The 57054-nt window shown below is 59.9% G+C and carries 59 protein-coding genes (2 of these 59 only partly in view); 49 read left to right on the top strand and 10 right to left on the bottom strand.

Going from position 1 to position 57054, the window contains the following annotated elements; genetic code table 11:
• From fabD to NF676_RS19640, 24 genes are all read left to right on the top strand, one after another.
• A protein-coding gene (gene fabD, locus NF676_RS19755) for an ACP S-malonyltransferase (protein WP_056788244.1) crosses the window boundary here: on the top strand, positions 1–2 show a 2-nt sliver of it. The gene continues 937 nt to the left of window position 1, outside the view; just 2 of its 939 coding nucleotides fall inside the window; its start codon lies off the left edge, out of view; the stop codon is cut by the window's left edge — 2 of its three bases fall inside, at positions 1–2.
• Between the two features lie 16 nt (positions 3–18).
• Positions 19–762 carry a 3-oxoacyl-ACP reductase FabG gene (gene fabG, locus NF676_RS19750; RefSeq protein ID WP_016770989.1) on the top strand — a complete coding sequence of 248 codons (744 nt, stop codon included), beginning with the start codon at positions 19–21 and terminating at the stop codon, positions 760–762.
• A 196-nt stretch (positions 763–958) separates the two neighbouring features.
• Positions 959–1195 carry an acyl carrier protein gene (acpP, locus tag NF676_RS19745; RefSeq protein WP_003175607.1) on the top strand — a complete coding sequence of 79 codons (237 nt, stop codon included), beginning with the start codon at positions 959–961 and terminating at the stop codon, positions 1193–1195.
• Between the two features lie 108 nt (positions 1196–1303).
• Complete coding sequence (gene fabF / locus NF676_RS19740; protein WP_038860467.1) at positions 1304–2548, top strand: beta-ketoacyl-ACP synthase II; 1245 nt, start codon at positions 1304–1306, stop codon at positions 2546–2548.
• Positions 2548–3363 (top strand): aminodeoxychorismate lyase, encoded by an 816-nt coding sequence (gene pabC / locus NF676_RS19735; protein WP_056788247.1) that lies wholly within the window; start codon positions 2548–2550, stop codon positions 3361–3363. Before fabF ends, pabC begins: the two co-directional genes overlap by 1 nt.
• A 3-nt stretch (positions 3364–3366) precedes the next feature.
• Positions 3367–4536 carry an endolytic transglycosylase MltG gene (mltG, locus tag NF676_RS19730; RefSeq protein ID WP_252886641.1) on the top strand — a complete coding sequence of 390 codons (1170 nt, stop codon included), beginning with the start codon at positions 3367–3369 and terminating at the stop codon, positions 4534–4536.
• Between the two features lie 19 nt (positions 4537–4555).
• A complete protein-coding gene (gene tmk, locus NF676_RS19725; RefSeq protein ID WP_016770985.1) occupies positions 4556–5188 on the top strand; it encodes a dTMP kinase in 633 nt (210 codons plus the stop codon).
• Entirely contained in the window at positions 5181–6164 is a 984-nt protein-coding gene (locus NF676_RS19720) for a DNA polymerase III subunit delta' (protein ID WP_252886640.1), read from the top strand. Before tmk ends, NF676_RS19720 begins: the two co-directional genes overlap by 8 nt.
• A 42-nt stretch (positions 6165–6206) precedes the next feature.
• On the top strand, positions 6207–6563 hold the full coding sequence (locus NF676_RS19715; RefSeq protein WP_016770983.1) for a PilZ domain-containing protein: 357 nt from the start codon (positions 6207–6209) through the stop codon (positions 6561–6563).
• 15 nt (positions 6564–6578) lie between these two features.
• Positions 6579–7370, top strand: coding sequence for a TatD family hydrolase (locus NF676_RS19710; protein WP_252886639.1), 792 nt, complete (start codon positions 6579–6581; stop codon positions 7368–7370).
• A gap of 351 nt (positions 7371–7721) precedes the next feature.
• Entirely contained in the window at positions 7722–8360 is a 639-nt protein-coding gene (locus NF676_RS19705; RefSeq protein ID WP_016770981.1) for a TetR/AcrR family transcriptional regulator, read from the top strand.
• 138 nt (positions 8361–8498) lie between these two features.
• Positions 8499–9467 carry a GTP 3',8-cyclase MoaA gene (locus NF676_RS19700; RefSeq protein ID WP_252886638.1) on the top strand — a complete coding sequence of 323 codons (969 nt, stop codon included), beginning with the start codon at positions 8499–8501 and terminating at the stop codon, positions 9465–9467.
• A 166-nt stretch (positions 9468–9633) separates the two neighbouring features.
• Complete coding sequence (locus NF676_RS19695; RefSeq protein WP_016770979.1) at positions 9634–10239, top strand: DUF4823 domain-containing protein; 606 nt, start codon at positions 9634–9636, stop codon at positions 10237–10239.
• A gap of 14 nt (positions 10240–10253) precedes the next feature.
• Entirely contained in the window at positions 10254–10814 is a 561-nt protein-coding gene (locus NF676_RS19690) for a DUF1285 domain-containing protein (protein ID WP_252878696.1), read from the top strand.
• 193 nt (positions 10815–11007) lie between these two features.
• Positions 11008–11724, top strand: coding sequence for a FadR/GntR family transcriptional regulator (locus NF676_RS19685; protein WP_039760144.1), 717 nt, complete (start codon positions 11008–11010; stop codon positions 11722–11724).
• A 134-nt stretch (positions 11725–11858) separates the two neighbouring features.
• Positions 11859–12734: an SMP-30/gluconolactonase/LRE family protein gene (locus NF676_RS19680; RefSeq protein ID WP_252886637.1), complete on the top strand. Its 876-nt coding sequence runs from the start codon at positions 11859–11861 to the stop codon at positions 12732–12734.
• A gap of 270 nt (positions 12735–13004) precedes the next feature.
• Complete coding sequence (locus NF676_RS19675) at positions 13005–13823, top strand: SDR family oxidoreductase (protein ID WP_056788270.1); 819 nt, start codon at positions 13005–13007, stop codon at positions 13821–13823.
• A gap of 137 nt (positions 13824–13960) precedes the next feature.
• Positions 13961–14965 carry a substrate-binding domain-containing protein gene (locus NF676_RS19670; RefSeq protein ID WP_056788271.1) on the top strand — a complete coding sequence of 335 codons (1005 nt, stop codon included), beginning with the start codon at positions 13961–13963 and terminating at the stop codon, positions 14963–14965.
• Positions 14966–15018: 53 nt separating this feature from the next.
• A complete protein-coding gene (araG, locus tag NF676_RS19665) occupies positions 15019–16566 on the top strand; it encodes an L-arabinose ABC transporter ATP-binding protein AraG (protein ID WP_041479431.1) in 1548 nt (515 codons plus the stop codon).
• 12 nt (positions 16567–16578) lie between these two features.
• Entirely contained in the window at positions 16579–17547 is a 969-nt protein-coding gene (araH, locus tag NF676_RS19660; RefSeq protein WP_042610738.1) for an L-arabinose ABC transporter permease AraH, read from the top strand.
• A 272-nt stretch (positions 17548–17819) separates the two neighbouring features.
• Positions 17820–18533, top strand: coding sequence for a GntR family transcriptional regulator (locus tag NF676_RS19655; RefSeq protein ID WP_016770970.1), 714 nt, complete (start codon positions 17820–17822; stop codon positions 18531–18533).
• Complete coding sequence (locus NF676_RS19650; protein WP_252886636.1) at positions 18530–19528, top strand: ADP-ribosylglycohydrolase family protein; 999 nt, start codon at positions 18530–18532, stop codon at positions 19526–19528. The genes NF676_RS19655 and NF676_RS19650 overlap by 4 nt, the downstream gene beginning before the upstream one ends.
• A gap of 202 nt (positions 19529–19730) precedes the next feature.
• Positions 19731–21197, top strand: a complete 1467-nt coding sequence (locus NF676_RS19645) for a purine-cytosine permease family protein (protein ID WP_252886635.1) — start codon at positions 19731–19733, stop codon at positions 21195–21197.
• The gene (locus NF676_RS19640) at positions 21190–22119 is read left to right on the top strand and encodes a PfkB family carbohydrate kinase (protein ID WP_252886634.1); all 930 of its coding nucleotides are present in this window, start codon (positions 21190–21192) and stop codon (positions 22117–22119) included. The genes NF676_RS19645 and NF676_RS19640 overlap by 8 nt, the downstream gene beginning before the upstream one ends.
• A 114-nt stretch (positions 22120–22233) precedes the next feature.
• Here NF676_RS19640 and NF676_RS19635 read toward each other — a convergent pair whose 3' ends face one another.
• The 3 genes from NF676_RS19635 to NF676_RS19625 form a co-directional block, all read right to left on the bottom strand.
• The gene (locus NF676_RS19635; protein ID WP_252886633.1) at positions 22234–22614 is read right to left on the bottom strand and encodes a Rho termination factor N-terminal domain-containing protein; all 381 of its coding nucleotides are present in this window, start codon (positions 22612–22614) and stop codon (positions 22234–22236) included.
• A 104-nt stretch (positions 22615–22718) separates the two neighbouring features.
• Positions 22719–22973, bottom strand: a complete 255-nt coding sequence (locus tag NF676_RS19630; RefSeq protein WP_041479421.1) for a hypothetical protein — start codon at positions 22971–22973, stop codon at positions 22719–22721.
• Between the two features lie 44 nt (positions 22974–23017).
• Positions 23018–23362: a hypothetical protein gene (locus NF676_RS19625; RefSeq protein ID WP_073472297.1), complete on the bottom strand. Its 345-nt coding sequence runs from the start codon at positions 23360–23362 to the stop codon at positions 23018–23020.
• Between the two features lie 386 nt (positions 23363–23748).
• On the opposite strand from NF676_RS19625, the gene NF676_RS19620 reads away from it, so the two are divergent.
• The 10 genes from NF676_RS19620 (at position 23749) to NF676_RS19575 (ending at position 32272) form a co-directional block, all read left to right on the top strand.
• A complete protein-coding gene (locus NF676_RS19620; RefSeq protein ID WP_041479417.1) occupies positions 23749–24228 on the top strand; it encodes a GNAT family N-acetyltransferase in 480 nt (159 codons plus the stop codon).
• A gap of 159 nt (positions 24229–24387) precedes the next feature.
• Positions 24388–25050, top strand: coding sequence for a hypothetical protein (locus NF676_RS19615; RefSeq protein WP_150637661.1), 663 nt, complete (start codon positions 24388–24390; stop codon positions 25048–25050).
• Positions 25047–25541, top strand: a complete 495-nt coding sequence (locus NF676_RS19610; RefSeq protein WP_041479413.1) for a PAAR domain-containing protein — start codon at positions 25047–25049, stop codon at positions 25539–25541. The genes NF676_RS19615 and NF676_RS19610 overlap by 4 nt, the downstream gene beginning before the upstream one ends.
• A gap of 200 nt (positions 25542–25741) precedes the next feature.
• A complete protein-coding gene (locus NF676_RS19605) occupies positions 25742–26281 on the top strand; it encodes an alpha/beta hydrolase (RefSeq protein ID WP_353956299.1) in 540 nt (179 codons plus the stop codon).
• Positions 26282–26337: 56 nt separating this feature from the next.
• Positions 26338–26784 (top strand): hypothetical protein, encoded by a 447-nt coding sequence (locus NF676_RS19600; protein ID WP_236168413.1) that lies wholly within the window; start codon positions 26338–26340, stop codon positions 26782–26784.
• Positions 26785–27079: 295 nt separating this feature from the next.
• Positions 27080–28069, top strand: coding sequence for a 2-dehydro-3-deoxygalactonokinase (locus NF676_RS19595; protein WP_150637665.1), 990 nt, complete (start codon positions 27080–27082; stop codon positions 28067–28069).
• A 19-nt stretch (positions 28070–28088) separates the two neighbouring features.
• Positions 28089–28709 (top strand): 2-dehydro-3-deoxy-6-phosphogalactonate aldolase, encoded by a 621-nt coding sequence (locus NF676_RS19590; RefSeq protein ID WP_071173195.1) that lies wholly within the window; start codon positions 28089–28091, stop codon positions 28707–28709.
• A 61-nt stretch (positions 28710–28770) separates the two neighbouring features.
• Positions 28771–29919, top strand: a complete 1149-nt coding sequence (dgoD, locus tag NF676_RS19585) for a galactonate dehydratase (RefSeq protein ID WP_016770960.1) — start codon at positions 28771–28773, stop codon at positions 29917–29919.
• 177 nt (positions 29920–30096) lie between these two features.
• Positions 30097–31407, top strand: a complete 1311-nt coding sequence (locus tag NF676_RS19580; RefSeq protein ID WP_252886632.1) for an MFS transporter — start codon at positions 30097–30099, stop codon at positions 31405–31407.
• A 61-nt stretch (positions 31408–31468) separates the two neighbouring features.
• On the top strand, positions 31469–32272 hold the full coding sequence (locus NF676_RS19575; protein ID WP_016770958.1) for an IclR family transcriptional regulator: 804 nt from the start codon (positions 31469–31471) through the stop codon (positions 32270–32272).
• Between the two features lie 9 nt (positions 32273–32281).
• Here NF676_RS19575 and NF676_RS19570 read toward each other — a convergent pair whose 3' ends face one another.
• Positions 32282–33334, bottom strand: a complete 1053-nt coding sequence (locus NF676_RS19570) for an NAD(P)-dependent alcohol dehydrogenase (protein ID WP_071173192.1) — start codon at positions 33332–33334, stop codon at positions 32282–32284.
• Between the two features lie 190 nt (positions 33335–33524).
• On the opposite strand from NF676_RS19570, the gene NF676_RS19565 reads away from it, so the two are divergent.
• Positions 33525–34415, top strand: coding sequence for an AraC family transcriptional regulator (locus tag NF676_RS19565; RefSeq protein ID WP_016770956.1), 891 nt, complete (start codon positions 33525–33527; stop codon positions 34413–34415).
• Positions 34416–34598: 183 nt separating this feature from the next.
• Here NF676_RS19565 and NF676_RS19560 read toward each other — a convergent pair whose 3' ends face one another.
• Entirely contained in the window at positions 34599–36263 is a 1665-nt protein-coding gene (locus tag NF676_RS19560; RefSeq protein WP_016770955.1) for an electron transfer flavoprotein-ubiquinone oxidoreductase, read from the bottom strand.
• Positions 36264–36813: 550 nt separating this feature from the next.
• On the opposite strand from NF676_RS19560, the gene NF676_RS19555 reads away from it, so the two are divergent.
• The 10 genes from NF676_RS19555 to NF676_RS19510 all read left to right on the top strand — a co-directional run bounded on the left by NF676_RS19555 (position 36814) and on the right by NF676_RS19510 (position 46242).
• Positions 36814–37563, top strand: coding sequence for an electron transfer flavoprotein subunit beta/FixA family protein (locus NF676_RS19555; RefSeq protein WP_007908338.1), 750 nt, complete (start codon positions 36814–36816; stop codon positions 37561–37563).
• Positions 37564–38493 carry an electron transfer flavoprotein subunit alpha/FixB family protein gene (locus NF676_RS19550; RefSeq protein ID WP_016770954.1) on the top strand — a complete coding sequence of 310 codons (930 nt, stop codon included), beginning with the start codon at positions 37564–37566 and terminating at the stop codon, positions 38491–38493.
• A gap of 82 nt (positions 38494–38575) precedes the next feature.
• Positions 38576–39397, top strand: coding sequence for a substrate-binding periplasmic protein (locus NF676_RS19545; RefSeq protein WP_252882480.1), 822 nt, complete (start codon positions 38576–38578; stop codon positions 39395–39397).
• A 9-nt stretch (positions 39398–39406) separates the two neighbouring features.
• Positions 39407–39769 carry a DUF4398 domain-containing protein gene (locus NF676_RS19540; RefSeq protein WP_038860459.1) on the top strand — a complete coding sequence of 121 codons (363 nt, stop codon included), beginning with the start codon at positions 39407–39409 and terminating at the stop codon, positions 39767–39769.
• Complete coding sequence (locus NF676_RS19535; protein ID WP_056788304.1) at positions 39766–40578, top strand: OmpA family protein; 813 nt, start codon at positions 39766–39768, stop codon at positions 40576–40578. Before NF676_RS19540 ends, NF676_RS19535 begins: the two co-directional genes overlap by 4 nt.
• Positions 40579–40779: 201 nt before the next feature.
• Positions 40780–42219 carry an aminotransferase-like domain-containing protein gene (locus NF676_RS19530; RefSeq protein WP_041478242.1) on the top strand — a complete coding sequence of 480 codons (1440 nt, stop codon included), beginning with the start codon at positions 40780–40782 and terminating at the stop codon, positions 42217–42219.
• A gap of 78 nt (positions 42220–42297) precedes the next feature.
• Entirely contained in the window at positions 42298–42771 is a 474-nt protein-coding gene (locus tag NF676_RS19525; protein ID WP_252886631.1) for a translation initiation factor 2, read from the top strand.
• 163 nt (positions 42772–42934) lie between these two features.
• On the top strand, positions 42935–43189 hold the full coding sequence (locus NF676_RS19520; protein WP_016770949.1) for a YkgJ family cysteine cluster protein: 255 nt from the start codon (positions 42935–42937) through the stop codon (positions 43187–43189).
• A gap of 40 nt (positions 43190–43229) precedes the next feature.
• Positions 43230–43835 (top strand): START domain-containing protein, encoded by a 606-nt coding sequence (locus tag NF676_RS19515; RefSeq protein ID WP_252886630.1) that lies wholly within the window; start codon positions 43230–43232, stop codon positions 43833–43835.
• Positions 43836–44148: 313 nt separating this feature from the next.
• Entirely contained in the window at positions 44149–46242 is a 2094-nt protein-coding gene (locus NF676_RS19510; RefSeq protein ID WP_041478246.1) for an LTA synthase family protein, read from the top strand.
• A gap of 71 nt (positions 46243–46313) precedes the next feature.
• Here NF676_RS19510 and NF676_RS19505 read toward each other — a convergent pair whose 3' ends face one another.
• The gene (locus NF676_RS19505; RefSeq protein WP_003183939.1) at positions 46314–46466 is read right to left on the bottom strand and encodes a DUF3309 family protein; all 153 of its coding nucleotides are present in this window, start codon (positions 46464–46466) and stop codon (positions 46314–46316) included.
• A 330-nt stretch (positions 46467–46796) separates the two neighbouring features.
• Here NF676_RS19505 and NF676_RS19500 point away from each other — a divergent pair, with 330 nt between their 5' ends.
• The 3 genes from NF676_RS19500 to csrA all read left to right on the top strand — a co-directional run bounded on the left by NF676_RS19500 (position 46797) and on the right by csrA (position 48327).
• Positions 46797–47612, top strand: a complete 816-nt coding sequence (locus NF676_RS19500) for an SDR family oxidoreductase (protein ID WP_041478247.1) — start codon at positions 46797–46799, stop codon at positions 47610–47612.
• Between the two features lie 63 nt (positions 47613–47675).
• Positions 47676–48008: a YnfA family protein gene (locus NF676_RS19495; RefSeq protein ID WP_016770946.1), complete on the top strand. Its 333-nt coding sequence runs from the start codon at positions 47676–47678 to the stop codon at positions 48006–48008.
• Positions 48009–48141: 133 nt separating this feature from the next.
• Positions 48142–48327, top strand: coding sequence for a carbon storage regulator CsrA (gene csrA, locus NF676_RS19490; protein WP_024013891.1), 186 nt, complete (start codon positions 48142–48144; stop codon positions 48325–48327).
• A 5-nt stretch (positions 48328–48332) separates the two neighbouring features.
• On the opposite strand, the gene NF676_RS19485 is transcribed toward csrA, so the two are convergent.
• The 4 genes from NF676_RS19485 to NF676_RS19470 all read right to left on the bottom strand — a co-directional run bounded on the left by NF676_RS19485 (position 48333) and on the right by NF676_RS19470 (position 53610).
• A complete protein-coding gene (locus NF676_RS19485) occupies positions 48333–48560 on the bottom strand; it encodes a YheU family protein (protein ID WP_003172962.1) in 228 nt (75 codons plus the stop codon).
• A 169-nt stretch (positions 48561–48729) separates the two neighbouring features.
• Positions 48730–49920 carry an osmoprotectant NAGGN system M42 family peptidase gene (locus tag NF676_RS19480; protein ID WP_252886629.1) on the bottom strand — a complete coding sequence of 397 codons (1191 nt, stop codon included), beginning with the start codon at positions 49918–49920 and terminating at the stop codon, positions 48730–48732.
• A 165-nt stretch (positions 49921–50085) separates the two neighbouring features.
• A complete protein-coding gene (ngg, locus tag NF676_RS19475; RefSeq protein ID WP_252886628.1) occupies positions 50086–51834 on the bottom strand; it encodes an N-acetylglutaminylglutamine synthetase in 1749 nt (582 codons plus the stop codon).
• A gap of 3 nt (positions 51835–51837) precedes the next feature.
• Positions 51838–53610 carry an N-acetylglutaminylglutamine amidotransferase gene (locus tag NF676_RS19470; protein WP_076563778.1) on the bottom strand — a complete coding sequence of 591 codons (1773 nt, stop codon included), beginning with the start codon at positions 53608–53610 and terminating at the stop codon, positions 51838–51840.
• Positions 53611–53974: 364 nt separating this feature from the next.
• Between NF676_RS19470 and NF676_RS19465 the strand changes: the two genes are divergently transcribed.
• Positions 53975–57054: the 5' portion of an NEL-type E3 ubiquitin ligase domain-containing protein gene (locus NF676_RS19465; protein WP_252886627.1), read on the top strand. Its footprint extends 1747 nt past the window's final position; only the first 3080 of its 4827 coding nucleotides appear in the window; it begins with the start codon at positions 53975–53977; its stop codon lies off the right edge, out of view.

The following is a 57054-nucleotide window of genomic DNA, read 5'->3' as shown; positions in this document are numbered from 1 at the left end:
GAATCAGGAGAAACTTGCATGAGTCTGCAAGGTAAAGTTGCACTGGTTACCGGTGCAAGCCGCGGCATCGGCCAGGCCATCGCGCTGGAACTGGGTCGTCAGGGCGCCATCGTTGTCGGCACCGCGACCTCCGCGTCGGGCGCCGAGCGCATTGCCGCGACCCTGAAGGAAAACGGTATCCAGGGCGCCGGTTTCGAACTCAATGTCACCAGCGACGAATCGGTCAGCGCCGTGCTGGCAGGCATTCAGGAGCAGTTCGGTGCGCCGGTGGCGATTCTGGTCAATAATGCCGGTATCACCCGCGATAACCTGATGATGCGCATGAAAGACGACGAGTGGTACGACGTGATCGATACCAACTTGAACAGTCTGTATCGCCTGTCCAAGGGCGTTTTGCGTGGCATGACCAAGGCGCGCTGGGGTCGAATTATCAGTATTGGCTCGGTAGTGGGTGCCATGGGCAACGCCGGCCAAGTAAACTATGCAGCCGCCAAGGCCGGTCTGGAAGGTTTCAGCCGGGCGATGGCGCGTGAAGTCGGTTCGCGTTCGATTACGGTCAACTCGGTAACCCCAGGGTTCATCGACACCGATATGACCCGCGAGCTGCCTGAAGCACAGCGTGAAGCCTTGCAGACGCAGATTCCGCTGGGTCGTCTGGGGCAAGCTCAAGAGATCGCGTCCGTGGTCGCTTTTCTTGCATCTGACGGTGCGGCATACGTTACCGGGGCTACAATCCCGGTGAACGGTGGGATGTACATGTAAGTAAAATGTGACGGATTGCTTCAAAAAAATGTCATACGAGCTGTCTAAAATCCGTTATAAAGCTGCAATCTATTTATAGGCAGAGGGTCGCAGGGTTTGAGGAGTGAAGCTTTCAGTTGAAAAGCTGAAAAGTCTTTCTATACACTTACCCACTGGCCAGCTGCCTGAATTTGTCCATTAGGAGTGAAAACAAGGTATGAGCACCATCGAAGAGCGCGTCAAGAAAATCGTTGCCGAGCAACTGGGTGTTAAAGAAGAAGAAGTGGTCAACACCGCTTCCTTCGTAGAAGACCTGGGTGCCGACTCCCTTGACACCGTTGAGCTGGTGATGGCTCTGGAAGAGGAATTCGAGACCGAAATCCCTGACGAAGAAGCTGAAAAGATCACTACTGTACAAGCTGCAATCGACTACGTTACCAGCCACCAGGCGTAATAGTTTGTAATCGTTGCTTGCTGTCATGGAAAAACCGCACTGCCATCATGGCGTGCGGTTTTTTCTTTAGGCCTGATGCAAAGTCGTCATTTGAAAAAGGAGAGTGCTGTGTCGCGTAGACGCGTCGTAGTCACCGGTATGGGTATGTTGTCGCCACTGGGCACGGATGTGCCGAGCAGTTGGCAGGGCATTCTGGCTGGCCGCAGTGGCATTGGTCTGATCGAACACACCGACCTTTCTGCCTATTCGACCCGCTTCGGTGGTTCGGTCAAGGGCTTCAATGTCGAGGAATACCTGTCGGTCAAGGAAGCGCGCAAGCTCGACCTGTTCATTCAGTACGGCCTCGCCGCAGGCTTCCAAGCCGTGCGCAACGCCGGTCTGGAAGTCACCGATGCCAACCGTGAACGCATTGGCGTGGCCATGGGTTCGGGGATTGGCGGTCTGACCAACATCGAAGAGACCAGCCGCACCCTGCACGAGACCGGTCCGCGACGGATCTCGCCGTTCTTTGTGCCTGGCTCGATCATCAATATGATTTCCGGTTTCCTGTCCATCCACCTAGGTGCACAGGGGCCTAACTACGCCATCGCTACTGCATGTACCACCGGTACGCACTGTATCGGCATGGCCGCGCGCAACATCATGTACGACGAAGCCGACGTGATGATTGCCGGCGGTGCGGAAATGGCTGCCTGCGGTCTGGGCATGGGCGGCTTCGGCGCATCCCGTGCGCTGTCGACCCGCAACGACGAGCCAACCCGCGCCAGCCGTCCGTGGGACAAGGGCCGCGACGGCTTCGTTCTGTCCGATGGTGCTGGCGCTCTGGTTCTCGAAGAGCTGGAGCACGCCAAGGCCCGTGGCGCCACGATCTACGCCGAGCTGATCGGTTTCGGCACCAGTGGCGATGCGTTCCACATGACCTCGCCACCCGCCGATGGCGCCGGTGCCGCGCGCTGCATCACCAATGCCCTGCGCGACGCGAAGATCAATGTCGATCAAGTGCAGTACATCAACGCCCACGGCACCTCGACCCCGGCCGGCGACCTTGCCGAAGCCAATGCGATCAAGTCGGTGTTCGGCGATCACGCCTACAAGCTGGCCGTCAGCTCGACCAAGTCGATGACCGGCCACCTGTTGGGTGCGGCGGGCGCGGTCGAAGCGATTTTCAGCGTGCTGGCGATCAACAGCCAGGTGGCACCGCCGACCATCAACCTTGATGAACCGGACGAAGGCTGCGATCTCGATTTCGTTGCGCACACCGCGCGCAACATGGACATCGATGTCGTGCTGTCCAACTCCTTCGGTTTTGGCGGCACCAACGGCACTCTGGCGTTTCGCCGGTTCGCCGGCTGATGGACAGCTGGGTCGACGGTCAACCGGCTGACGTGCTGTCGCTGAAAGATCGCGGCCTGGCTTACGGCGATGGTCTGTTCGAGACCATTGCCGTGCGCAGTGCTCGGCCGATTCTGCTGGATCGGCACCTGACGCGTCTGGCTGATGGCTGCGCGCGTCTGGCCATCGCGACCGATCTCGAGCTGGTTCGCCATGAGCTGCTCAGCTATGCCGCTGCGATGGGCGAGGGCGTGCTCAAGCTTATCCTCACTCGGGGTGACGGCTTGCGTGGTTATGCGCCCGATCCTGCGGCGCAGGGCCGACGCATCCTGCAAGGCAATCCGCCGGCAGCGTATCCCGCTGCCCATGCCGAGCACGGCATCCGCCTGTTTCCCTGCAACACGCGTTTATCTACGCAGCCGTTGTTGGCCGGGCTCAAACATCTGAATCGACTGGAACAGGTGCTCGCCCGCGCCGAATGGCAGGACAGCGAGCATGCCGAAGGCTTGATGCTCGATCAGGCCGGGCGCGTCGTCGAAGGTGTGTACAGCAATATTTTCCTGGTGCGCGACGGTGGCTTGATCACGCCCGACTTGAAGCGCTGCGGCGTCGCTGGGGTGATGCGCGCGGAAATATTGTTTCAGGCCGAGTCGCTGGCCATCCCCACGCAAATCGCCGATATCAGCCTCGAACAGCTGCAATGGGCTGATGAAGTGTTTGTCTGCAACAGCGTTTATGGCGTCTGGCCGGTACGCGCCTGTGCTGCACTGAGCTGGCCGGTTGGCCCGCTCACCCGTAAACTGCAAACCATTGCCCGCGCGCTACTGGATGCTTGATTCGTGAGACGTAAACTTTTGCTGCTGCTGGAAACCGGACTGGTTCTGGCAGGGCTGCTGTTGGGCGCCAGCGCCTGGAAAATTCATTCGGCGCTGGAACAGCCCCTGAACATCCCGCAGGAACAACTGCTGGATGTGCCGAAAGGCTCTACACCGACCCGTACCTTCCTTGAACTCGAAACCGATGGCGTCATCAAGGACGCGTTCTGGCTGCGCGTCTACTGGCGCTTCAACCTCGCCGGCACACCGATTCACAGCGGCGAATACCGCATGCAGCCGGGCATGACCGTCAACGGTCTGATCGATTCGTGGAAGCGCGGCGACGTGGTTCAGTACAGCCTAACCCTGGTCGAAGGCTGGACTTTCCATCAAGTGCGCGCCGCCCTGGCCAAGGACGACAAGCTCGAGCAGACCCTCACCGGCCTGAGCGACAGCGATGTGATGGCGAAGATCGGCCACAAAGGGTTGTTCCCTGAAGGCCGGTTCTTCCCGGACACCTATCGTTTCGTGCGCGGCATGTCCGATGCCGAGCTGCTGAAAAAGGCCTTTGATCGTCTCGATGAAGTGCTCGCCAAAGAGTGGGCGCAGCGTTCTGCCGATGTGCCTTACAGCGAACCTTATCAAGCGCTGATCATGGCCTCGCTGGTCGAGAAAGAGACCGGTGTTCCGCAGGAGCGTGGGCAGATTGCCGGGGTGTTTGTGCGGCGCATGGCGTTGGGCATGCAGTTGCAGACGGATCCGACGGTGATCTATGGCCTCGGCGATCGCTACACCGGCAAGCTGACCCGCGCGCATCTGAAAGAACCGACACCCTATAACACCTACGTGATTCCCGGTTTGCCGCCGACGCCGATTGCGATGGTCGGGCGCGAGGCGATTCATGCTGCGCTCAACCCGGTGGAGGGCAGCAGCCTGTATTTCGTCGCCCGTGGCGATGGCAGCCATGTGTTCTCCGATGATCTGGATGCGCACAACAACGCAGTGCGTGAATACCAGCTCAAGCGCCGCGCCGATTACCGTTCCAGCCCGGCACCAGTAACCGCGCCGGCCACCGATGTGGCGATTCCGGCGGCCTCGCCGAACACCGCGCCCGAGGCGCTGCCGCAAGTGCCGCCGCAAGAACCTGCGCCAGCCCCGGAACCGGACGCCGCTGCACCGCAGAACGCGCAATGACTTTGATGAAGGACTGCCTGTGACTGGCTTGTTTATTACCCTGGAAGGCCCGGAAGGCGCGGGCAAGAGCACCAATCGCGAATACCTCGCCGAGCGCCTGCGCGCCGCCGGTATCGAAGTGCTGCTCACCCGTGAGCCTGGCGGTACACCGCTGGCCGAACGGATTCGTGATGTCCTGCTGACCCCGGCCGACGAAGTGATGCACCCGGACGCCGAGCTGTTGCTGGTGTTCGCCGCGCGGGCCCAGCATCTGGCAGAGGTGATTCGTCCGGCGCTGGCGCGTGGCGCCGTGGTGCTGTGCGATCGTTTCACCGACTCGACATACGCCTATCAGGGCGGCGGTCGTGGTTTGTCACTGGAGCGCATTGCTACGCTGGAAACTTTCGTGCAGGGCGACTTGCGGCCCGATCTGACCTTGATTTTCGACCTGCCCGTTGAAATCGGCCTGGCCCGCGCCAGTGCCCGTGGTCGACTGGATCGTTTCGAACTCGAAGGCCGGGCGTTTTTCGAGAACGTGCGCAATGCGTTCCTGAAACGCGCCGAAGCCGACCCGTCGCGCTACGTGCGCATCGATGCCGGTCAGCCATTGGCCAAGGTGCAGCAATCGCTGGACACCTTGCTACCGAATTTGCTGGAGCTGGCCCGTGGCTGAAGCCTATCCATGGCAGGACAGCCTTTGGCAGCAACTGGCCGGACGCACTCAGCATGCTCACGCTTATCTGCTGCACGGTCCGGCCGGTATCGGCAAGCGTGCGCTCGCCGAACGCTTAATGGCCAGCCTGTTGTGCCAGCGTCCGACGCCTGAGGCGTGCGGCGAGTGCAAATCCTGCTTGCTGCTCAAGGCCGGCAGTCATCCGGACAATTACATCCTGGAGCCGGAAGAGGCGGACAAGGCGATCAAGGTCGATCAGGTTCGTGATCTGGTCAGTTTCGTCGTGCAGACCGCGCAGCTCGGCGGGCGCAAAGTGGTGTTGATCGAGCCGGTCGAGTCGATGAACATCAACGCTGCCAACGCCTTGCTCAAAAGCCTTGAAGAGCCGTCCGGCGATACCGTGCTGCTATTGGTCAGCCATCAGCCGAGCCGTTTGTTGCCAACCATCAAGAGCCGTTGCGTGCAGCAGGCCTGCCCGCTGCCGGGCGAGGCGATGAGTCTGCAATGGCTGGCCCAGGCGCTGCCGGATTGCGCGGAGGAAGAGCGCGTCGAACTGCTGACCCTCGCCGCCGGGTCGCCGCTGATGGCGGTCAGCCTGCAATCGCAAGGTGTGCGTGAACAACGTGCACAAGTGGTCGAAGGCGTGAAGAAGCTGCTCAAGGGTCAGCAATCGCCGACGCAACTGGCGGAAGAGTGGAAAAGCATTCCGATGCTGCGTCTGTTCGACTGGTTCTGCGACTGGTCGAGCCTGATCCTGCGCTATCAACTGACTCAGGACGAAGCCGGTCTCGGCCTGGCCGATATGCGCAAGGTCGTGCAGTACCTGGCCCAGAAAAGCGCGCAGGGTAAAGTGCTGGATATTCAAGACTGGATTCTCGCCCAGCGACAGAAAGTGCTGAGCAAGGCCAACCTCAATCCGGCCCTGTTGCTGGAAGCATTGTTGGTGCAATGGGTGGGATTGCCTGGTCAAAGATAAGAATGTGTACCTAGACTCTGAAGATCAGCAGTGGAGGTGAACATGATTGAACCTGTCAGCCCGGGGCCGCGTAACGGCATCTTGTCCCTGACCATCAAGGACAAGTCGGTGCTCTACGCCGCCTACATGCCGTTCATCAAGAATGGCGGACTGTTCATCCCGACCAACAAAAGCTACCGGTTGGGCGACGAGGTGTTCATGCTGTTGCACCTGATGGATGAAGCGGAAAAAATTCCGGTCGCCGGCAAAGTCGCCTGGATCACCCCCAAAGGCGCACAAGGCAATCGCGCCGCCGGTGTCGGTGTGCAATTCAACGACGGCGACGACACCGCGCGCAGTCGCATCGAAACTCATCTGGCCGGAGCGCTGAAATCCGACCGTCCCACTCATACGATGTAAGTTGCAGTCCTTTTTATGCTCGTAGATTCCCATTGTCACCTTGACCGTCTCGACCTCGCCGCCCATGACGGCTCGCTGGATGCCGCACTCGCTGCGGCCCGTGAGCGCGGGGTCGGACACTTTTTGTGCATTGGCGTCAGCGCCGACAACGCCGCCGACGTCAAAGGCCTCGCCGAGCGTTATGTCGATGTCGATTGCTCGGTCGGCGTGCATCCACTGGATGTGCAGCCGGGCGCGGCACCGGCGCTGGACTGGCTGCTGCACGAACTCGATCACCCGAAAGTGGTGGCGATCGGCGAAACCGGTCTCGACTATCACTACGAGCCGGAAGCTGCCGAGTTGCAGCAGGAGTCGTTTCGCCTGCACCTGCAAGCGGCGCAGCAGACCGGCAAACCGGTGATCATCCACACCCGTGGCGCTCGTGCCGACACCCTGGAACTGCTGCGCGAAGCGGCGCTGCCCCAGGCGGGTGTGTTGCATTGCTTCACCGAAGACTGGGACATGGCCAAAGCGGCGCTGGACATGGGCTATTACATTTCCCTGTCGGGCATTGTTACGTTCCGCAATGCCGACGCCTTGCGTGACGTGGCGAGCAAGGTGCCGGCCGATCGCCTGCTGGTGGAAACCGATTCGCCGTATCTGGCGCCGATTCCGTATCGCGGCAAGCCGAACCTGCCGCAGTACGTGCGCGAAGTCGCGGAGTTTCTAGCAATGCTGCGTGGTGAGAACTACGAGCGCTTTGCCGAGCAGACCACGGAAAACTTCAAGCGCTTGTTCCCGCTGGCGAGTGTTAAATCTGCCGTATGACGGCAGGCCAAATCGCAGGCAAAAAAAACCCGGGTTCTGGGGGGTGAATCCGGGTTAAGACCATTAGGAGTAAAACAAAGGCACGCGGTCCGTTGGTACCTTTACCGGCACGACACTTGGGGGAGATGTCGCCCGACAGTTCAAGTATTGATCAGTCTGGCGTGCAGTCCAGTGAGCCGGTCGGGGTTTTTAAACAAATTTGGAATACGTTTGCTTCAGTTGAGTTCTCATTGCCCCCGATTCGTTCTCGAAATGAACAAGAAACACAGATTTGGTCGATGAACCGTGCTTTTTTGCGCAAGTTAGGCATAATACGCGGCTTCGAATTTTGACCCTTCAGACCTTTTTCTTATGCATAAAGAACCTCGTAAGGTCCGTGAATTTCGTCGCCGCGAGCAGGAAATTCTCGATACCGCGCTCAAGCTGTTCCTCGACCAGGGTGAAGACAGTGTCACCGTCGAGATGATTGCTGATGCCGTGGGTATCGGCAAAGGCACGATCTACAAGCACTTCAAATCTAAGGCGGAGATCTACTTGCGCCTGATGCTCGACTACGAGCGCGATCTGAACGAGCTGCTGCATTCGGCCGATGTCGACAAGGACAAGGAAGCGCTGTCGCGCGCCTACTTCGAATTCCGCATGCGCGACCCGCAGCGCTATCGCCTGTTCGACCGCCTCGAAGAGAAAGTGGTCAAGGGCAATCAGGTGCCGGAGATGGTCGAGGAACTGCACAAGATCCGTGCCTCGAACTTCGAACGCCTGACCCTGCTGATCAAGGGTCGCATCAGCGAAGGCAAGCTCGAAGACGTGCCGCCGTACTTCCACTACTGCGCATCCTGGGCGCTGGTGCACGGCGCGGTGGCGCTGTATCACTCGCCATTCTGGAGCAATGTGCTGGAAGATCAGGAAGGCTTCTTCCAGTTCCTGATGGACATCGGCGTGCGCATGGGCAACAAGCGCAAGCGCGACCCGGAAACGCCGAGCACCTAAGTCATTCAGCGGGCTGATTGCGCCGTGTTTTCACAACATGGCGCAATAGCGCAGGAATATACTCAGGCATAGGGCTTGCTAAAACCTGATTTCTCAGTCAAGTTTTGCTCGCTCGATTTTCTTTCGCCGGAGTGTTTCATGATCGTTGACCGTCAAGGCAGGCGTTTTCGCAATCTGCGCATCAGCCTGACCTCTGCCTGCAATTACGCCTGTACCTACTGCGTGCCCAACGGCAAGCGGTTGGTCGCTGCGCAGGATGAGCTGTCGGCCGAAGCCATGGCGCGCGGCGTCGAATACCTGATCGAAGCGGCCGGCATCGAGCGCCTGCGCATCACTGGCGGCGAGCCACTGGTCAGCCCCAAACTCGAATCGTTCATGACTGCCGTCGGCCAGATGGGCCTCGACGACATCAGCCTGACCACCAATGGTCAACTCCTCGCGAAAAAACTGCCGCTGCTGGTCGATGCCGGTCTGCGTCGGATCAACGTTTCCCTCGACACTCTTGATGCCGCTGCTTTTCGCAGCATCGCTCGGGGCGGCGATCTGGCCAGCGTGCTCGATGGCATGGATCAGGCTGCCGTTGCCGGGATGAAGATCAAGGTCAACATGGTGCCGTTGCGCGGGCAAAACCTCGATCAGGTCATGCCGTTGCTTGATTACTGTCTGGAGCGCGGCTTCGAACTGCGCTTCATCGAGCTGATGCGCATGGGCCACCTGGCCAAGGATTCCAATGCCTTCCTGCAGCAGTTCGTCAGCCTTGAGCAGTTGCTCGGCCTGATTGGCGAGCGCTATGAATACGCCCAGACCGACGCACCGGTGGACGCCACGGCTGTGCGCTATGCGATTCCCGGTCGCGGCACTTTCGGGGTGATCGCCAACGAAAGTGTGCCGTTCTGCCGTACGTGTTCGCGCTTGCGCCTGTCATCGACCGGTTGGCTGCATGGCTGTTTGTCGTCGAGCAACCGCCACTATGTCGGCGATCTGCTCGACAAGCCGCGCCACCAGGCGTTGCCGGCGCTGCAACGTTTGCTGGTCAAGGCGTTGGGTGACAAGCAGGAGGTGGCGTTCTCTGGCGGCGCTACTGTCATGAAGATCATTGGCGGCTGATTAACCGCCTTCGCGAGCAGGCTCGCTCCCACATTTGGAATGCATTTCAATTGTGGGAGCGAGCCTGCTCGCGAATGCCTCTATCACTGAATTTGCCGAGCTGGCGCAAAAGCTGCATTCAACGGCCATTCGCCGGTTTTCCGACACCGGCTTCTGGAGGAATAGGATGCGTAGCCTGGTTTTGCTGCTGGCCGTTTTGGCGCTTGGTGGCTGCATGAATGTCAGCGATATGGCCGAAGGCACTCGCTATCACATGAGCGATGCGGGGCTTCTGGACCATAGCGACAGCCGCCGGGTGAACAATCTCCGCATTCAGCCGGACTCGTTCATCTTTATCGCCCAGGGCGCGTTCGCGCCACCGGGTGGTTCCTATCCACGGCCGAACGTGGTCGCCGAAGAAGCCTTCAAGGGCTTTGTCGAATACTTCCCGATGGTCCGCCGCGCCCGTGCGCCGGAAGGCCTCGACCAGGCCATGGGTGAAGCCCGTGATGCCGGCGCGCATTATCTGCTCTACACACGATTCGCCAAGGCAGACGACCGCATCGGCAACTCCGATGAGTGGCTGGACCAGGAAGCCGTGGATCGCCTCGGTATCGATGGCGGCGTGATTCAGATCATGTTGATCGAGACCAGCACCCAGTATTTGATTGATACTGCACGGATCAAGAGTCGTGGCGGTTTACTGACGTTCCATGATTCCAAACCCGAAGACCTCATCGGTCCGCCGCTGGCGCAATACGCACGCAGCCTGCTGGGGATCGGCGACCAGTAATCAAGGAGTACGCCATGAGTGACCCGCAAACAGCCAATGACCTGCTGGGGCAGATCCCCAAGACCAAAGGCCTGCCACCGGTGCATTTGTGGAACCCGGATTTCTGCGGCGACATCGACATGCGCATTGCCCGTGACGGCACCTGGTACTACCTGGGTACGCCGATCGGGCGCAAGCCGATGGTCAAACTGTTCTCCACCATCATCCGCCGCGACGGCGATGATTATTTCCTGATCACCCCGGTCGAGAAGGTCGGGATCAAGGTCGATGACGCGCCGTTCGTGGCGGTTGCCGTTGACGTGGAGGGGGAGGGCGAGGCGCAGGTTTTGCGCTTTACCACCAACGTCGAGGAAACCACCGAAGCGGGGACTGAGCATCCGCTGCGTGTCGAGATCGATCCTGAGACTCAGGAGCCTGCGCCCTATGTGCATGTGCGCAGCAACCTTGAAGCGCTGATTCACCGCAATGTGTTTTACCAGTTGGTGGAACTGGCGGTGAGCCGCGAGATCGATGGTCAGCGCTGGTTGGGCGTGTGGAGCGGCGGCGAGTTCTTTCGCATCGGCCTGGAACCCTGACACAACATTAAAATGTGAGAGCGAGCCTGCTCGCGAACGCGGTGTATCAGTCGCCAGCAATGTTGACTGACACGACGCTTTCGCGAGCAGGCTCGCTCCCACAATGGTTTGTGCAAGCTAAAAAAAATCCGGTTGACTGTTATTCGTATGATGATTAGCGTAGGCACCCATCGCGATTCGCCTTGAGGTGTACATGTCCAGCAGCTTTCATGCGTCGACCGTTGACTGGCTGGGCAGCTGGATTGCGGCCGGTCAGGTCAAGCCGGGGCAGACCATCAAGGTCGAGGCGGATCTGGGCGAGCAGCTTGGCGTCAGCCGCACGGTGATTCGCGAAGCCATCAAAACCCTCGTCGCCAAAGGCATGCTCGAAGTCGGGCCGAAAGTCGGCACGCGGGTATTGCCGGTCCGGCGCTGGAATCTGTTTGATCCGCAAGTGGTCGGTTGGCTATCGCGCAACGGCTTGCCGGAAAACTTCGTCGATGATCTGCTGGATTTGCGCCGCACCATCGAGCCGATGGCGGTGCGCTGGGCCTGTGAGCGCGCAACGCCGGAGCAGATCGAAGCGGTGCAATTGGCCTTCAACGCACTGGAACGTGCGGTCGACAGTGGCATCGATTACAACCGTGCCGACCAGGCCTTCCACGAATGCATCCTGGCCGCCAGCCATAATCAGTTCATCGAACAAATGGTCCCGGCCCTCGGCGCGTTGCTGGCGGTGTCGTTCGAAGTCTCCGCCGCCGACCCCGATGAACTGCGCCGTACCTTGCCGATTCACAAAGACATGGCCGACGCCATCGCCGCGCGCGATTCGACCCGTGGCGTGTGGGCGTGCATGACCTTGATCGACAATGCCGATCTGGCGATAAAACGCTTTTACCCGAAAGTCATGGCGGACCGCAAAGCCAGCTAAGACCGAAAATCCCCTGTGGGAGCGAGCCTGCTCGCGAATGCGTCAGGTCAGATACATCATCATTGACTGACACGCCGCCTTCGCGAGCAGGCTCGCTCCCACATTGGAAACAACAAGAACATGAAGGATTCCAGATGACCTGCACCGCCCTGACCCAACACCGCGCGCAACTCGGCGAAGGCCCGTTCTGGGATGCGCCGACCCAGGCGTTGTACTGGGTCGATATCGCCGGTAAACAAGCGTTGCGCCTGATCGGCCAGAACGTGCAGATCTGGCAGATGCCCGAGCACATCTCCGCCTTCATTCCCTGCGCCAGCGGCGATGCGCTGGTGACATTGACCAGTGGTGTCTACCGCCTCGATCTCGATTCGCCTGGCCTCGAGCCACGTTTGACGCTGTTCTGTGTCGCCGACCCGCAACCGGGCAACCGCCCCAACGAAGCCCGTTGCGATGCCTTGGGCCGCTTGTGGCTTGGCACCATGCAGAACAACATCGGCGAGCACGGCGAGGATCTGCCGCTGGTGCGCCGTTCCGGTGGCCTGTTCCGTATCGATCCCGATCAGCGCGTCACACCGCTGCTGCTCGGCCTGGGCATCCCCAACACCCTGCTGTGGAGTGACGACGGCACCACGCTGCTGTTCGGTGAAAGTCTCGACAGCACGCTCAATCGATATTTCATCCGCACCGACGGCAGTCTCGATGCTCCGCAGGTGTTCTACTCGTCCGATCGACACGGTGGTCCCGATGGCTCGGCGATGGACGCCGAAGGCTACGTGTGGAATGCACGCTGGGACGGCAGTTGCCTGCTGCGCCTGACGCCGGACGGGCAGGTGGATCGCAAAATCGATCTGCCGGTCAGTCGCCCGACCAGTTGTGTGTTCGGTGGCGAAGACTTGAAAACCTTATTCATCACCAGCGCCAAGAGTCCACTGAATCATCCATTGGATGGCGCGGTGCTGAGCATGCGCGTCGACGTTGCAGGAAAACTCTGTACGCGTTTTGCTGGCTAGATCCCAAAATATGGGATGCAAAATTATATATTGAGATTATTTGGCGGTCGGGTTTATAGTCGGCTCCAGCAGTAACACGCACTCACACTTAAAAAGAACAAAACAGGTGAAGTGATGCAGCGAATTCTTGTCGCCCGCGCAAGCGGGATCCGCCTTTCGCCACGGCTCAATGCCGTTGACGCCGCTTGCCTGTCTGATTTCCCGAGCCGTCAGAACCGGACATCCACCGATGGCCGGTTTTTTTGCGCCTGCGTGCAGGAGGCCTGAGCCATGGCTGAAGCGCTGACATTGCCGCAAGTGTCGGCCCCGCCGAAAGGCGAGCGTCTGAAAAACAAGGTCGTGCTGTTGACCGGGGCCGCTCAGGGCATCGGCGAAGCGATTGTCGCCGCCTTCGCCGCGCAGCAAGCCAGATTACTCATCAGCGACATCCAGGCCGACAAGGTCGAGCAGGTCGCCGCTCACTGGCGCGATCAGGGCCATGACGTGCAGGCGCTCAAGGTCGACGTATCGAATCAGCAGGATCTGCATGCCCTGGCCCGACGCGCCGTGGAATTGCATGGCCGCATCGATGTGCTGGTCAACTGCGCCGGGGTCAATGTGTTCCGCGATCCTTTGCAGATGACCGAAGAGGACTGGCGCCGCTGCTTCGCCATCGATCTGGACGGCGCCTGGTATGGCTGCAAAGCCGTGCTGCCGCAGATGATCGAGCAGGGCGTGGGCAGCATCATCAACATCGCCTCGACCCATTCCAGCCACATCATTCCCGGCTGCTTCCCGTACCCGGTGGCCAAGCACGGCTTGCTCGGCCTGACCCGCGCGCTCGGCATCGAATACGCGGCCAAAGGCATTCGCGTCAACGCCATCGCGCCGGGCTACATCGAAACGCAGCTGAACGTCGACTACTGGAACGGCTTTGCCGATCCGCACGCCGAGCGGCAGCGCGCCTTTGACCTGCACCCGCCCAAGCGCATCGGCCAGCCGATCGAAGTGGCGATGACGGCGGTGTTTCTGGCCAGCGATGAGGCACCGTTTATCAATGCTTCGTGCATCACCATCGATGGCGGCCGCTCGGTGATGTACCACGACTGAATAAAACGGATTTCCAGCGCTGAACTACGCTTGAAATCCAATCATCATACGATATGACTATTTTCAAACAGCTTCACTGAGAACACGCTTCAACGCTTTTCAAACCTTGCTCAAAAAAAATAACAAGGAGTCATCTGATGAAACGTCGTTTCGGGATTCGTACCCTGTGCAGCACTGCCCTGGCGGTCACTGCGTTCAGCCTGAGCAGTGCGCTGCTCGCCGCCGACGCGGTGAAGATCGGTTTTCTGGTCAAGCAGGCCGAAGAACCGTGGTTCCAGACCGAATGGGCTTTTGCCGAAAAAGCCGCCAAGGACAAAGGCTTTGAACTGATCAAGATCGCGGTACCGGATGGCGAGAAGACCCTTTCGGCCATCGACAGCCTGGCCGCCAACGGCGCCAAGGGTTTTGTGATCTGCCCGCCGGACGTGTCCCTCGGCCCGGCCATCATGGCCAAAGCCAAGATCAATGACCTGAAAGTGATTGCCGTCGACGACCGTTTTGTCGACGCCAACGGCAAATTCATGGAAGACGTGCCGTACCTGGGCATGGCCGCGTTTGAAGTCGGCCAGAAGCAGGGCGCCGCGATGGCCGCCGAAGCGAAAAAGCGTAACTGGGAATGGAAAGACACCTACGCGGTGGTCAACACCTACAACGAACTCGACACCGGCAAGAAGCGCACCGACGGTTCGGTCGATGCCCTGAAGAAGGCCGGCATGCCCGAGGATCACATCCTCTTCGCCGCGCTGAAAACCCTCGACGTACCGGGCAGCATGGACGCCACCAACTCGGCGCTGGTGAAACTGCCGAGCGCGGCGAAAAACCTGATCATCGGCGGCATGAACGACAACACCGTGCTCGGCGGCGTGCGCGCCACCGAAGCGGCCGGGTTTGCCGCGAGCAACGTGATCGGCATCGGCATCAACGGCACCGACGCCATCGGCGAGTTGAAAAAGCCTAACAGCGGCTTCTTCGGTTCGATGCTGCCAAGCCCGCACATCGAAGGCTACAAGACTGCCGAGATGATGTACGAGTGGATCACCGCCGGCAAAGAGCCGCCGAAGTACACCGCCATGGATGACGTCACCCTGATCACCCGCGAAAACTTCAAGCAAGAGCTGGAAAAAATCGGCTTGTGGAACTGAGGCAGCGACGGCCCGGGCAGCCGGGCCGTTTTTCGGTGTGAAGAGGTGGCTTTATGCACGCGCAAGTACAGACACAAGAACAACACGGCGCCAGCGGCAGCCTGCGCTTCAACGGGATCGGCAAGACCTTTCCCGGCGTGAAAGCGCTCGACGGTATCAGCTTCGTCGCCCACCCCGGCCAGGTTCATGCCTTGATGGGCGAGAACGGCGCGGGCAAATCGACCCTGCTGAAAATCCTCGGTGGCGCTTACATCCCAAGCAGCGGCGAGCTGCAGATCGGCGAGCAGGCGATGGCGTTCAAGTCCACCGCTGACAGCATCGGCAGCGGCGTCGCGGTGATTCACCAGGAACTGCATCTGGTCCCGGAAATGACCGTGGCCGAAAACCTGTTTCTTGGCCATCTGCCGGCCAGTTTCGGCCTGATCAATCGCAGTGAGCTGCGCCAGAAAGCCTTGAATTGCCTGAAAGGCCTGGCCGACGAAATCGATCCGCAAACCAAGGTCGGACGCTTGTCGCTGGGTCAGCGGCAACTGGTGGAAATCGCCAAGGCGCTGTCGCGCGGCGCTCACGTCATCGCTTTCGACGAACCGACCAGCAGCCTCTCGGCGCGGGAGATCGATCGCTTGATGGCGATCATCGGTCGCCTGCGCGACGAAGGCAAAGTGGTGCTCTACGTTTCCCATCGCATGGAAGAAGTCTTCCGCATTTGCGACGCCGTCACCGTGTTCAAGGACGGCCGCTACGTACGTACATTCGACGACATGAGCCAGTTGACCCACGATCAACTGGTGACCTGCATGGTCGGCCGCGATATTCAGGACATCTACGATTATCGCCATCGCCCGCGCGGTGCCGTGGCGTTGAAGGTCGATGGTTTGCTCGGCCCGGGCCTGCGTGAGCCGATCAGTTTCGAAGCGCACAAGGGCGAAATCCTTGGCCTGTTCGGGCTGGTCGGGGCAGGGCGCACCGAGCTGTTTCGCCTGCTCAGCGGCCTGGAGCGCAACACCGCTGGCCGTCTCGAACTGCGCGGCCATGAGCTGAAACTGCGCTCGCCGCGTGACGCGATCGCCGCCGGCATTTTGCTCTGCCCGGAAGACCGCAAGAAGGAAGGCATCATCCCGTTGGCCAGCGTTGCCGAGAACATCAACATCAGTGCCCGCGGTGCGCATTCCGGGCTCGGCTGCCTGATTCGCGGCCTGTGGGAAAAGGGCAACGCCGACAAGCAGATCAAGGCCCTGAAAGTGAAAACCCCGCACGCCGGCCAGCAGATCAAGTTCCTTTCCGGCGGCAATCAGCAGAAGGCCATTCTCGGCCGCTGGCTATCGATGCCGATGAAAGTCCTGCTGCTCGACGAACCGACCCGTGGCATCGACATCGGCGCCAAGGCCGAGATCTACCAGATCATTCATAACCTCGCCGCCGACGGTATTTCGGTGATCGTGGTGTCCAGCGATCTGATGGAAGTGATGGGCATTTCCGACCGCATCCTGGTGCTGTGCGAAGGCGCCCTGCGCGGCGAAGTCAGCCGCGACCAGGCCAATGAATCCAACCTGCTGCAACTGGCTTTGCCGCGCCACCGCGCTGACGGCGTGGCGAACTGAGAGGTGACTATGATGACTACGCAAAACGAAACTCTGCCGACCGAGCGCAAACCGCTGGACATGCGGCGCTTCCTCGATGACTGGGTCATGCTGCTGGCGGCGATCGGCATCTTTGTCGCCTGCACACTGCTGATCGACAACTTCCTCTCGCCGCTGAACATGCGTGGCCTGGGTCTGGCGATTTCCACCACCGGCATCGCCGCGTGCACCATGCTTTATTGCCTGGCATCCGGACACTTCGACCTCTCGGTCGGCTCAGTGATCGCCTGTGCCGGCGTGGTCGCGGCAGTGGTAATGCGTGACACCAACAGTGTATTTCTCGGGGTCAGCGCGGCGTTGGTGATGGGCCTGATCGTCGGGCTGATCAACGGCATCGTGATTGCCAAGTTGCGCGTCAATGCCTTGATCACGACGCTGGCGACCATGCAGATCGTTCGCGGTCTGGCCTACATTTTTGCCAACGGCAAAGCGGTCGGTGTTTCGCAGGAATCGTTCTTTGTTTTCGGCAACGGCCAGCTGTTCGGTGTGCCGGTGCCGATCCTGATCACTATTGTCTGCTTCCTGTTCTTCGGCTGGCTGCTGAACTACACCACCTACGGGCGCAACACCATGGCCATCGGTGGCAACCAGGAAGCGGCGCTGCTGGCGGGCGTCAACGTCGACCGCACCAAGATCATCATCTTCGCCGTGCACGGTGTGATCGGCGCGCTGGCGGGTGTGATTCTGGCCTCGCGGATGACTTCCGGGCAGCCGATGATTGGTCAGGGTTTTGAACTGACAGTGATCTCGGCTTGCGTGCTGGGCGGAGTTTCGTTGAGTGGCGGCATCGGCATGATTCGCCACGTGATTGCCGGGGTGTTGATTCTGGCGATCATCGAGAATGCGATGAACCTGAAGAACATCGACACGTTTTATCAGTATGTGATTCGGGGTTCGATTCTGTTGCTGGCCGTGGTCATTGACCGCTTGAAACAACGGTAACGTCAAAAGCTACCCCTCACCCCAGCCCTCTCCCAAAGGGAGAGGGGGCCGACCGAGGTGTCTTGCGTTCTACATCGACCTGAAATATCGGGTCGATTGTGGATTCGCTAAAGCAACATCATTTCGGCGCATTTCCTGAGCACTCCCCAATCAGTTCCCTCTCCCTCCGGGAGAGGGCTAGGGTGAGGGGCTCTTGATTTTGCTCTCTCCACCGGTCACCTCCCTCAAATTTTTGTTGCCCGCCACGCCCCGTTTCGGTTATCAATTTGTACATGATTAGACAGGTACGATTCGACAAGAAACAACGGGTGGTCGACGAGCTCGTCCGACGCATCGAAAGCGGCCTCATGGAGGACGGCTTTCTGTTGCCCGGCGAACATCAGTTGGCTCAAGAATTCCAGGTCAGCCGTGGCACCTTGCGTGAGGCGCTGGCCGAACTGAAGCGGCGTAATTACATCGCCACGCAGAGCGGTGTCGGTTCCATCGTCACTTTCGACGGTGTCGCGCTGGATCAGCGCAGCGGCTGGGCGCAGGCATTGGCCGACAGCGGGGCGCTGATCAATACCGAAGTGTTGCGCCTCGAAGCCGTGACTCGCCCGGATCTGCTGGTGCGTTTCGGCACCGATCAATTCATCACCCTCGACCGTCGCCGGCGCGCCACCGACGGTACGCTGGTGTCTCTGGAACGATCCTTGATGCCGGCCAACGGCGGCCTGGAAAGCCTGCCTCGCGTCGGCCTGATCGACAATTCCCTAACCATCACCCTGGCCGCCTACGGCTATATCGGTGAGCGCGGCGATCAGTGGATCGGCGCCGAGCCGCTGAATGCCGAAGACGCCGAGCTGCTCGGTCGCCCGGTCGGCACGGTGTTTCTCAAAGCCCTGCGCACCACCTACGACCGGCAGAACCGTTTCATGGAACAGGTCGAAAGCCTGCTCGACCCGGTGCACTTTCGTCTGCACCTGCAATTCGGAGAATCGAAATGACCGCGCTCAACCGTGCGCTTGGCGCTTTCTATGGTCTGGCTCTGGGTGATGCGTTGGGCATGCCGACGCAGTCGCTTGATCGTGAAACGATCAAGGCGCGCTTCGGCCAGATCACTGATTTGCAGGACGCAGGTCCCTTGCAACCGATCGCCGCGAACATGCCCAAAGGCTCGATCACCGATGACACCGAGCAGGCGATTCTGGTCGGCGAATTATTGGTCGAAGGTCACGGCCGTATCGAGCCGGCGGTCCTCGCCCAGCGCTTGATCGAATGGGAAGCCGAGATGCAGGCCAAAGGCTCGCAGGACTTGCTCGGCCCCTCGACCAAACGCGCCATTGAAATGATCCTCGCCGGGCATTCCCCGGAAGAAGCCGGGCGCTACGGCACCACCAATGGCGCGGCGATGCGCATCACCCCGGTGGGGATCGCCGCGAATGTGGCCGACCCGCAGCGCTTCACCGCGGCGGTCGTGCAGGCTTGCCAGGTGACGCATAACACCACGCTGGGGATTTCCAGTGCGGCGGCGGTGGCGGCGGTGGTTTCCGCTGGCATCAATGGCGTCGATCTGGGCGAGGCGCTGAATCTTGGCCAGCAGATTGCCCAGCAAGCCGAAGCCCACGGGCATTGGGTCGCTGGCGGGCGCATCGCCTCGCGCATCAGTTGGGCGCGCAGTATCAGCGTCGACAGTGACAAAGCACTGCTCGCCGATCTGCTCTACGACGTGATCGGTACATCGGTGGCGTCGCAGGAGTCGGTGGTGGTTTCATTCGCACTGGCGCAGCAAGTGGCCATCGGTGAAATGACGGCATTCGAAGCGTTGTGCATGGCTGCCAGCCTGGGCGGCGACACGGATACCATCGCGGCGATTCTCGGCGCCATGCTCGGCGCTTGCCTGGGTCTTGAGTGCTGGCCGGAGCCGATGATCGAAACGGTGAAAGTCGTTAATCAACTTGAGCTGGAACCGTTAGTGCAGGGGCTGTTGGCCTTGCGTTGACTGGCTGGCCTCTTCGCGAGCAGGCTCGCTCCCACAATTGGAATGCATTTGCTTGTGGGAGCGAGCCTGCTCGCGAAAGGGGCGGCGCATTTCTAAAGAATTCACACAGCAATGGATCGCACAGACAGGCCTCGGAAGGCCGGTTGTCTTGTTGTTTTGCATCATTGCCACAACCACAAAAAAGGCAAACAGGAGCATCTTCATGAGTTCATCAACCGCCGGGCAAAGCGTCGGGCAATTGGAAACCCGGGGCATCGAGCCGGTACCGGAAGCGGAGTGCAACGGTCATCCGCTGCAACTTTTCTGGGTCTGGTTCGCGGCCAATATTTCCATCCTCGGCCTGCCGCTTGGCGCGACACTGGTGGCGTTTCGCGGATTGGCGATCTGGCAGGCGATCATCGTCGCGATTCTTGGTGCCGCCGGTTCGTTTGCCGTGGTCGGGATCATTTCGATTGCCGGGCGTCGTGGCCGCGCGCCGAGTCTGACGCTGTCGCGGGCAATCTTCGGCGTACGCGGCAACATTGGCCCGACGCTGGTTTCGCTGATGTCGCGTCTGGGTTGGGAAACCGTCAACACCACCACCGCCGCGTTCGTGCTGCTGTCGCTGTGTTCGATCCTGTTCGGCTCGCCGGTCGAGGCGAAAAGTGCGCCGATACTGACGCTGATCTTTATCGCCATCTTCGTCCTGCTGACCTTGTCGGTGTCCGGCCTCGGCCACGCGACCCTGCTGGTAATCCAGAAATGGGCGACGTACGTGTTCGGCGCGCTGAACATTCTCGTCGGTGGTTTTCTCTGCGCGACCATCGACTGGAGCGCGGTATTCAACGCCACGCCAGCACCGCTGAGCGCAATGATCATCGGCATCGGCACCATGGCCGCCGGCACTGGTATCGGTTGGGCCAACGCTGGCGCTGACATGTCGCGCTATCAGCATCGCAGCGTCAAGGCTGTGCGCCTGGTGGCGTCGGCGGCGTTCGGCGCGGGCATTCCGCTGGTGCTGCTGATCACCCTCGGCGGCTTGTTGTCGGTGGGCAACAATGACCTGGCGTCGGCGACTGACCCGATAGTGGCGATTCGCGACATGCTGCCGACGTGGATGGCCGTGCCGTATTTGATCACCGCGTTCGGCGGTCTGCTGCTGTCGAACAACCTGTCGGTGTACTCCGCCGGCCTGACCACGCTGACCCTGGGCCTGAAGGTCAAACGCGTCTACGCGGTAGTGGTCGACATCGTCGCGATCTTCGCCGGCTCGATCTACTTCATGCTGATCGCCGACAGTTTCTACGGCCCGTTCATTACCTTCATTTCCCTGCTGGCAGTGCCGATCACCGCATGGGTGGGGATTTTCGTCGTCGATCTGATTCACCGTCACTACTACAGCCCCAAAGACCTGCTCGACGTCAGCCCGAGCAGCGCCTACTGGTATCGCAGCGGCATCGAGTGGCGCGCGTTTGGTGCCTGGGCGATCGCCATCGTCCTTGGTTTCAGCTTCACCACCATCGGCACTACGGCAGAAAACGTCTGGTTCAAGGGCTTTCTGTCCGACTCCTGGCTGGGCCACAACGGCCTCGGCTGGATCGTGACCTTCGTCGTCGCCGGTGGCATTTACCTGATACTTGGCGGTGCGAAAGATCGCCGCGCCGCGCAACCCGAGAATGCTCATGCCTAAGATGCTGCACACCGGCCAGGTCATCATCGACCTGGTCATGGCCGTGGATAAACTGCCGCAGATTGGCGGCGACGTGCTGGCGCAGTCGGCGGGGTTCGAAGCCGGTGGCGGTTTCAACGTGATGGCCGCTGCGGTGCGTAACGGTCTGCCGGTGGTTTACCTCGGTCGCCATGGCATGGGGCGTTTCGGTGACTTGGCGCGCCAAGCGATGCAGGCGGAAGGTATCTGCATCGGCATCCGCGAACCGGCCGAGCGCGACACCGGTCTGTGTGTGGCGCTGACCGATGCGTCGGCTGAACGCAGTTTCATTTCCTATATCGGCGCTGAAGGTGAGGTGACCGAAGACGATTTGAACAGTGTGGCTGCCGAGCCCGGCGATTACGTTTATCTCAGCGGTTACAGTCTGCTGCACGAGGGCAAGGCGCAGGCGTTGCTCGACTGGACGCTGGCGCTGCCGGCGTCGGTCAATGTGGTGTTCGACCCGGGGCCGTTGGTGGAGTCACCTGACGCGCCGATGATGCAGGCGTTGCTGCCGCGCATCAATGTGTGGACCAGCAACAGTGTCGAGGCGCTGCGGTTTACCGGAGCCGATGAGATTGGTATAGCGATGGATCGCCTCGCGGAACTGCTGCCGGAAAGTGTGCTGATGGTGGTGCGCGACGGGCCGCAGGGTTGCTGGATTCAACAGCGCGGCGAGCGCCGTCAGGTGCCGGGGTTTGCTGTAAAAGCGGTGGACAGTAATGGCGCCGGCGATGCACATGCCGGGGTATTTGTGGCCGGATTGGCGCAGGGGCTGGATGCACTGGAAGCGGCGCGGCGGGCGAATGCTGCGGCGGCGCTGGCGGTGACTCGCTGGGGGCCGGCGACATCGCCGGGGGCGGGTGAGGTGGATGCGTTTATCCGCGAATCCTGCGGCGACTGATGCACCGCAATCGCTGGCAAGCCAGCTCCCACAGGGTCTTCGTGTGTAAGTGCAATAGTGCAACCACCCGAAAAATCTGTGGGAGCTGGCTTGCCAGCGATGAGGCCATCAGACTTAACCGGCCTTGCGCAACGCCTCAATCAACTCCTGCTTGCGCATCGACGAGCGTCCCGGAATATTCTTCGCCCGGGCTTCCTTCATCAGGCTATCGACAGTCTGCGCACTCTTCGAAGTCTCGCTATTACGCGAATGGCCCTTGCGGCTAGCCACTGCACGGCGCGATGACTCTTTGCGCTCTTCCGACTTGGCACTTGCAGGCTTCTTGCGCCCTGAGCCGCCGGACTTCTCGCCACCGCCGGAGTGCTTGTTCACCGTCGCCCAGGCACGCGCCTCAGCTTCATCTTTCGACACGCCCTTTTTCTCGTAGCTGTCTTCGATGTGCTCGGCTTTGCGCTTCTGTTCGCTGGTGTATTTGTCTTTGCTTCCACGAGGCATGGGATTTCTCCTTGCGTCAGGATGTGCTGCGTTACGCCGAAGGCTGCGAATCACTCGAGACGAATTACCCGTTCGAAGTCGAAGATCCGCAGCCCCAACCAGCGTCAGCTATCGAGTTTCTTCGCCGCTTCAACGCCGGCTGAACTGAGCTTGATAGGCAGGTTCAGCGAGTGTTCGCCCGCTTCGCTGCAGGTCACATGACCATGATGAATCAGCCCGCGATCCTGCAGGGCGGCGAGGGCGCTGGCCACGACTTTCTCGCCCCGGTAATTGTCCAGCACCTCCTTGCCCAAGCCGTTGGGATGCGCGTGCAGCAGGCGGGTGAGAACTTCTTTTTCCAGGTCTTTGTCGACGTTCATGGTTACCTCTTCATGGGAGTGAATAGGGCGCTCGCGTCGGCGAACTACTGACCGGCACCTTCGGAACCGGAGCCACCGGTGGTGGTTTTCGAGCCGACACCGGGGCCGGCATTGTCAGGCGCAGTGGCAGGAGAGTCAGGCGTGTTCATGCCACCCTGACGGCCCGGATCGCTGCCTTGTGTGCGCGGATCGGTGCCGGTGGCGGGTGGCTGATTGATCAGCGGCACGCCGGAACCATCGGTATTCATACCGGGAGCACTGTTGATGGCGGGCGCGCGTGGCGGGGTCGGATCGGTAGGGCCAGTGCCCGCTGCCGTGGACGAGGCGGCGAACACCGCAGGGCAGAGCAGGGCGCTGAAGACTAAAGCGGTCAACCTTGACGAGATCATAGGGCTTCTCCAGTGATTGGAATCCTTACACTGGGTTGGTCAGCCCTGATGACGGATTGGTGCCTGATGATCGACGAACGGTCTTCTCCGGGGTCGCGTGTCTGCTGTTCAGACGATGCCGATCTTTAGTGTTTCCATCGGTGCAAAACAGTTAACGGTCATAAGCATCCTTTCAGAACGTGCGCTATCAACTGTGGGAGCGAGCCTGCTCGCGAAGGCATTCTGTCAGTTGACTCGAGGCTGACTGGAAGGACGCATTCGCGAGCAGGCTCGCTCCCACAGGGGCAACGGCGTTCGCCCGATCGGGCAGGTCAGTATGTTTGCCATGTGACGAGCGCCGCTGCGCGCCTTAGTATGGCGCTTTAATTTGCACACAAGGCCCGTCCATGACGATCGAAATCCGCCCGGCGACCCCCAGCGATGCGCCGCAAATCCTCGCCTTCATCACCGAACTGGCAGATTTCGAAAAGGCCCGTCACGAAGTCATCGCCAGCGTCGCCGACATCGAACGCAGCCTGTTCGGCGAAGGCGCCACCGCCCATGGCCTGATCTGCCTGCGCGACGGCTTGCCGATCGGCTTCGCGGTGTTCTTCTTCAGTTATTCAACCTGGCTGGGCAGCAACTGCCTGTACCTCGAAGACCTTTACATCACCCCCGAACAACGCGGTGGCGGCGCCGGCAAAACCCTGCTGCGCCACCTGGCGAAAATCGCCTGCGCCAACGACTGCGGCCGCTTCGAATGGAGCGTGCTGGAATGGAACACCCCAGCCATCGAATTCTACAAATCTCTCGGCGCACAACCGCAGGAGGAATGGGTGCGGTATCGCATGGATGGCAAGGTGTTGCGAGAGTTTGCCGAGGGCTGAGCACAATGATGGCAATCTACTGCTGATTCAGTTGTCGCCACCGCTCTGGTCCGGCATTCTGTGCGCCATTTTTGCGCGCTCACGGACGACACCTGCAATGCATCTGGCAAAATTTCTCCGCGCCTGTGGAGCCCTCGCTGCGTCAATGAGTGACCAGCTATGAGCGGACTGCAGGCGTCTATGCGTCTGTATGGTCTGGTGAAAACTACCGGCTCTTCTGACGACCCGAATCGACAGGCTGTCGAAATTCTCTGCATGGCCCAGCGCCCCGGCGGCCTGGCTATTCGGGCTTTCGTGTCGCGGCTCGACGCCGAGTTGATGACGCGCAGTGCCGACCTTGGCGACTACCGCGTGGTAGCGCTGAGAACCTTTGATCCCACAGCGATTATCGACGCCCATCAAGGCTGGCTGATGCTGCACATCTGTTGCGGCTTCGTCGCTCTCGCCGGCCATTCTCTGTTGAAAAACGGTGCGTTGATCCCGATGGGCTGGCACGTCTACTCCGAAGTGGGGCGCTGGACCTCCAGGCATCATCTGGACCTTGGCGTGGAAATGGTCGAGTTGCTGCAATCGACTTTCGAGCGCAATCACCTGCGCAACTACAACGCCTGGCTCAACGAACTTGATGATGCAACGCCTGCCGAGTTGAGTTGGCAAGCCAACGAAGCCTGGCGTGCCATACAAACCGCGACATCACCTGAAAGCCGTGAGCATTGTCATGCTCTGTTCGACCCGGTCGATAATCGCTGGCGCTTTGCCGCGACCGACATCGACATCTATCAGCCATCCCCGGCACCCCTTAAGCAAGGAGCTTTGAATTGAGTGGTAAACCCGCAGCTCGCGTCACCGACCCAACCGCCTGCCCACTGCCAGGTCACGGCACCAACCCGATTGTCTCCGGCTCGCCGGACGTATTCTTCGACGGCCTCGCTGCTGCACGCATGACCGATAAATCAGCGTGTGGCAGCCCTATCACCGGAGCGGTCTCCGGCACTGTTTTCATTAACGGCCTGAACGCCGCGATGCTCGATAGCACTGGTGGGCATGGCAATGTCGTGATCGGTGGCTCGGGCACGGTGATCATCGGCCAAAGTGGGGGAGGGGCCGCATTTAGTGGGCTGTTGCCGATGCCGGTGCATTTCACTGACAGGTTGCAAGTGACGAATGAAGCGACTGGACAGCCAGTGCCTTATCACGCCTACACCATTCAACGAGGCGACGGAAGTGAGGAACACGGTGTTACTGATGCGAACGGATTCACTCATATGGTCAGTTCGCACGTGGCAGAAACCATCAAACTATTCGTGGAATGATTGCTTATGTCCGAAGTCAATGCACCTACTGAAGTACCTCATGCGAAAAGGGAAGTCAAAGCACATACACTTACATGCAAGACCGATCAGACCAATAAGCAGGTGGCCATATCTCTGCGGAATTTTGTGGTTTTTTTATTGGTGGTGCTGGAGACCAGGAAAGTTATTACTTCAGTGGGCCAAATAATAATGTCGACGCGGTGCGCGAAATCTTTATCAGAGATGCTAAGGCGTTGAAATTTCCTGTGGGAAAATTTGAGTCGTGGCCTCTTGGCTATAATGATTTCATTAGCGATAAAGACCTATCTGAAAAGGTACTGGCGAAGATCCCTGACTGCTCAACCGCTGTGTACATTGTGGGTCATAGTCTGGGAGGCTGGAATGGCGCCCACCTTTCAGCCACTCTCACGGAGAAGGGCTATACAGTGAGAATGTTATTGACCATCGATCCGGTTGGCGAAGGTGTAATGGTCTGGGGTATTTCCAATATCTACCGGTTGCCACCCAAGCCCAAGGCTCAGTACTGGGTTAATATTCGCGCTGCGCCGAAGATAACGAACGTATCAGATACGGTTGCTAGTTTTGGTGAACAATGGGAGGTTTCTACCGGGCCTAATGTAATGGGGCGCGTAGATGTGAATCATGCGGATGCAAATATTATGTATTTGCGGCCGTTGGATAACGGCAAGACTGCTCGTCAGATTTTTAACGAGTCGGTCTTGAGTTTTTTCAAGGAATGAACATCGTGTGTCGATTTTTTTTGATGGGTTTATTGGTCATATGTTCTGGATGTTCAATGAATCACGAAAAGCCGGCTGCGAAGCTGTTTTATTCCGGTGTTGATGAGTTGGAAGACACCGGAATCTATCAGGTTCACTTTCTCGCCGATGTGGAATTACTCGAGTTGTTCACATCACATATAAGCCAAGGGTTGGTATGTACTGTGGATGATGATGTGGACTTTTCTGTTGGGCACCAGATAAAACGCTCCGGTTTTGGCCTTGTTGAGCGCGATGAGAGTGGCGCTGCAAACGAGTACAAAGCCGACGTGATTTTCAGAGAGTCGACTGGCGAAAAGGGCGCGGAAATCTTTCCGGAGGGGCCGGTGCTCAATCGTTGGTTTACGAACAGACGTTTTATTTCCTGCGTGTTCCGCGTTCATACGACTCCTTACAAAACGTATTTTTCCCAAATCATGCGTGTGCCAACTGCCGACCTGGCGCGAGCTATCAACAGGGAGTGAATCCTTCATTCATCCAGGCTCCTTTTCTGGCGGGAGGGAGCCTGATCTGGATTGCTCCTCTGCCGCCTTTCAATGTCCGCTGAGCAGATGCATGCAGCGCCTTTCGCAGAGAATCCTTAATACCTTGGCTTTTTCTCCGTTGATCCTTACGGAGCACGATTTGTACCCGCGACAAGACAAGCTCGCCACTTACGCTAATCCCAAAATATGGGATTGATATTTATATATTGAGATTTTAGTCCGCCCGGGTTTATAGTCCGTCGCACTCACTGCCAAAAACAAATCAGGTGAAGCGATGCAGGCGCAATTGATCGCGCTCGATTGGGGGACGACCTCATTACGTGCTTACAAACTCGCGGCGGACGGTGTGGTGCTGGAGCAGCGTGCGCTGTCGTCCGGGATCATGCAGTTGCCCAAGACCCCGCGAATCATCCACGGCCGTGAATGCGCCGATGGTTTTGAACTGGCCTTCGACGAGGCCTGCGGTGACTGGCTCGATGCGCAGCCGGATCTGCCGGTGATCGCTTGCGGCATGGTCGGCAGTGCGCAGGGCTGGCGCGAAGCGCCTTACTGCGAAACGCCAGCCGACGTCGCCCATCTCGGAAATTCCCTACAAACCGTTGTCAGTCTGCGCGGTACGCCGGTGCATATCGTCCCGGGCGTGATCCAGCGTTCGCGTCTGCCGAATGTAATGCGCGGCGAAGAAACCCAAGTCCTCGGCGTGCTGCAAAGTCTGCCGGTCGAGGCGGGTGATGATCTGCTGATCGGCCTGCCTGGCAGCCACTCGAAGTGGGTGGAGGTGGTCGATGGCCGCATCACCCATTTCGACACGTTCATGACCGGCGAAGTGTTTGCCGTGCTCAGCGAGCACAGCATTCTCGGCCGTACCCAACAACCGAGCGCGACCTTCGATGCGCAGGCGTTCGATCGCGGCGTGCAAATCGCGCTGTCGACAGATGCCGAGCTCGGTGTGCTGTCGACCTTGTTCAGCGCCCGCACCCTCGGCCTGACCGGTGAATTGAGCCCGACTGCTCAGGCGGACTATCTGTCCGGCCTGATGATCGGCCATGAGCTGGCCGCGCTCGCCAATGTGCAGCGGCGCCGGCGCAATCAAGCGAATCTTCCAGCGATCGTGCTCATCGGCAATGCGCTTCTGTGCGCACGCTATCAACGCGCCCTCGACGCCTGCGGCTTTGCTCGGGTGACGCTGGCCGAGCAGGCCACCGAGCGTGGCCTGTGGCAACTGGCGCGTGCCGCCGGACTGATCGATTCCTCATCCCGTTAACCCTGACTGGAGGCCTGACATGCTCAAGCAAGCACTGGCACAAAACGGTCTGATCGCGATTCTGCGTGGCCTGCAACCGCAGGAAGCGGCGGCTGTCGGAGAAGTCCTGTATTCCGCCGGATTTCGTGTTATCGAAGTACCGCTCAATTCCCCATCGCCGTACGAAAGTATCCGCATCCTGCGCGACGCGCTGCCCGCCGATTGCCTGATCGGTGCTGGCACGGTGCTCAGCCCCGAGCAGGTCGAGCAGGTCAAAGCGGCTGGCGGACAAGTGATCGTCATGCCGCACAGCGATGCCAAGGTATTGCGCGCGGCGAAAGCGGCGGGGCTGTACCTGTCGCCGGGCGTGGCCACGCCGACTGAAGCCTTCGCCGCACTGGCTGAGGGTGCGGACATTCTCAAGCTGTTTCCGGCCGAACAAATGAACCCGGCGGTCGTCAAGGCCTGGCTGGCGGTGTTGCCAGCCGGCACGGTGCTGGCGCCGGTCGGCGGGATCACACCGGACAACATGCAGGCCTTTATCGATGCCGGTGTGAAAGGTTTCGGCCTCGGTTCCGGTCTGTTCAAACCGGGCATGACGCCCGAGCAGGTGGCGGTCAATGCCAAGGCCTACGTGGCTGCCTGGAAAGCCCTGCGTTAAGACTTTTTGGCGCTGTGTGCGCTGCATCTAATAAAAGCTGCATTTACAAAAGAGAGCAGAGATGAAAATCACCAAACTCACGACCTTCATCGTTCCGCCGCGCTGGTGCTTCCTCAAGGTCGAAACCGACGAGGGCGTGACCGGTTGGGGCGAGCCTGTGGTCGAAGGGCGCGCGCATACCGTAGCTGCTGCGGTGGAAGAATTGTCCGACTACCTGATCGGCAAAGACCCACGCAATATCGAAGACATCTGGACCGTGCTCTATCGCGGTGGCTTCTACCGTGGCGGCGCGATTCACATGAGCGCGCTGGCCGGTATCGACCAAGCGCTGTGGGACATCAAGGGCAAGGCCCTCGGCGTGTCGGTCAGCGATCTGCTCGGTGGCCAGGTGCGCGACAAGATTCGTGTGTATTCGTGGATCGGCGGCGACCGTCCGGCGGACACCGCGCGTGCGGCGAAAGAAGCAGTGAGCCGTGGTTTCACTGCGGTAAAAATGAACGGCACCGAAGAACTGCAGTTCCTCGACACTTTCGAGAAAGTCGACCTCGCCTTGGCCAACGTTGCCGCCGTGCGTGATGCGGTGGGGCCGAACGTCGGTATCGGCGTCGATTTCCACGGCCGCGTGCACAAGCCGATGGCCAAGGTGCTGATGAAGGAGCTCGACCCGTACAAACTGATGTTCATCGAAGAACCGGTGCTCAGCGAAAACTACGAAGCATTGAAAGAACTGGCGCCGCTGACCAGCACGCCGATTGCCCTCGGCGAGCGTCTGTTCTCGCGCTGGGACTTTAAACGGGTGTTGAGCGAAGGCTACGTCGACATTATCCAGCCGGATGCCTCCCACGCTGGCGGCATCACCGAAACCCGCAAGATCGCCAACATGGCCGAAGCTTACGACGTCGCGCTGGCGCTGCATTGCCCGCTGGGACCGATCGCCCTGGCTGCCTGTTTGCAACTCGACGCGGCTTGTTACAACGCGTTTATCCAGGAGCAGAGCCTGGGCATCCATTACAACGAGAGCAACGACTTGCTCGACTATGTGAAGGATCCGCGCGTGTTCGACTACGACCAAGGCTTCGTGAAGATTCCGAACGGCCCGGGGCTGGGCATCGAGATCAACGAGGAATACGTGATCGAACGCGCCGCCGTCGGCCACCGCTGGCGCAACCCGATCTGGCGCCATGCCGATGGCAGCTTTGCCGAGTGGTGATCTCCTGATTCAGCACTGATCCCTGTGGGAGCGAGCCTGCTCGCGAATGCAATGTCACATCCGCCATCCATGTGACTGACCCGACGCTTTCGCGAGCAGGCTCGCTCCCACAGTTTGATCTCCAGGGAGAGGAGATCTGCGTCATGACCTCAACAAACATAAAAAGAGGCTCTCCTCATGCAAACGCATACCCTCTCCGGGCAGGCGTCTTTAGTCACGCCTAGCCGCAAGCGATTTTTCATCATGGTGTTGCTGTTCATCACCGTGGTCATCAACTACCTGGACCGCAGCAACCTGTCGATTGCCGCGCCGGCGCTGACCAGTGAGCTGGGCATCGATCCGGTTCACGTCGGTCTGATCTTCTCCGCGTTCGGCTGGACCTACGCTGCCATGCAGATCCCCGGCGGCTGGCTGGTCGATCGCGTGCCGCCGCGCATCCTTTACAGCGTCGCGCTGCTGCTGTGGTCGGTGGCCACGGTGATGCTCGGTTTCGTCAGCAGCTTCATCGCCCTGTTCGTGCTGCGCATGGCCGTCGGTGCGCTGGAAGCGCCGGCCTATCCGATCAACAGCCGCGTGGTCACCACTTGGTTCCCTGAGCGCGAGCGCGCCACGGCGATCGGTTTCTACACTTCCGGACAGTTTGTCGGTCTGGCTTTCCTGACCCCGGTGCTGGCGTGGCTGCAACATGAGTTCGGCTGGCACATGGTGTTCGTCGCCACCGGCGCGGTGGGCATTCTGTGGGCGCTGATCTGGTACGCGGTGTATCGCGAGCCGCGCGATTTCAAAGGCACTAACCAGGCGGAAATCGACCTGATCCGCGAAGGCGGCGGGCTGGTCGATATCCAGGCCGAGGCGGCCAAGGTCAAGGCCAGATTCAGCTGGACCGATCTGGGCATCGTCCTCAGCAAACGCAAGTTGTGGGGCATCTACCTCGGCCAGTTCTGCCTGAACTCGACGCTGTGGTTTTTCCTCACCTGGTTTCCGACCTATCTGGTGAAATATCGCGGCATGGACTTCATCAAGTCCGGCCTGCTTGCATCGCTGCCGTTTCTCGCTGCGTTCGTCGGTGTTCTGTGCTCGGGATTCTTTTCCGACTTCCTGATCCGTCGTGGCTACACCGTGGGCTTCGCGCGCAAGTTGCCGATCATTGGCGGGCTGCTGATTTCGACTTCGATCATCGGTGCCAACTTTGTCGAGTCGACGCCGCTGGTGATTGCCTTCCTCGCCCTGGCATTTTTTGGCAACGGGCTGGCGTCGATCACCTGGTCGCTGGTGTCAACACTGGCACCGGCGCGGTTGCTCGGTCTGACCGGTGGGGTGTTCAACTTCATCGGCAATCTTTCGGCGATTGCTACGCCGATTGTGATCGGCTTCCTTGCCAGCGGCGATTCGTTCGCTCCGGCGATCACCTACATCGCTGTGCTCGCACTGGTTGGTGCCTTGTCCTACGTGCTGCTGGTGGGCAAGGTCGAGCGTATCGAGTTGTAGTGCTCTGCGTCGGGCGATCATAATGCCGCCCGTTCCTTCGCTCAACGGTAAAAGGCTGGATATGCAGGAAGACGCCCCGGAAAAAACCAAGGACGCCGCGCCCACCGGCACCCAGACGCTGCTGCGCGGCCTCGGGGTGGTGCAGGCGGTGGCCAGTGGCGCGCGTGATCTCAAGGAGATCGCCCGGCTGATCGGTACCACGCGCAGCACCACCCATCGTCTGGCCAGCTGTCTGGTCGACGAGCGTTATCTGCGCGTGGTGCCGCAGATCGGTTATCTGCTCGGGCCGAAGCTGATCGAACTGGGCTTTCAGGCCCGCGAAGAGTTGCCGCTGGTGACGTTGGCCGGACCGTATCTGGATGAGTTGTCGGCGCTGACCGGCGATACCGTGCACCTCGGAATCCGCGAAGGCGACGAAGTGCTGTATTTATTGAAGAACCCCGGGCGCAACGGGCCGGAAATGCGCTCGCGGGTTGGCCATCGCATGCCGCTGGTACGCACCGGGATCGGCAAGGCCTTGATGCTCGATGATTCGCCGCAGGATTGGCGGCGGCTGTACGACATCAGCCTGCCGGCGGGTGGCAAAAGTCAGTTCTGGCCGCAGCATCCCCAGCAGTCGTGGGAACAGCTTGAGCAGCGCATGGGCGAATACGTTGCCGGTGGCTACGCGTTCGATCTGGAAGACAACGAACCGTCGATCCGCTGTGTGGCGGCGCCAATTCGTGATGCGAGCAAGGGCATAGTCGCGGCGATCAGTATCGCCAGCACCGTGCCGTACATGCCGCTGGAAAAAATGGCCGAGTTGATCCCCCTGCTCAAAGGGGTCACAACCCGGCTGTCGGCGGAGCTTGGTTTGAAGGTATAGCCCTAAGGTTTAGGCCTTCAGCGTCGCCATGTCGATGACGAAGCGGTACTTCACATCACCGGCAATCATCCGCGCATAGGCTTCATTGATATTGCGGATGTCGAGCATTTCGATGTCGCAGGTGATGTTGTGCTCGGCGCAGAAATCCAGCACTTCCTGGGTTTCGGCGATACCACCGATCAAGGAGCCGGCCAGTACGCGACGGCTCATCACCAGTTTGCCGGCGTGGACGGGCGGGTTCACCGGCTCGATCAGGCCGACCAGAATGTGCACACCGTCGAAACGCAAGGTATCGAGGTACGGGTTCAAATCGTGTTGCACCGGAATGGTATCGAGCAGGAAGTCGAAGTAGCCGGCAGCGGCCTTCATCTGCTCGGCATCGGTGGAGACGATGACGTGATCGGCGCCCTGACGGCGACCTTCTTCAGCCTTGCTCGCCGAACGGGTGAACAGTGTCACTTCCGCGCCCATAGCCTTGGCGAACTTGATGCCCATGTGGCCGAGGCCACCCATGCCGAGAATCCCGACCTTGTCACCGGCCTTGACGCCGTAGTGCTTGAGCGGCGAGTAGGTGGTGATGCCGGCGCAGAGAATCGGTGCGGCGCTGGCCAGTGCGAGTTTCTCGGGGATGCGCACAACGAAGTGTTCGCTGACCACGATGCTGTCCGAATAACCGCCCATGGTGTTGCTGCCATCAACCCGATCCGGGGTGGCGTAGGTCATGGTCGGGCCTTCGAGGCAATATTGCTCGAGGTTCGCCTGACAGGCTTCGCAGCTGCGGCAGGAGTCGACCATGCAGCCTACGCCAACCAGATCGCCTACCTTGTGACGGGTGACATTCGCACCGACTGCGGTGACTTTTCCGACGATCTCATGGCCAGGCATCAGCGGATAAACGGCGATGCCCCATTCGTTGCGTGCCTGATGGATGTCGGAATGGCAGACGCCGCAGTAGAGAATTTCGATCGCCACGTCGTCGGCGCGCGGGCTGCGGCGTTCGAATTTCATCGGGGCGAGGGGCGTGGTGGCCGATTGGGCGGCATAGCCGATGGCGGTGTACATGGGTGACCTCGCAAAAACAGTGACAAGTGAGGCGGTGAATTCTGGCCGTCAGACGCGGGTGCGGCCATGACGATTTCTCCGGGTCTCATGCCTAATCCTCCGGCATGCGGGTTTCGACGATCGCATTGGCCAGCGGATCTGCGATGATGTTTTCATCCACTTTTCCGTGAATTTTACGAAGACCTATTCGATGCAGTTGACCCGTCATCTTGATGCCAATGCCCGGCTGGTTTCGCTGATCGAACCGCTGGCGCTGCGCGATGGCTACAGCCAGACCGGCCTGCCCGGTGTGCAGATCCTGCGCGCCAGTTGCGACGTCGCCCGTGGCCCGCACATTTACGAGCCGAGTCTGATGATCATCGCCCAGGGCAGCAAACTGGCGTTCCTCGGCCCACGAACCATGGAATACGGCGCCGGGCATTACCTGATCCAGGCGCTGCCGGTGCCGTTCGAATGTGAAACTTTTGCCTTGCCCGATGCGCCATTGCTCGGTGTGTCGGTGGCGATTGATCGCGTCCTGCTCGGCGAATTGGTGCTGGCCATGGGGCTGGCGCCGGGTCGGCATATTCCGGCGCAGACGCCGGAGTCGATGACCTCGGTGGTGCTCGACGATGGCATGCGCGGTTGTGTCGAACGGCTGCTCAGCTGTCTGCACGATCCGCTGGAATGCCAGATTCTCGGCCCGGCGCGGGTCCGCGAGTTGTTGTTCGTTGCGTTGCGCGGGCCGCAGGCGGATGTATTGCGTGCGTTGGTCGAGCAACAAGGGCAATTCGCCCGGGTGGCGGCGTCGATCAGCCATCTGCATGCGCATTACACCGAGCCGCTCAATGTCGAGACACTGGCCGGTTGCGCGAACATGAGCGTGTCGACGTTTCATGAGCATTTCAAGCGCAGCACGTTGTTGTCGCCGGTGCAGTATCTCAAGCGTTTGCGCTTGTTGAAGGCGCAGACGCTGCTGGTGGCGGAGGGGCTGGGTGTCGCGCAGGTGGCGCATCGGGTGGGGTATCAGAGCACGTCGCAGTTCAGCCGCGAGTACAAGCGCTACTTCGAACGCAGCCCGGGGGATGAGCGCGCTGCCTGATCCGCCGATATTCCCTGTGGGAGCGAGCCTGCTCGCGAAGGCGCTGGATCAGTCGACATCATCTTCATATGACACACCGCTTTCGCAAGCAGGCTCGCTCCCACAGTTGTTTTGTGGTGTCAGGGGAATTTTGGGCAACAAAAAGGCCCCCATTTCGGGAGCCTTGTTGTTCAGCGTTTCGTCTTACATGTTCGGGTAAGTCGGGCCGCCGGCACCTTCCGGCGCCACCCAGGTGATGTTCTGCGCAGGATCCTTGATGTCACAGGTCTTGCAATGCACGCAGTTCTGGGCGTTGATCTGGAAGCGCTTCTCGCCATCTTCCTTGGTAATCACCTCGTATACGCCGGCCGGGCAGTAACGCTGCGCCGGTTCGTCGTACAGCGGCAGGTTTTTGCTGATCGGGATGCTCGGGTCGGTCAGCTTCAAGTGGCACGGCTGCTCTTCTTCGTGGTTGGTACCAGAGATGAACACCGAGCTGAGTTTGTCGAAACTCAGTTTGCCGTCAGGTTTCGGGTAATCGATCTTCTTGCAGTCGGCCGCGAGCTTGAGGCAGGCGTAATCCGGCTTGGTGTCGCGCAGGGTGAACGGCAGTTTGCCGCCGAAGATGTTCTGGTCCAGCCAGTTGAAACCACCGCCGATGATCGCGCCGTACTTGTGGATCGCCGGGCCGAAGTTACGGCTGGCGAACAGTTCTTCATGCAGCCAGCTGTTCTTGAATGCGTCGACGTAAGTGGTCAGTTCGACGGTGCAATCCTGCTCGGCAAACAGCGCATCGGCTACCGATTCCGCCGCGAGCATGCCGGACTTCATCGCGGTGTGGCTGCCTTTGATCTTGGCGAAGTTCAGGGTGCCGAGGTCGCAACCGATCAGCGCGCCGCCCTTGAAGACCATTTTCGGCAGCGAGTTCAGGCCACCCTTGGCGATGGCGCGGGCGCCATAGCTGACGCGCTTGCCGCCTTCCAGATATTGCTTGAGCACCGGGTGATGCTTGAGGCGCTGGAACTCATCGAACGGCGACAGGTAAGTGTTGCTGTAGGACAGGTCGACGATCAGACCGACCACCACCTGATTGTTTTCCAGGTGATAGAGGAACGAGCCGCCGGTGTTCTCGGTGCCCATGATGTCCAGCGGCCAACCGGCGGTGTGCACCACGAGGCCCGGCTGATGCTTGGCCGGGTCGATTTCCCAGATCTCTTTCAGACCAATGCCGTAATGCTGCACGTCGGCATCGCTGTCGAGGTTGTAGCGCTTGATCAGTTGCTTGCCGATGTGGCCACGGCAGCCTTCGGCGAACAGCGTGTATTTGCCACGCAGTTCCATGCCAGGGGTGTACAGGCCTTCTTTCGGGTTGCCTTCACGGTCGACGCCCAGATCACCGGTGATGATCCCGCGCACTACGCCGTTTTCATCGATCAGCGCTTCCTGAGCGGCGAAGCCCGGGTAGATTTCCACACCCAGGTTCTCGGCCTGCTGAGCCAGCCAGCGGCACAGGTTGCCCAGGGAGATAATGTAGTTGCCTTCGTTGTGCATGGTCTTGGGCACAAAGAAGTCGGGAATCTTCTGCGCGCTGTCGGCGTTTTTCAGTACGAAAATGTCATCGCGCGTGACTGGCGTGTTCAGCGGTGCGCCGAGTTCTTTCCAGTCCGGGAACAGTTCGTTCAGGGCGCGGGGTTCGAACACCGCACCGGAGAGGATGTGCGCGCCGACTTCGGAGCCTTTTTCGACCACGCAGACGCTGATTTCCTTACCGGCGTCAGCGGCCTTCTGCTTCAAGCGGCAGGCGGCGGACAGACCAGCGGGGCCGGCACCGACGATGACGACGTCGAATTCCATGTATTCGCGTTCCACAGGCTATCTCCTACTCAAGGCTCAACAGTTTTTTTTCTAATATGGAGGTTTGATCTCGCATCCGTATTGCCTTTACGTTAACGTCAAAGGGAATATTGGCGAATCCACCTTTCTCTCTAGGCGGCGCATTATATCTACACCACTCCTAGCGTCCAATACAAACGTTTGTTTGAATCGCCTCCAGCCCTGATAAATCAAAGAAGCGCGGCTTATGACAGGGCATTTTGGCGTATTGACCAGAATGGGCGTTCCGGTCAAGATACGGGCGGTTTTGCGCTCGCCGTAGGCAGACTGGCGGTTTCAAGAGCACCTCTAAAGACAGGGCACAGGCAGTAGACGGTGATGCACAGCGCAAGTCCGGCGCGCAGTTTACACAGCGTGAGAATGAATGACCCGACAGTCACCCCTGACGAACGGTCACCGCTCTTCGCGAAGTGAATCACCTCACATTCAAGCCGGCGTTTTTAGAGGTGCCCTTGTCGCCCGATGAGCATCATCCGCCAGGTTCGCCTAGGCGACTTTCTTTTCACCGGAGAGTAACGAGGAATCCATGAAGGTTCTTGTAGCTGTCAAACGCGTTGTGGATTACAACGTCAAGGTCCGCGTCAAGGCGGACAATTCCGGCGTCGACCTCGCCAACGTCAAGATGTCGATGAACCCGTTCTGCGAAATCGCCGTGGAAGAAGCCGTACGCCTGAAAGAGAAGGGCGTTGCGACTGAAATCGTCGTCGTCTCGATCGGCCCGACCACCGCTCAGGAGCAGCTGCGTACAGCACTGGCTCTGGGTGCCGACCGCGCCATCCTCGTCGAATCCGCTGAAGACCTGACCTCGCTGGCCGTGGCCAAGCTGCTCAAGGCCGTTGTCGACAAGGAACAGCCGCAGTTGGTGATCCTTGGCAAACAGGCGATCGACAGCGACAACAACCAGACCGGCCAGATGCTCGCGGCACTGAGCGGCTACGGTCAGGGCACCTTCGCGTCGAAAGTCGAAGTCTCCGGCGACAGCGTTGCCGTGACTCGCGAAATCGACGGCGGCGCGCAGACCGTTTCGCTGAAACTGCCGGCCATCGTCACCACCGACCTGCGTTTGAACGAGCCGCGCTATGCGTCCCTGCCAAACATCATGAAAGCCAAGAAGAAGCCTCTCGAAGTGCTGACTCCGGACGCTTTGGGCGTTTCCACCGCCTCCACCAACAAGACCCTGAAAGTCGAAGCGCCGGCTGCACGCAGCGCGGGCATCAAGGTCAAGTCGGTGGCTGAACTGGTTGAAAAACTCAAGAACGAAGCGAAGGTAATCTAAATGACTATCTTGGTTATTGCTGAACACGACAACAAAGTGCTGGCCCCGGCCACACTGAACACCGTGGCTGCTGCGGCCAAAATCGGCGGCGACATCCACGTTCTGGTAGCAGGTCAGGGCGCAGGCCCGGTGGCCGAAGCCGCAGCGAAAATCGCTGGCGTGAGCAAAGTCCTGAATGCTGACAACGCCGCTTACGCGCATCAGCTGCCGGAAAACGTTGCACCGCTGGTTGCAGAGCTGGGCGCTGGCTACAGCCACATCCTGGCTGCCGCGACCTCCAACGGCAAAAACATCCTGCCGCGCGTTGCTGCTGCGCTGGACGTTGACCAGATCTCCGAGATCATCTCGGTAGAAAGCGCTGACACTTTCAAGCGTCCGATCTACGCCGGTAACGCCATCGCCACCGTGCAATCGACCGCCGCGATCAAAGTGATCACCGTGCGTGCCACCGGTTTCGATCCGGTTGCTGCTGAAGGTGGTTCGGCTGCCGTTGAAGCCGTTGGCGCTGCCCACGACGCCGGTACCTCGAGCTTCGTCAGCGAAGAGCTGGCCAAGTCCGATCGTCCTGAGCTGACCGCTGCCAAGATCGTCGTCTCTGGCGGCCGCGGCATGCAGAACGGTGACAACTTCAAACACCTGTACGCGCTGGCCGACAAGCTCGGCGCTGCTGTTGGCGCTTCGCGCGCTGCGGTCGACGCAGGTTTCGTACCGAACGACATGCAGGTCGGTCAGACCGGCAAGATCGTTGCGCCACAGCTGTACATTGCCGTCGGTATCTCCGGCGCGATCCAGCATCTGGCCGGTATGAAAGACTCCAAAGTGATCGTTGCGATCAACAAGGACGAAGAAGCGCCGATCTTCCAGGTGGCCGATTACGGCCTCGTGGCGGATCTGTTCGAAGCAGTACCTGAGCTGGAGAAGCTGGTCTAATCCGGCGGCTTCACTTATAAAGAGCCCGGCCTGTTGGTCGGGCTTTTTTTTTGTCTTGGATTTGACTGGGGAGCGTTTTGCCATGGATCTGCGCTGCGGATGGTTGTTGGGATGGGTGCTGTTGCCAGGTCTGGCCACGGCCGCTGGCAAGTGCGAGCGCCTGGTTGTCACCGGCAGCCCGGATGCGCCGCCCTATCTGTGGCAGGACCCGCAAAACCCCAAGCGCCTGATCGGCGCCAGTGCCGATCTGTTGCAGCAAGTGGCCAAGGATCTGGGCATCAAAGTTGACCTGCTCTACGCCGGCAAACGCTCGCAGGCCCTCGATGAAGTGCGCAGCGGGCGCATGGACATGCTGGCCGACGCGCCGTTGACCGTGAATGAGCTGGAAAACCTCGACTACATCCATCCGCCACTGCTGGAAAACGACTATCTGGTGTGGACGCGCAAAGGCTCGACGCTGGCCTACGGCGAGGCCAGCGACCTGAAGGGCCATGCCGGCGCGGTGTCGGAAAAGTCTCGGATGACCCAGGCATTCGGCACTTTCGCCGAACAGAATCTGACCCTGACGCGGACAGCCAATCTTACCCAGGCCCTGCAGAAACTTCTTTTGGGCGAGGTGGAATATGTTCTCGCCGGACGGTATTCAGGCCTGGCCGCCGCGCAGACATTGGGCATGACCAGCGATCTGTTGGCGTTCGAACAACCCATCGACCGGCCGGGTCTGTTCCTCGCGGTTTCGCATAACTCGGCTTGCAACGATCCGTGGTTGCGCGGACAGCTCGCCAAAAAGATGACAGAATTGCCCGCGTCCGGACTGACGGAAGCCGCGCTGCAACGCAACATCGAGCGCTGGAAGGCGCAACAGCAACAGTCGCCACAACCTGTCAGTGCCCCAAAACAGTAGGGATTCTTAGTGAGTATTCGACCTCTTTTCGCGGCTGTGGCCGTTCTGGCCCTGGCCGGGTGCGCATCCGATCCGGCACCCAGTGAACAAATGCGTTTGACCGAACAAGCCATCGTGCAGGCCAAGGCAGTCGGCGCTACCGCCGACGAAGTGCCGGAAATGCAGCTGGCCGAAACCAAGTACAACCGCGCCAAAGGCAGCATGGCCGACGAGTCCTATCGCAACGCGCGCATGCGTGCCGAGCAGGCCGAACTGGATGCACGTCTGGCCGAAGCCAAGGTGCTGACGAAAAAAAGTGAAGAGCAACTCAATGTGCTCAATACCCGCATTGTCCGCCTGCGCAAGCAGCTGCAACTGGGGGAAGCGCAATGAGCCTCAAGTCCAATGCTCTCGGCATTCTGCTCCTCGCCGGTTGCGCCAGCCTGTACGGCTGCGCCGGCCAGCACAGCGAGGCGGCGCTGCAACAGGCCGGCGCTGATTTCCAGAAGGTCAAGGAAGATTCCAACGTCCTGCGCATCGCGCCGAAAGACGTGATCCGCGCCGGCGAGTCTCTGGCCCGCGCCGATCGGCTGTCGACCTATTGGGGCAGCGGTGCCGACGTGGTGCATTACGCCTACCTGAGCCAGCGCTACAGCGAAATCGCCCGCGAGCACACCAACCAGGCGCTCAACGAGGAGCGCGCAGCCAAGCTCGAGCTTGAGCGTCAGCGTCTGCAACTGGCTCTGCGCGAGTCGAAGCTGCTCAGTGTGCAGCAGCAGGGCAAGTGGCTGGAGGAACAGATCGAGGCGCTGGCCACCACACAGACCGATCGGGGGCTGGTCATGACCCTCGGCGACGTGTTGTTCGACACCGGCCAGGCGGAACTGAAAAACTCGGCCAACCGCGTCGTGCTGAAGATCGTCCAGTTCCTGCAACTCAACCCTAAGCGCGTGGTGCGCATCGAGGGCTACACCGACAGCACCGGTGGCAAACAGGAAAACCTCAAACTGTCCCGCGATCGTGCGCAGTCGGTAGCTGACGTGCTGGTCGATCTGGGCATCGATGAAAAACGCATTCAGGTCGAAGGTTATGGCGACCAGTTCCCGGTCGACGCCAACGCCTCCGAGCGTGGACGGGCGCAGAATCGCCGCGTCGAGATCGTGTTCTCTGACGAAAAAGGCCAGCTCGGCGCCGCCCGTTGAGGGCTGCGTCTCTGGAAAGCCCGGACTGTCATGCAGTGCCGGGCTTTTTTATGTCTGTCGATTGCTGCGCAAAACCGTACAGATGGGGCAGACACCCCACTGTACGGTCGAGTAATCTGGCAACTGTCCCAGTACACTTCTAAACTGTTCCGGTATTGTTTCAGACAAGAATAAAACGCCCGTGAAATCGAGTGCTGCGTCATGACCAATCTCTTGCTCTACCAACGTATTGCTCAGCAACTGGCCGAAGACATCCGCCGTGGTGTCTATCAACCGGGGGAGCGCGTGCCTTCGGTGCGCAAGATGAGTTCGCAGCTGAACGTCAGTCATGCGACGGTGTTGCAGGCTTACGCCAACCTTGAAGATCAGGGCCTGATCCGCGCCCGACCGCAGTCGGGTTACTACGTGCACCAGACCCCAGCGCTGACCGCGCCGACGCCGGATATTGCCCGGGTCGAACGGCCGGGGCTGGTGACGCGCAGCAGCATCATCCAGCAGGTATTGGTCGAGTCGCGGCGCGAAGGCGTGTTTCCGCTGGGCGCTGCGGTGCCGAGTGTCGATTATCTGCCGGTGCGCGCGCTGCATCAGCAATTGGCCAAGGTCACCCGCTTTCACAGCCCTCGGGCGTTCAGCTACATGTTCAGCCCCGGCTTCGAACCGCTGCGCCGGCAAGTGGCGATCCGCATGCGTGACGCTGGCGTGGTGGTCGATCCATCGGAAGTGGTGATCACCCACGGCTGTGTCGACGCCTTGCAGATGTCGTTGCGCGTGCTGACGCGGCCGGGGGATCTGATCGCTGCCGAATCACCGACCTATTACGGCCTGCTGCAACTGGCCGATCTGCTTGGCCTGAAGGTCATCGAAATCCCCAGCGACCCCGCCACCGGCATGAGCCTGGAAGCCTTGCAACTGGCCGCCAACCAATGGTCGATCAAGGCGCTGGTGCTGACCACGCGCTTGAGCAATCCGCTCGGCGGAACCATGCCGGAAGAGCGGCAGAAACAGTTGCTGCGTCTGGCCTCGGATTTCGACATTCAGATTGTCGAAGACGATATCTACGGCGAACTGATGTTCGAGCAGGGCCGTACCAAGGCGCTGAAGGCTTACGACAGGCTGGATCGGGTGATCTACTGCTCGAGCTTCTCCAAAACCTTGTCGCCAGGTGTGCGTATCGGCTGGATGATCGCCGGCAAATACCAACAGGAAATCCAGCGCCTGCAAACCTTCAGCACCCATTCGGCGTGCAGCGTCACGCAGATGGCGATTGCCGCCTATCTGGAAAACGGCGGTTATGACCGGCATTTACGCTACATCCGCCAGGAATACCGGAAAAACCTCAGCGCGTTCCAGCTGGCGGTTCAACAGCATTTCCCTGAAGGCACGCAGATGTCCCGGCCAACGGGCGGTTTCATCCTTTGGGTGAGCTTGCCGGGGCGGGTCAACACCCAGGAATTGCATGTCCGCGCACTGCAACAAGGCATCAGCATCGCGCCGGGTCTGATCTTCAGCAACACCGAGCAGTTCAACCACTGTATCCGGCTCAATTGCGGTATTCCGTGGAATCGCGAGGCGGAGCGCGCGCTGATGACGCTGGGTCTGTTGGCCACCCAACTGTGTCAGGAAATGGCTGGCGGATTCTGAACGAGGAGGGCGCTGAGGCTTGTCATGTGACGCACAACAAGCGAGCATGTGGCCCTCTGCCGTTAGTTCGTTGGGTCCATGAAAGCGATTGTTCCTGCCGCGTGGGTATTGCTGGGTTTGTTGATGATCGGTCAGGCACCGGGTGTCATGGCGGCCGCAGCCCAGGAAAAACCGGCAGCGACCAGTACCACGAAGAAAGCCGTCAAAACCGTGGTTCCGGCAAAAAAAGCCCAGGCCAAAAAAAACGCCACGGTGAAGAAGCGTCGCCCGGTTGCCTCGAAGTCGAAATCCGCCAGCGAGGTGGCCAAGACCAAATTGCCGCCGGCAAAACTCGATCTCAGCCTGCCCAAGGATATGGTTGAAGACCTGAAGCCACAGGGCACCGTAGAACTGCCCAAACGCGAGGCGATCCTGCCGCAGATGTTTGGCGAAAAAGATAACGGCTTCCAGCTCAACGGCCGCTTGCTCAGCAATGAAATGGAGTTGCAATTGCGCAACGAAGCGCGACGCGATGTGGAAGGCGCGGCGCTGGATTTCGAATTCAAGCAATAGATGCAGCCCTCTGCAACGCGCAGAGCAGACGCTTCGTCGGAGACTGCCCGGTCATTTTTACTTATCGTTGAAAAGCCGCTTGCAGCAATTTGAAACAGCTGTTTTAGCGGTTACTCTGTTCCCCGTCTCTTTACACATCGCCCGTCGCGAGGATCTGTTCGTCATGAAATGCCGTGAAGGCTGTGGCGCTTGCTGCATTGCCCCCTCCATCAGTTCGCCGATCCCCGGCATGCCCGATGGCAAACCCGCCGGCGAACGTTGCGTGCAACTGTCGGTCGATAACCTGTGCAGCATTTTCGGCCGTCCGGAACGTCCGGCTGTCTGCTCGGGCTTCGCTGCGGATGTCGAGGTGTGCGGCAGCAGTTCAGAAGAAGCGATCAGATTGATCGGCTGGTGGGAGCAGATGACGGCGGCGTGATGTGTTCACCAACGGAACTTCAACAATAAGGAATAAAACTATGGGTTCGCTGCACCGTATCGCTGTGTTGTGTGGTCTGACTGCCGTACTTGCCACCTCGGTCGTCCACGCGGAAGACTGGAAAGTTGCCAAGAACGAAGACGGCATCAAGGTTTCCCTGAGCGAAATACCCGGTTCGGATTACAAGTCCTACCAAGGCGTTGCGCTGATGAAAACAACCGTTGCCAAACTGCGCGCCTTGCAGGAAGACGTCTCCGGCGCCTGCGCGTGGATTCACGAATGCAAGAGCCAGAAACTGCTCAAGCACGAAGGCGATCTGAGCTGGACCTATTCGCAATTCAATACGCCGTGGCCGGTGACCCCGCGTGATTCGGTGTTGAAAATCACCACTGTTGAGGGCGCCGATGGCAGCCTGACCCGTAATCTTGAGGGCGTGCCGACCTATCTGCCGGAAGAAAAAGGCTTCGTGCGGGTCCAGCAAATCAAAGGCTTCTGGAAGTTCGTGCCTAAAGGCGATCAGGTTGAAGTGACTTACCAGGTGCACACCGAGCCGGGCGGTAGCGTGCCGGCCATGGTCGCCAACAAGTTTGTGGTGGATGCGCCATTCAATACCCTGAAAGCGCTGAAAGAACGCGCCGAGAAATAATCAATTGGCTGTAAGCAAAACGCCCCGATCGCTTCGGGGCGTTTTGTTTTGTCTCTAAATTGTATTTCCAGATATGCGTTGCACGAAATTTTCACAAAGTCTCCAAGACAATTCGCCCGCACTTGTTGACTGCCATTGCGTTGCCAGCCTTCGAATGAAAGTCTCGAAGGGCTGGGCAGTAATCAATGGCAATGGTGTGAACGATCGTGCAACATTTGCGCACCGCGCACGCCCCGGGGTCTGGATTGACCAATAGAGGGCATGGCGCCGCTGTATTTTTGCAACTTCAACTTCCAATGGGTCCTAAAACGACATGGCAAACCCGGACGCCCTGAGTCAGCAGCGATCTTCTGCTCGTCTGCTGCAACCGACCGTCAAATCGCATCTGGCCTACACGCTGCTGTGCGCGCTGGTCATGATGGTGATGTTTTCCGCGCTGCGCCTCGCGCTGCTGGTCTACAACCGCGAGATGATCCTCGACACCCCGGCCGCGACCTTCCTTGAAGCGTTCGTCAACGGTCTGCGTTTCGACCTGCGCCTGGTGGTCTACCTGTGCATTCCGCTGGTGCTGGCGCTGTTCAGTGCCAGGGCCATGGCCGCGCGCGGTTTCTTCCGTCTGTGGCTGACCGTCGCCTCGAGCATCGCGCTGTTCCTCGGCCTGATGGAAATGGACTTCTACCGCGAGTTTCACCAGCGCCTCAATGGTCTGGTGTTCCAGTACGTGAAGGAAGACCCGAAAACCGTGATGAGCATGCTCTGGTACGGTTTCCCGGTGGTTCGCTACGTGCTGGCGTGGGTGATCGGCACGGTCATTCTGACCCTGGCATTCAAAGGCGCCGACCGCGCCACCCGCCCGCGCGGACCGTTCAGCGGCGGCAGCGTCAGCTCCCGTCAGGTTGCGCCGTGGTACACCCGCCTGGCGGTGTTCGTGGTCTGCCTGCTGATCTGCGTAGTCGCCGCTCGCGGCACCTTGCGTCAAGGCCCGCCGATGCGTTGGGGTGACGTCTATACCACCGATTCCAACTTCGCCAACCAGCTCGGCCTCAATGGCACGCTGTCGCTGGTCGCCGCAGCCAAGGCGCGCATGGGCGAAGACCGCGACAATATCTGGAAAGCCACGCTGCCTCAGGAACAGGCGCAGCAAGTGGTGCGCGACATGCTGCTGATGCCGGACGACAAACTGGTCGATGCCGACATCGCCGCTGTTCGCCGCGACTACATGCCGCCGGCCGACAAGACCCTGCCGATCAAGAACGTTGTGGTGATCCTGATGGAAAGCATGGCCGGTCACTCGGTCGGTGCTTTGGGCGCGCCGGGCAATATCACCCCGTACCTGGACAAGCTGTCGAAGGAAGGTCTGCTGTTCGACCGTTTCTTCTCCAACGGCACCCACACCCATCAGGGCATGTTCGCGACCATGGCCTGCTTCCCCAACCTGCCAGGTTTCGAATACCTGATGCAGACCCCGGAAGGCAGCCACAAACTGTCCGGCCTGCCGCAGCTGCTCAGCGCCCGCGACTATGACGACGTCTACGTCTATAACGGCGACTTCGCCTGGGACAACCAGTCGGGCTTCTTCAGCAACCAGGGCATGACCAACTTCGTTGGCCGCAATGACTTCGTCAACCCGGTGTTCTCCGATCCGACTTGGGGCGTGTCCGACCAGGACATGTTCGATCGTGGCCTGCAAGAACTGAAGGCGCGGGAAAACGGCAAGCCGTTCTACGCGCTGCTGCAAACCCTGTCCAACCACACACCGTACGCCTTGCCGACGCCATTGCCGGTCGAGCGCGTGACTGACCGTGGCAGCCTCAACGAACACCTGACCGCCATGCGCTACTCCGATTGGGCGCTCGGCCAGTTCTTCGAGAAGGCGCGCAAAGAGAAGTACTTCAACGAAACCCTGTTCGTCATCGTCGGCGACCATGGCTTCGGCAACGAGCGCCAGATCACTGAAATGGACCTGGGCCGCTTCAACGTGCCGATGCTGATGATTGCCCCGGGCATTCAGCAGAAGTTCGGTACCCGCGACCACACCGTGGGCACGCAGATCGACATCGTGCCGACCATCATGGGCCGTCTCGGTGGCGAAGTGCGTCACCAGTGCTGGGGCCGTGACCTGCTCAACCTGCCGCAGGGCGATACCGGTTTCGGTGTGATCAAGCCATCGGGCAGCGAACAGACCACCGCCATCGTCACCGCCGACCAGATTCTGGTGCTGCCGCGTGACAAGGACATGGGCCCGAAAATCTGGCAATACCAGCTCGGCGCCAACCCGCACGCCGAAGTAGTGCCGGACGCGCCGCGCACTGCCGAACTCAAACTCAAACTTGAGGCGTTCCTGCAAACCGCGACCAAGAGCCTGCTCGATAACACCGCCGGTGTTATTCATGGCAAGCCGGACTGATCACTTCTTAAAGTCCACGCAATAAAAAAGAGGCCCTGAACAAGGGCCTCTTTTTTTACCGCTTCAAATCGTCATATCTTGCCGAGTAACAACAGCACCAGCAGCACGACCAACACCACGCCGATAATGCCCGACGGGCCATAACCCCAACTTCTTGAGTGCGGGAAGACCGGCAGACCACCGATCAGCAACAGGATCAGGATGATGATTAGAATTGTGCCCATGGGTGATTTCCTTGTTCAGAGTCTGGAAGAGTCTTGATGCTCAGTGGGCAGCTGGAGAGCAACTAAATTCCAGCCGGCTTACATGTTCCGACTTGCGCCGATGAAAAAAAATTCAATGTTTTTTTAATGTATTTGGATTGCTCGGTTATTTCCTTTCCAGCAAAAAGATCGCAGCCTCGTTGCACTCGTCAGCTCCTGCATGAGACCAACCGGAAAACAATGACGGCTGGAATCTTTTGATCCTCCATTCAGCAACTGGATGGAGCGTGGGCGAACGAAGTTCCTTCGCTACACTCGGCGCATCTCTCCGGAACAACAAGGCTGTCCGCTATGCAAAATCGCATGATGATCACTGGTGCAGGCTCAGGCCTGGGTCGCGAAATCGCGCTGCGCTGGGCCCGTGAAGGCTGGCGGCTGGCTTTGTCCGATGTCAGTGAGCCCGGCCTGCAGGAAACCCTGAAGCTGGTGCGCGAGGCGGGCGGTGACGGTTTCATCCAGCGCTGTGACGTGCGCGATTACAGTCAGCTCACCGCCTTCGCCCAGGCCTGCGAAGAGAAGCTCGGCGGCATCGACATCATCGTCAACAATGCCGGCGTCGCCTCGGGCGGGTTTTTCAGCGAATTGTCGCTGGAAGACTGGGACTGGCAGATCGCGATCAACCTGATGGGCGTGGTAAAAGGCTGCAAGGCGTTCCTGCCGCTGCTGGAAGAGAGCAAGGGCAAGATCATCAACATCGCCTCCATGGCCGCGTTGATGCAAGGCCCGGCAATGAGTAACTACAACGTGGCCAAGGCCGGCGTAGTGGCGTTGTCGGAGAGTCTGCTGATCGAACTGGCGCAGCAGGAAGTGGCGGTGCATGTGGTTTGCCCGTCGTTCTTCCAGACCAACTTGCTCGATTCTTTCCGTGGCCCGACCCCGGCCATGAAAGCCCAGGTCGGCAAGTTGCTGGAAAGTTCGCCGATCAGCGCCGCCGACATCGCTGACTACATCTATCAGCAAGTCGCCGCCGGCGAATTCTTGATTCTGCCCCACGAACAAGGGCGCATGGCCTGGGCGCTCAAACAGAAGAATCCGCAACTGCTCTACAACGAAATGACTTCCATGGCCGAGAAAATGCGCGCCAAGGCCAAACAAAACAACGCTTGATCTTGTTCGATGCCCGTCGCGTCGTTAGGGTGGCCGCCACGGTCACCCTGTCGAGACGCCTCCATGCTCAATTACTTGTGGTTCTTCCTTGCGGCGCTGTTTGAAATCGCCGGCTGTTTTGCCTTCTACATGTGGCTGCGTCAGGGCAAGAGTGCGTTGTGGGTGATTCCCGCGTTGCTCAGCCTGACCCTGTTCGCGCTATTGCTGACCCGTGTTGAAGCGGCCTACGCCGGGCGCGCCTATGCCGCGTATGGCGGGATCTACATCGTTGCTTCGATTGGCTGGCTGGCGGTGGTCGAGCGGGTGCGTCCGCTGGGCTCGGACTGGATTGGCATGGCCCTGTGCGTGGTCGGTGCCAGCATCATTCTGTTCGGGCCGCGCTTTTCCGCTGCCTGAGGCTTTTGTGCGAAGTGTCTGACAGCCGTGGGCGTGGGCGCCTGTAGGGCAAGACTGATTTGCTCGTCGTGGATTGTGAAGACGCTGTAAGCCGCGCATCTTCAGGGTTTGCCAGTCCTGAAGGATGAATCCCATGCTTGTACTCAGCCGTGTGGTCGGTGAGTTGATTTCAATCGGAGACGACATCACCCTGCGTGTTCTGTCGGTCAACGGCTCCAGCGTGCGCTTCGGCGTCGAGGCGCCGAAAAAGGTCCATGTACACCGCGCCGAGGTCTATGACCGGATCAAGCGCAAGGAGGCTGCGGCGAAGGCTGGCTGACGGTTTCAGTCGAACAGATGCTTGGGTACGTCGTGCTTGAGCATCAGCTGGCACTGCTCGCTTTCCGGATCGAACACGATCAATGCCTGGCCTTTGGTCAGTGCCTGACGCACGCGCAGGACGCGGGTTTCCAGCGGGGTGTCATCGCCGTTGTCGGTACCGTCGCGGGTGACGAAATCCTCGATCAGGCGGGTGAGGGTGTCGACTTCAAGCGCGTCGTGGGGAATGAGCATGGGCACCTCGGTCAAATCAATGTCGGGATGCTACGGGGATTGGGTTTTGTCTGCCAGTTCTGTATCGGTCTTGCCGACCCATTCGCGAGCAGGCTCGCTCCCACCTTTGAAATGCGATCCCTGTGGGAGCGAGCCTGCTCGCGAAAGCGGTTATCTATTCACCGAAGGCTCAACTGTCAGAACGCTGCCCCACCAGACTGTCCACCGGCGGCACCCGGGTTTCGCTTTCCATCTGCGTGTCATGCTCGATCTGATGGCTGAAGCGATCCAGTGAGGCATTGGCCGGCGCCGCATCGCTGGCGAAGACCGGCGGGCTCAGAATGTACGCGCCGAGCAAACGGCTGAGCGCCGCCAGGCTGTCGATGTGCGTGCGTTCGTAGCCATGCGTGGCATCGCAGCCGAAAGCGAGCAGGGCAGTACGAATGTCGTGGCCGGCGGTGACCGCCGAGTGCGCATCGCTGAAGTAATAGCGGAACATGTCACGGCGCACCGGCAATTCGTGTTCATCGGCCAGACGCAACAGATGCCGCGACAGGTGATAGTCATACGGCCCGCCGGAATCCTGCATTGCCACGCTCACCGCGTGTTCGCTGGAGTGCTGGCCGGGGGCGACCGGTGCGATGTCGATGCCGACAAACTCGCTGACGTCCCACGGCAATGCCGCCGCTGCACCGCTGCCGGTTTCCTCGGTGATGGTGAACAGTGGATGGCAATCGATGTTCAGTTCCTGGCCGCGGTCGACAATTGCCTTCAGGGCAGCGAGCAGTGCCGCGACGCCGGCCTTGTCGTCGAGGTGGCGAGCACTGATATGGCCGCTTTCAGTGAACTCCGGCAGCGGATCGAAGGCCACCACGTCGCCGACATGGATGCCCAGCGATTCGCAATCGGCTTTGGTCGTGCAGTAGGCATCCAGACGCAGTTCGACGTGGTCCCAACTGATCGGCATTTCATCGACCTGGGTGTTGAACGCATGCCCGGACGCCATCAGCGGCAACACGCTGCCGCGAATCACCCCGGTGTCGGTAAACAGGCTGACCCGGCTACCCTCGGCAAAGCGACTCGACCAGCAGCCGACCGGGGCTAGGGTCAGGCGACCGTTGTCTTTCACCGCACGCACAGCAGCGCCGATGGTGTCCAGGTGCGCAGACACCGCGCGGTCAGGGCTGCTCTTTTTGCCCTTCAACGTCGCGCGGATGGTCCCGCGCCGGGTCATTTCAAACGGAATGCCCAGCTCTTCGAGACGCTCGGCGACGTAGCGCACGATGGTGTCGGTGAAACCGGTCGGGCTGGGAATGGCGAGCATTTCCAGCAGGACTTTTTGCAGGTAAGCCAGATCCGGTTCAGGGATTTGTGTGGTCATGGTCATGGAAACTCCTGATGGGTTGAGCACACCGATGGTTTCGATGAGGAAAATTGGTGGTGACGTTCAGGGCCTCTTCGCGAGCAGGCTCGCTCCCACATTTGGAATGCATTCCCCTGTGGGAGCGAGCCTGCTCGCGAAGGCGTCAGCCGGAACAACGATGGTTCAAGAGACAGCCGGCTGACTATGCGGAAACAACAGATCGACAAAGCGCTCCGCCGTCGGCTGCGGTTCATGGTTGGCCAGGCCGGCGCGTTCGTTGGCTTCGATGAACACGTACTCGGGCTGATCCGCCGCCGGCACCATCAGATCGAGCCCGACCATCGGAATGTCCAGCGCCCGCGCCGCGCGCACTGCCGCGTCGACCAGGGTCGGATGAAGAATGTCGGTCACGTCTTCCAGCGTACCGCCAGTGTGCAGATTGGCCGTGCGCCGCACGAACAGATGCTCGCCGGCCGGCAGGATGCTGCTGTAGTCGTAACCGGCCGCGTGCAGCGTGCGTTGGGTTTCGTGGTCAAGCGGGATCTTGCTTTCGCCGCTGGTGGCCGCTTGCCGACGGCGACTCTGCGCTTCGATCAGCGCACCGATCGAATGCTGACCATCGCCAACCACTTCCGCCGGCCGGCGAATCGCCGCCGCTACCACTTCAAAACCGATCACCACGATGCGCAGATCAAGGCCTTCGTGGAAGCTTTCCAGCAGCACGCGACTGTCAAACTGCTTGGCGGTTTCGATGGCCTTCTGCACTTCTTCGATGGTGCGCAGATCCACCGCGACGCCGTGGCCCTGTTCGCCATCGAGAGGCTTGACCACCACCCGTTGGTGCTCATCGAGGAAGGCCAGGTTGTCGTCGGCGTTGCCCGCCAGTTGCTGCGCGGGCAGTTTCAGACCTGCGCCTTTCAGCACCTTGTGGGTCAGGCTTTTGTCCTGGCACAAGGTCATGCTGATCGCACTGGTCAGGTCGCTCAGCGACTCGCGGCAACGCACGCGACGGCCGCCGTGGCTGAGGGTGAACAGCCCGGCGTCGGCGTCATCCACTTGCACGTCGATACCGCGCCGATGGGCTTCTTCGACGATGATCCGCGCGTAAGGATTGAAGTTCGCCTCAGGCCCCGGGCCGAGAAACAGCGGCTGGTTGATGCCGTTTTTGCGCTTGATGGCGAAGGTCGGCAGGTTGCGGAAACCCAGTTTGGCGTAAAGGTTTTTCGCCTGACGATTGTCGTGTAGCACCGACAGATCCAGATAAGCCAGGCCGCGACTCATGAAGTGCTCGACCAAATGTCGCACCAGCACTTCGCCGACGCCCGGGCGTGAGCAATGCGGGTCGACCGCCAGGCACCACAGGCTGCTGCCGTGTTCCGGGTCGTTGAAGGCTTTTTCATGATTGAGACCCATGACACTGCCGATCACCGCGCCGCTGTCCTCGTCTTCCGCCAGCCAGTACACCGGGCCGCCCTGATGATGTGGGGTGAGCAGCTCCTGATCGATCGGCAACATGCCGCGCGCCTGGTACAAACGGTTGATGCCCTGCCAGTCGGTTTCGCTTTGCGCACGACGAATGCGGAAGCCGCGAAACACCCGCGTGGCCTGCCGGTAATCGCTGAACCACAAACGCAAGGTGTCGGATGGATCGAGAAACAGCTGCGTCGGCTCGAGGCCGAGAATCTGCTGCGGTGCGGCAACATACAGGGCGATATCGCGTTCGCCGGGCTGCTCGTTGAGCAGCTCCTGCGCCAGTGACGCCGGGTCGGGAAAGGTGTGACCGATCAGCAGCCGGCCCCAGCCGCAATGCACGGCAATCGGGGCGCTGGCAGGCTCGCTGCCGTCTTCGGCCAGGCGCGCCTGCAAACGTTCATACGACGGGGCCTGACCACGCAACAGGCGTTGGTTGATGGACGTGGCATGGGGTTTCATCAATCAGATTCCTTGTTCACTGAGCCACAGGTTCAGGGCCGCCAGTTGCCACAGTTTCGAACCGCGCAACGGGGTCAGTTGGCCTTGCGGATCAGTCAAAAGCTTGTCGAGCATGGTCGGGTTGAACAGGCCGCGATCCTGGCTTGGATCCAGCAGCAGTTCGCGCACCCAGTTGAGCGTGTCACCCTGCAAGTGCTTGAGACCCGGCACCGGGAAATAGCCTTTCTTGCGATCGATCACTTCGCTTGGAATGACCCGACGCGCTGCTTCTTTCAGCACTTGCTTGCCGCCATCGGGCAGCTTGAATTGACCTGGTACACGAGCCGATAGCTCGACCAGTCGATAGTCGAGGAACGGCGTGCGCGCTTCCAGGCCCCAGGCCATGGTCATGTTATCGACGCGTTTGACCGGGTCATCGACCAGCATCACCGTGCTGTCCAGGCGCAGCGCCTTGTCCACGGCAGCATCGGCGCCGGGCTGGGCAAAGTGCTGTTTGACGAAATCACCGGCCGCATCGTGGTCGACCAGCCATTTCGGCTGCACAGTCGCCGCGTAGTCGTCGTAGCTGCGATCAAAGAACGCATCGCGGTAGGCCGCGTATGGGTCCGCCGCGCCGTCGACCTGCGGGTACCAGTGGTAACCGGCAAAAAGTTCATCAGCACCCTGGCCGCTCTGCACCACTTTGCAGTGCTTGGCCACTTCCCGCGACAACAGATAGAAAGCGATGCAGTCGTGGCTGACCATCGGCTCGCTCATCGCGCGGAACGCGGCGGGCAGTTGCTCGATGATTTCTTTCTCGTCGATGCGCAACTGATGGTGGCGCGTGCCGTAGTGCTTGGCGATCAGGTCCGAGTACTGGAACTCATCGCCGCGCTCGCCGCCGGCATCCTGGAAACCGATGGAGAAGGTCGACAGATTCTCTACACCAACTTCGCGCAACAGGCCGACGAGCATGCTCGAGTCGACACCGCCGGACAGCAACACACCGACATCCACCGCCGCACGCTGACGAATCGCCACCGCTTCGCGGGTGCTGTCGAGGACGCGATCGACCCAGTCTTCGAGGTTGAGATTTTTCTCGTCCTCATTCGGGCCGTAAGGCAGGGTCCACCAGGTTTTCTGCTCGGTGCGGCCATCGGCTTCAACGCGCATCCAGGTGGCGGGCGGCAGTTTTTCGATACCGGCCAGCAAGGTGCGCGGCGCGGGTACGACCGCGTGGAAATTCAGATAGTGATTGAGCGCCACCGGATCGAGGATCGGGTTGATGTCGCCGCCCTTGAGCAGCGCCGGCAGTGCCGAGGCAAAACGCAAGCGTTGGCCGGTGCGCGACAGGTACAACGGCTTTACGCCGAGACGGTCACGAGCGATGAACAGGCGCTGGGCATCGCGCTCCCAGATGGCGAAAGCAAACATGCCATTGAGCTTCGGCAGCAGCGCCTCGCCCCAGGCGTGATAACCCTTGAGCAGCACTTCGGTGTCGCCACCCGAATAGAAGGCATAACCGAGTGCTTCGAGCTCTGCGCGCAATTCCGGAAAGTTGTAGATCGCACCGTTGAACGCCAGGGACAGGCCCAATTGACTGTCGATCATCGGCTGCGCCGAGCCGTCCGACAGGTCCATGATTTTCAGGCGTCGATGACCCAGGGCAATCGGCCCTTGGGCATGGAAGCCCCACGCGTCAGGGCCGCGAGGGGCCAGGTGATGGGTGATTCTCTCGATCGCTGCAAGGTCTGCAGGTTGTTGATCAAAACGTAACTCGCCAGCTAATCCGCACATAAAGTCCTTACCGGTTTTTCCGTTGGGGAAGGTCAAGCCGTACCGCGCGAAAAGTGCGGGTACTCAGAAACTGACCTGTCTCGGTAGGTGGAGTTTTAGATCGATAAGTTATAAGCCAGCCTGGCTGCCTTCTGCCGCAACGCTATCAGCGCGGATCGAGGATCGAGATTTGCCCACTTACCGTTACGCTTTTTTTGCATAAGCGCACAAGCGCGTGGACGTTCCGTGCGGGGTGGTGCAGGGCTATTTTTTCCATGCAAAAAAGCGTTTGGTCTACCTGGGTTTTGCGCAGCAATTTGAACTGTTATTGGCTGCCCGGCAGCGCTAGGGTCGAGTGTTCGAACCGCAATAAAGGACTATTGCCATGCCCACCCAAGACAAGACAAATCCACGGATTCAGGCCTCGGTCCTGAGCACCTTGTACGCCGCGACCGGTGACCTCGATACCGCTGAAAGCCTGGAAAAAAACCTGCCGGCGCATCTGCTCACGGCTTCTGCGGCCACGCTGAACAAGCTGGACGAAATCAATCGTGAACTGCACACCCTGCAAGTCAAAGTCGACAAGGATCTGACCCGGCTCAAACCCTTGCACAGCTTCTGCATCAGCGAACTCAACGCGGCGCTGAGCGAGAAATGGCCAGCGGTCTATGACGTGAGCGAGGATCTGCTCAGCCTGCCCGGCGTCGATTGTGGCTGCGATGTGAAGGCGACGGTTCAGGCCGATGTCGGCTTGGTCAGACACGCGACGCAAAGCCTGTTGCAGGCAGCCATGCAAAACTTCACCGCAGACGAGGAGCAGGCCGACGGTTTCCCCGCCGGCAGCCTGGTGCGCGTCAAGAGTGTGCCCGCTGGCGTGAAGGATCTGACGCCGGCAGCGTTCGCAGCGTTGTGCCGCAAGCTGGATCTGGGCAAGAAATACCAGGAGCATCTGCAGCAAGTGTTCGGTCTGCGTGAGGAGTGCGGCAAAGTCGTGGCGACCAGTGCCATGACCCGCAATATCGCCGCATTGAAGCAATCGCTGCTGGAGCTGGACGCTCATCTTGCGGAGCTCAAGGGCGATATCACCGCAGCTGGTTTGCGCATGCTGCAGGATCTGATGCTAGCCGAAGGCGTCGCTTCGGCGCAGCACCTGCGCTACGGCAAAGACCCGATGATCATGCAGGGCATCAGAATCCTCGACAGCTGCGTTTGGGGCGTCGTGGTATTTTCCAAACGCTCCGTGGAACAACACCCTGAGGACGGATGCATGGTGTATATGCCCGGCGAGCCCGAGCGCGCCGTGTATGAGTACCCGAGTTTCAATGCGTTCAAGCGCTACCTCGCGCAACAACTCAAGAGCACGGAATATCAGGGGTATTTCGCCGGCAGCCTCGATGAAGATGACAAGGCTGACTTCTTCAAGGCGTTGGCTGAGAAACCCGATCTGGGCGTCGTCGAACAATGGCCGATTAATGTGGCGCTTTTTGATTTCATGGTGCAAAGCCATGTCGGCAAGTTGCAGATCGACGCGCGCAAACTGGCGGTGCCAACCGCTGATATCGATGAAGAGATCCGACAGAAACGCCTGTTGGATTTCGTTCAGCGCGGGGTGACTGTGGCATCGGTGGCGGGGTTGTTCGTGCCGGTCCTGGGGCAATTGATGATGGGCGTCGCGGTCGGGCAATTGCTCGGTGAAGTGTATGACGGCGTCGCGGACTGGCGCCGCGGTGATCATCAGGAAGCACTGTCACATCTGCTCAGTGTGGTAGAGAACATCGCATTGATGGGCGTTTTCGCCGGCGGTCAGAAGGTGCTGGGAACTGTGGGCAAAAAACTGCTGCGCACGCATCCGGAGTTCTTTGCGCAGTTCACCGCGATACTCGATCGGGCCGGCAAGCCACGCCTGTGGAAGTCCGATTTGAGCCCGTACGAGCATGCTTTGCCGGCCGGATTCACCATCGGTGCCGGTTCAAAGGAGTTCTACCAGATCGGCAACAAGACCATCGCCCGCTTCGAGCACCGCCTGTTGGCGGGCAACTTTGATATCGACACTCAGCACTGGCGCCTGGAACACCCCGTACGCGCACAAGCCTATGCTCCGGAACTGATCCGCCACGTCGAGGGCGGCTGGCGGTTCCCCGCTGAACAGCCCGAAGAATGGGGCAGCAGCGCCTACACGCTCAAGCGCATCGATCCGCAGTTGAGCGAATTTGCCGACAGCGACCTGGACATCCTTCGCCGGCTGAGCAACACCTCGCAGCAGACCTTGCTGGAGACCTTCAACGACAATCTGAGCCTGCCGGTACGCCTGCGCGATACCGTCGAGCGCGTGCGCATCGAGCGCCAGCTGCGTGAGTTGACCATGGAACTGGAAAACGGCGAGATCCACTCCGAGCAACCTCTGGAAGAACAGATGCACGCCTTGACGCAACTGCCGGGCTGGCCGACTGACCGATACCTTGAGGTCATCGGTCATGAAGGAGACGTCGAAACCACTTATCCTGCAAACAGCACGCTCGACGAAACCCTGGGAGTGCCGGTCACCCAAGGCCAGTTGGCACTCGGGCGCTTGCTGCAAACCGTCATCGACGGCCTCTACGAGCATGAAGTCGAGGCCTTGCTCGGCGGCAAAGTCGCGAGAAGCACGCAAGCCACCGGGCTGGCAAGAAAACTGGGTGCTGCGCTCAAATCCGATTACCGCGCGGCGTTCGAGCGGATGTACAAGCGCTATGACCGCAGTGACGCGCAGGATCTGGGCAAATTGCGCCAGGTTTTCGCCGACATTCCGGCGCGCGATGGTCAAAGGCTGATCGACCGCGCTTCGAGTGTCGAGCGCCTGCACTTGCGCTCGACCGGGAGCGCGCCCTTGCGGTTGGGACAGCGGGCTCGGGCCGGTATTGCCGAGGTGCGGCTTGACCGGGCGCTGAGCGGGTTGCACTGGTCGTGGCTGGCCAATGCCGACACCGACAGGCTGGCCATGAAATTACTGCCGCGCCTGAGCGGCTGGAACGCACAGCTGCGTCTGCAAATGCGCGACAACGCCTTGACCGGACCGATACTCGAAGACATCGGCGATGCGTCGGCGACCTCGGAAAATACCGGCTATCTGGTGAAGTCCACGCAGGGCTATGAGGCGTTTGGCGGCGACAAAAAATCCTTGGGCAAGGTGGCATCCGGCCCCGACGCTTTGTACATGGCCATCCTCAAGGCATTGCCGCCACGTCAGCGGACCGCACTCGGGTTTGGCGATGCCGGACAGCTCAGTACGCAACAGTTACGCAAAAAGCTGCTCAACGTTGCCCTCGACGAACGCGAGGGCACTGCGCGGGCATTGCGCGGCGGCAGTACGGAATCACTTCCCGTCGAGCCGGCCTGCGTGCAAGGCGATCAGGTTCCCGCGACAGCTCATTCACGCACACTGCTGCGCAAAGCGCGCAGGCTTTATCCGCGTCTGAGCGAGCCGCA

This window comes from Pseudomonas siliginis (assembly GCF_024072275.1).
Lineage (GTDB): Bacteria > Pseudomonadota > Gammaproteobacteria > Pseudomonadales > Pseudomonadaceae > Aquipseudomonas > Aquipseudomonas siliginis.
Note: the sequence above shows the minus strand (reverse complement) of the source record. Positions and strands in the feature narration are given on the sequence as shown.

Bases quoted from the DNA above. Each gene is read 5' to 3' on its own strand.
- fabG (WP_016770989.1), top strand. From the start codon at position 19: ATGAGTCTGCAAGGTAAAGTTGCACTGGTTACCGGTGCAAGCCGCGGC.
- acpP (WP_003175607.1), top strand. From the start codon at position 959: ATGAGCACCATCGAAGAGCGCGTCAAGAAAATCGTTGCCGAGCAACTG.
- pabC (WP_056788247.1), top strand. From the start codon at position 2,548: ATGGACAGCTGGGTCGACGGTCAACCGGCTGACGTGCTGTCGCTGAAA.
- NF676_RS19715 (WP_016770983.1), top strand. From the start codon at position 6,207: ATGATTGAACCTGTCAGCCCGGGGCCGCGTAACGGCATCTTGTCCCTG.
- NF676_RS19710 (WP_252886639.1), top strand. From the start codon at position 6,579: ATGCTCGTAGATTCCCATTGTCACCTTGACCGTCTCGACCTCGCCGCC.
- NF676_RS19705 (WP_016770981.1), top strand. From the start codon at position 7,722: ATGCATAAAGAACCTCGTAAGGTCCGTGAATTTCGTCGCCGCGAGCAG.
- NF676_RS19700 (WP_252886638.1), top strand. From the start codon at position 8,499: ATGATCGTTGACCGTCAAGGCAGGCGTTTTCGCAATCTGCGCATCAGC.
- NF676_RS19695 (WP_016770979.1), top strand. From the start codon at position 9,634: ATGCGTAGCCTGGTTTTGCTGCTGGCCGTTTTGGCGCTTGGTGGCTGC.
- NF676_RS19690 (WP_252878696.1), top strand. From the start codon at position 10,254: ATGAGTGACCCGCAAACAGCCAATGACCTGCTGGGGCAGATCCCCAAG.
- NF676_RS19685 (WP_039760144.1), top strand. From the start codon at position 11,008: ATGTCCAGCAGCTTTCATGCGTCGACCGTTGACTGGCTGGGCAGCTGG.
- NF676_RS19680 (WP_252886637.1), top strand. From the start codon at position 11,859: ATGACCTGCACCGCCCTGACCCAACACCGCGCGCAACTCGGCGAAGGC.
- NF676_RS19675 (WP_056788270.1), top strand. From the start codon at position 13,005: ATGGCTGAAGCGCTGACATTGCCGCAAGTGTCGGCCCCGCCGAAAGGC.
- NF676_RS19670 (WP_056788271.1), top strand. From the start codon at position 13,961: ATGAAACGTCGTTTCGGGATTCGTACCCTGTGCAGCACTGCCCTGGCG.
- araG (WP_041479431.1), top strand. From the start codon at position 15,019: ATGCACGCGCAAGTACAGACACAAGAACAACACGGCGCCAGCGGCAGC.
- araH (WP_042610738.1), top strand. From the start codon at position 16,579: ATGACTACGCAAAACGAAACTCTGCCGACCGAGCGCAAACCGCTGGAC.
- NF676_RS19655 (WP_016770970.1), top strand. From the start codon at position 17,820: ATGATTAGACAGGTACGATTCGACAAGAAACAACGGGTGGTCGACGAG.
- NF676_RS19650 (WP_252886636.1), top strand. From the start codon at position 18,530: ATGACCGCGCTCAACCGTGCGCTTGGCGCTTTCTATGGTCTGGCTCTG.
- NF676_RS19645 (WP_252886635.1), top strand. From the start codon at position 19,731: ATGAGTTCATCAACCGCCGGGCAAAGCGTCGGGCAATTGGAAACCCGG.
- NF676_RS19640 (WP_252886634.1), top strand. From the start codon at position 21,190: ATGCCTAAGATGCTGCACACCGGCCAGGTCATCATCGACCTGGTCATG.
- NF676_RS19635 (WP_252886633.1), bottom strand. From the start codon at position 22,614: ATGCCTCGTGGAAGCAAAGACAAATACACCAGCGAACAGAAGCGCAAA.
- NF676_RS19630 (WP_041479421.1), bottom strand. From the start codon at position 22,973: ATGAACGTCGACAAAGACCTGGAAAAAGAAGTTCTCACCCGCCTGCTG.
- NF676_RS19625 (WP_073472297.1), bottom strand. From the start codon at position 23,362: ATGATCTCGTCAAGGTTGACCGCTTTAGTCTTCAGCGCCCTGCTCTGC.
- NF676_RS19620 (WP_041479417.1), top strand. From the start codon at position 23,749: ATGACGATCGAAATCCGCCCGGCGACCCCCAGCGATGCGCCGCAAATC.
- NF676_RS19615 (WP_150637661.1), top strand. From the start codon at position 24,388: ATGAGCGGACTGCAGGCGTCTATGCGTCTGTATGGTCTGGTGAAAACT.
- NF676_RS19600 (WP_236168413.1), top strand. From the start codon at position 26,338: ATGAATCACGAAAAGCCGGCTGCGAAGCTGTTTTATTCCGGTGTTGAT.
- NF676_RS19595 (WP_150637665.1), top strand. From the start codon at position 27,080: ATGCAGGCGCAATTGATCGCGCTCGATTGGGGGACGACCTCATTACGT.
- NF676_RS19590 (WP_071173195.1), top strand. From the start codon at position 28,089: ATGCTCAAGCAAGCACTGGCACAAAACGGTCTGATCGCGATTCTGCGT.
- dgoD (WP_016770960.1), top strand. From the start codon at position 28,771: ATGAAAATCACCAAACTCACGACCTTCATCGTTCCGCCGCGCTGGTGC.
- NF676_RS19580 (WP_252886632.1), top strand. From the start codon at position 30,097: ATGCAAACGCATACCCTCTCCGGGCAGGCGTCTTTAGTCACGCCTAGC.
- NF676_RS19575 (WP_016770958.1), top strand. From the start codon at position 31,469: ATGCAGGAAGACGCCCCGGAAAAAACCAAGGACGCCGCGCCCACCGGC.
- NF676_RS19570 (WP_071173192.1), bottom strand. From the start codon at position 33,334: ATGTACACCGCCATCGGCTATGCCGCCCAATCGGCCACCACGCCCCTC.
- NF676_RS19565 (WP_016770956.1), top strand. From the start codon at position 33,525: ATGCAGTTGACCCGTCATCTTGATGCCAATGCCCGGCTGGTTTCGCTG.
- NF676_RS19555 (WP_007908338.1), top strand. From the start codon at position 36,814: ATGAAGGTTCTTGTAGCTGTCAAACGCGTTGTGGATTACAACGTCAAG.
- NF676_RS19550 (WP_016770954.1), top strand. From the start codon at position 37,564: ATGACTATCTTGGTTATTGCTGAACACGACAACAAAGTGCTGGCCCCG.
- NF676_RS19545 (WP_252882480.1), top strand. From the start codon at position 38,576: ATGGATCTGCGCTGCGGATGGTTGTTGGGATGGGTGCTGTTGCCAGGT.
- NF676_RS19535 (WP_056788304.1), top strand. From the start codon at position 39,766: ATGAGCCTCAAGTCCAATGCTCTCGGCATTCTGCTCCTCGCCGGTTGC.
- NF676_RS19530 (WP_041478242.1), top strand. From the start codon at position 40,780: ATGACCAATCTCTTGCTCTACCAACGTATTGCTCAGCAACTGGCCGAA.
- NF676_RS19525 (WP_252886631.1), top strand. From the start codon at position 42,298: ATGAAAGCGATTGTTCCTGCCGCGTGGGTATTGCTGGGTTTGTTGATG.
- NF676_RS19520 (WP_016770949.1), top strand. From the start codon at position 42,935: ATGAAATGCCGTGAAGGCTGTGGCGCTTGCTGCATTGCCCCCTCCATC.
- NF676_RS19515 (WP_252886630.1), top strand. From the start codon at position 43,230: ATGGGTTCGCTGCACCGTATCGCTGTGTTGTGTGGTCTGACTGCCGTA.
- NF676_RS19510 (WP_041478246.1), top strand. From the start codon at position 44,149: ATGGCAAACCCGGACGCCCTGAGTCAGCAGCGATCTTCTGCTCGTCTG.
- NF676_RS19505 (WP_003183939.1), bottom strand. From the start codon at position 46,466: ATGGGCACAATTCTAATCATCATCCTGATCCTGTTGCTGATCGGTGGT.
- NF676_RS19500 (WP_041478247.1), top strand. From the start codon at position 46,797: ATGCAAAATCGCATGATGATCACTGGTGCAGGCTCAGGCCTGGGTCGC.
- NF676_RS19495 (WP_016770946.1), top strand. From the start codon at position 47,676: ATGCTCAATTACTTGTGGTTCTTCCTTGCGGCGCTGTTTGAAATCGCC.
- csrA (WP_024013891.1), top strand. From the start codon at position 48,142: ATGCTTGTACTCAGCCGTGTGGTCGGTGAGTTGATTTCAATCGGAGAC.
- NF676_RS19485 (WP_003172962.1), bottom strand. From the start codon at position 48,560: ATGCTCATTCCCCACGACGCGCTTGAAGTCGACACCCTCACCCGCCTG.
- NF676_RS19480 (WP_252886629.1), bottom strand. From the start codon at position 49,920: ATGACCACACAAATCCCTGAACCGGATCTGGCTTACCTGCAAAAAGTC.
- ngg (WP_252886628.1), bottom strand. From the start codon at position 51,834: ATGAAACCCCATGCCACGTCCATCAACCAACGCCTGTTGCGTGGTCAG.
- NF676_RS19470 (WP_076563778.1), bottom strand. From the start codon at position 53,610: ATGTGCGGATTAGCTGGCGAGTTACGTTTTGATCAACAACCTGCAGAC.